The organism is Pantoea folii, assembly GCF_056678875.1.
The window spans coordinates 115,343-172,402 of sequence record NZ_JBWXON010000007.1; the positions used below are offsets into that span (position 1 = coordinate 115,343).

The window sequence follows — 57,060 nt, forward strand, 5'->3', positions numbered from 1 at the left end:
CGGGCCTTTCCAGCGCCCATGCCGCCAGCACCGACCCGATTACGCCAACCGCCAGCGACTTCGCGGCGATGGCGCAGTGCAAGGCGCTGCAGACCAAATACCCGTCACTCAAAGGCAAAGATCTGGTGGTAGGCCTGGGTGGCTACACCAAAGGCTTCGAAGCCCCTTCCGAAAAAGACCCAAGTATCATTGAAGGTCTCGATCCATCGCTATTCGAACGTATCAGCAGCTGCCTTGGGGCGAAACACAGTTATCAGACCGGTTCGTTCAACGTGCTGCTGACCTCCATTTCCAGCGGTCGTGCCGATATCGGCCCAATGCTGTACGTCACCGATGAGCGCCTGAAGCAGATCGCTTTTGTCGCTTCCATGCAGGTGCAGGATGGCTCGATTCTGGCGAAGGGCAATCCAAAGAAAATCACCACCGTGGATGACCTGTGCGGCAAAACCGTGGCCGCCGCTGCCGGTTCTTACGAAGCCAACAAGCTGGTGCCTGAGCAGAGTGCCAAATGCACCGCCGCCGGTAAGCCAGAAGTCAGCATGTTGATGGTACAGAACACCGACAACAGCATCCAGGCAGTGAAAAGCGGTCGCGCCGACATCTATCTGACCGAAGCCGGTTCCGCCATCGCTATTGCCAAAGCTGACAAAACGCTGGAAAGCGGTTTCACCGTTGACCTGCCGATCATGGTCGGCTTCCCCATCGCCAAAGACAACACCACGCTGCGCAGTGCAGTGATGGATGCCATGAAGGTGATTCAGGAGAGCGGTGCGCAGAAGAAATTGCTGGATTACTGGGGTCAGGGCAGCGCCGCTGAACGCCCGGTTGTTGCACGTGGTTAATGCATAAACTCAGTCGGATCAATTGGGTTGCTGCATCACGGGCAACCCAGGCGATCGCATTGAGGGAGATAACGCCTTGGATGATTTTCTTAAGTACCTGACCTTCCCTTACCTGTGGGAAGGGGCCGTCATCGCTGTTCAGCTGCTGGTAGGCGCATTAGCGGGCGGCATCCTGATTGGCTTTTTCCTGGCGTTGGCCAGCACCTCAAAGCACTGGTTTATCCGCGTGCCGGTGAAAACCTATATCTATCTGCTGCGCGGCACGCCGGTGCTGCTGCAGCTGATTTTGCTCTACAACGTGCTGCCAGAATTCGGCCTGCGTTTTAGCCCGTTCACCAGCGCCCTGCTGGCGTTGATGATCAACGAAACCGCCTTCTGCGCCGAGATCATTCGCGGCGGCATTATGGCCACCGATCGCGATCAGAGTATGGCAGCGCAGGCCTTTGGCTATTCGCGCACCAAAGAGATGATCCACGTGGTGATCCCGCAAGCGCTGCGCGCCATTCTGCCGACCATGGGCAATGAAACCGTCGGCCTGCTGAAATCTACCTCGCTGGCATCGGTCGTAGGCGTGAATGAGCTAACAATGCGCGGCCAGGCCATCGTGTCGCAGAACTTCCTGTTCATTCCGGTACTGGTGGCTTCGGGCGGTATTTACCTGATTCTCTCTACGCTGCTGGCGGGTGGTCAGTGGTGGCTGGAGAAGTTCTATAACCTCGACGAACGTGCCCGCCGTGCCCGTGCGCGCCTGGCAAAACTGCCGCCAGAAGCGGACGTGATGTCGATGCAGTTGCCGAAACGTCGCTGGGATACGCAAACCGCCGCGCCGGTGCTGGAAGTGGACAACCTGTGCGTCGAATACGCCGGTAAAGCGGTACTGAAATCCCTGTCGCTGACTGTACGCCGTGGCGAAGTCGTGGTGCTGCTCGGTCGTTCCGGCTCCGGTAAAAGTACCCTACTGAAATCGATTCTGGCGCTGACGCCACGCAGTAGCGGCACCATTCAGACCGAAGGCCACTTTATGGGCAGCGATGAAAACGGCCGCCCACTGGCTGCCCGCCATCTGCCGGCTAACCGCGCCAAATCCGGCATCGGTATCGTGTTCCAGCACTTCGCGCTGTTCGATCACCTCACCGCGCTGGAAAACGTGATGAGTATTCTGCTACGGGTGCAGGGTGCCCAACCCGAAATCGCCCGCGCTAAAGCAATGCGTGCCCTGAAGATGGTGGGATTGCAGGATTTCGCCGCCTCGCTGCCGCATGAGCTATCAGGCGGGCAGAAACAGCGTGTCGGCATCGCCCGTGCGCTGGCAGCAGAACCGCAAATCCTGCTGTTCGATGAGCCGACCTCGGCGCTCGACCCTGAGCTGGTGCGTGAAGTGAACCAGACCATGCGCAGCCTGGCGCAAACCGGCATCACCATGATTATCAGTACCCATGACATTGCCTTCGCGGCGGGCGTGGCCGATCGCGTGGTGTTCCTGCAGAACGGGGCGCTGATTGAAGAAGGGCCACCGGCGATTTTGCAGAATCCGAAAACGCCGGCTTTTGCCACCTTCCTCGAACATGAAAATGCCACGGAGGCCCAGCATGCCAATGCATGATCTTGCGGCGCGTGAACGTCTTGGCGATGCGCTGTTCCGCTATATGCAAGGCCAGCCAGCCGATGCGCTCGCTGACGAACCGGATGCTAACCAGCAGGCGCTGCGCCGTTTTCGCTTGCTGCCGCGTGTACTGCAGGGCAATGAGGCGATCAGCACCCAGATCACCATCCTCAATCAAAGCTGGTCTGCTCCGCTCGGCGTCGGTGCCTTTGCGGGTGATCGCATCTTCCATGAAGAGGGATTGCTGCCGATTGCCCGCGCCTGCAAACGTCTGCAACTGCCGCTGGTGATCTCCGAAGAGACGGTCACGCCGCTGGAACAGATTGGCGCGGAGTACGATCGCTGCTGGTTTCAGCTACGCGCGGCAGGTGATGTTGGGCGTATCAAAGATTTGATCGATCAGGCTGCAGAAGCCGGATTCAAAAATATCGTTCTCACCGTGCTGGCACCGGTGCATCCGGTGCCGGGATTACAGCCAGGCGGCTTCTCAATTGGTGAAGCGCTCAAACAGCGCGGCTGGCACACCGTCGGCGGCACGCAACCGGGCGTTGAGCCCTTGCCGGCCTTTCCGGTGTGGCGCTGGCAGGAAATTGTCGAGGTGGCCGCACACTGCGCTGCGCGTCAACTGCCGCTGTGGCTAAAAGGCATTTTGCATCATGACGATGCGGCACCGGCGGCACAGCACGGTGTGAGCGGCATCATCGCCTCGAATATTGGCCTGCGCCAAAGCGCGCGCTGGGCTACACCGGTCGATCAGCTCGCCGATTTACAGGCGGTCACTCGTCTGCCGCTGCTGCTGGATGGCGGCGTGCGCTGCGGCAGCGATACTGTGGTGGCACGTTGCCTCGGCGCCTCGCTGTCACTCAGCGTGCGACCGATCATCAGCGCCCTGGTAGCAGGTGGCGAAAGCGCGGTGTTCGATCTGCTCTCCGGCTGGATCAATGAAATCACCGCCATTAGCCACTGGTGCGGCGTCAGCGACATGGCTGCGCTCAACGGCAGTTTTGTTACGGAGGTGCGTGGCTGATGCAGACGTTAATCTTCAATCAGGGCGATGCCAGCGAATCCCGCATCTATTACTGCGCCCACTATCTGGCCGACAGCCTCGGCTTGTTCGCCGCCGAGCAGTTGCAAGTCACCTTCACCACCAGCGCATCGGGCGGGCACACCGTGCAGGGCGGACAAGTGCCTGCGGTGCTCAACCGCGAAGCGGACCTCACGTTGGGCGGACCGATGGTGGTGATGAAGCATTACCAGCAGCACGGCGCTGAATTGCAGTGCTTTTGCGCCTCGGTCGCCGCTAATCCGTGGTTTCTGGCGGCAGCAAAGACTCAGCCCGATTTTCAGCTGAATGATTTGCGCGGCAGGCGCGTGCTGGATGTCGGTAATGTCGGCACCGCCACACTGACCTTCCGCTGGCTGCTGGCAGAGCACGGTTTGCTGGATCAGGTGGAGCTGATTGCCGGTAGCGGCGATCAGGCCCGCGACTTCGCGGCTGTCGCTAACGGTGAAGCTGATTACGCGCTGCACGCCATGCATATGCTGGCACCAGCGATTGCCGCCGGACAATTAAGCAGCATCAGCAGCCTCGCCTCACTGTGTGGCAATGTGCCGTGGAGCGCCTATATTGCACGCGCCGATGTCCTCACGGAGAAAGCCGCTGCCTTTGCTGCCTTCTCACGCGCCATCAAACAGGCACTGGTGTGGATCGCCACCCATGATGCCGAAACACTGGCGGCGAGCGTGCAACGCTATTACCCCGATTATCCGCTTGATGCGCTGATCACCGGTTTAGCCGCGTATCAGCAAGCCCACGTCTTCGCACCCAACGGCCTGATTCCAGCAGATGAATTTAACCACTTCAGCCAACTGCTGGGCGACATCGGCTGGCTGGATCCTTCTCAACCCGTGCCCTATGGCGCACTGGTGACGCAAGCAGGAGCAGAGTGATGAAACAATTAATTATCAACGGCCTGGTAGTGACAGAAACCCGCGCCGCGCCCGCCGATGTGCTGATTGAGAATGGCAAAATCAGCGGCCTGCTGATGCCGGGTGCCCTCACTGACGGCGTCGATGAGATCATTGATGCGCAGGGTTTAATCATTGTACCCGGCGCGATTGATGTGCACACCCATTTCACCGGTTCGCACGATTTCCCTGAACAGGAGCTGCGCGAAGGCACGCGCGGTGCCGCTGCGCATGGCGTCACCACCATTGTTGAGATGCCGCACTCGCTACCTCCCGCCACCAGCCTCGCTAACTTCACCGCCAAGCAGCGCTGGCTGGCGGACAACTGCTCGGTGGATTACGCCATGTGGGCCGGACTGGATGGCCGCAACGTGCACGAGTTAGCGGCGCTGGATCAGGCGGGCGCACTGGCGTTCAAAGCGTTCCTGTGTAGCGGCGCGCCCAATGGTGAAGCCACCGACGAGAAAGGCTTACCGCGCCTCGACGATGATGGCTTGCTGCGTGCGATGCGTGAACTGGCCACCTTTGACGGTTTGATTGGCGTCCACGCTGAGAATCACGACATTCTGATCGGTGCCGGCAGCGAACTGCGCCGCGCTGGACGCAAAGATACTCGCGCGCATGCGCTGGCCGGGCCAGAAATCGCCGAAATCGAAGCCGTGGGTCGCGTTTTGGCGGTGGCGGAAGAGACCGGCGCACGCTGCCACATCGTGCACGTCAGCTCCGCGCGCGCTGCCGAAACCATCGTCGCCGCCAAAAGTAAGGTGCGCGCCAGCTTCGAAACCTGTCCGCACTATCTGATTCTGGATGAAGACGATCTGGTACGCATCGGTCCGAATGCGCGCTGTGGCCCGCCGATCCGCCCACGTCCGGTGGTGGATGCGCTGTGGCAGGTGCTGCTGCACGGCGATGTCGACATGATTGCCTCTGACCACTGCCCCTATACCCCGGCACAGAAACAAGCCGGTGAAGCCAGCATCTGGGACGCCGGTATGGGGCTAACCGGTGTTGAGACATTAAGTCCGATGTTCTTCAGCGCGGCGCATATCGATCGTGGTCTGGCCCTTACGGAATTTGCCCGCATGACCGCCAGCGGCCCGGCTAAAGCCTTCCAGCTGTGGGGCAAAAAAGGCGCTATTGCACCCGGCTTCGATGCCGACTTGGTGTTTATCGATGCGCAGCAGAGCTGGATCGTGGAGGGGGAAAAATTCCAGGGACTCGGCAAGTGGAGCGCATTTGAAGGGATGCGCTGTCAGGGTAAAGTGGTGCGCACACTTATTCGTGGTGTCACGGTATTCCAGGATGACCAGATGCAGGTTGAACCCGGCTTTGGTCAGTTCGTGACCCGGCAGGTATAAACAGGACAATCACCATGGCAGGAAAATCATCCACCCCAAGCCGTAAAAGCAGCGCACCGCTGGCGCAGGAAGCCGCTTCAGACGGCAACTGGCAAGCTGCGCGTCCGCGCACGCTGGTCGATCACGCCGTCGATGCGATTCTCAGCGCCGCCTCGCGCGGATTGATTTTACCCGGCGACCGTATTGCCGAACCGGATCTGGTGGCAAAACTCGGCATGAGCCGCGTGCCGATCCGTGAAGCGCTGCGCATTCTTGAAAGCCAGGGCATTGTCACCAGCGAGCCGTATAAAGGCATCCGTTTGATGGAGATTTCCCATCAGCGGCTGGAGCAGATTATTGATGTGCGCATCCCACTGGAAACATTGGCCTGCCGCCGCGCGATTGAAGCCGGACGCAATGGCGCCGAGCAACTCAGTCAGCTGTATCAGGGCGTGACGCAGATGCAAACCATGATGCAAAACGATGATGTGTATGGCTTTGCCTCGGCGGACACCGATTTCCATCGCACGCTGTGCAGCTTCGCCCACAACCCGGTATTGAGCAATTTGTGGGAGTCAATTGCGCGCCAGCTGACGGTGATTTTTGGCCTCTCCACCATGGGCAAATCGATGAGCGACATCATTGAAGAGCACCAGCGACTGATCAACGTGTTCGCCGAGGGCGATATCGCGCAGATGACCGATGAGATTGAAAACCACATCCGCATTCAGGCGCTGGATGTGGATTACGAGACCTTGATTACGCAGCGCCGGCAGCAGCGTTCCGCTGTGGGCTGATGCTTTATTGATTGCCTTTACACCAGGAAAACCACGATGAAGATCACCAACGTTGAAGCGTTTTATCTGCGCCTGCCGGTTATTGAGCAGCGCACCGATAGCTCGCAGGATGCACTGCTTATCAAAATCACCACCGATGCGGGCACCACCGGTTGGGGTGAAGTGGATGGCAGCCCGTATGTCACCAAAGCCATTATCGAAGCACCCTATTCGCACACCATGGTCACCGGACTGAAATCGCTGCTGATCGGCGAGAACCCGCTGGAGACCGGCCGTTTGTGGAAGAAGATGCACAAAGCCACCATCTATTACGGACGCAGCGGTGCCGTGCTGCAGGCGATGGCGGGCATTGATATCGCCCTGTGGGACATCAAAGGCAAAGCGCTGGGCAAACCGATTGTTGAACTGCTGGGCGGTGCGATGCGCGACAAGATGCGCGTTTACTCCTCCAACATGTTCCAGTACAGCGTCGAAGAGACTGTGGCGCGCGCGCAGCACGCCATCGACACCGGCCACACTGGCGTGAAGTTTGGCTGGGAGCCGTTTGGCACCGATGAAGCGCTGGATCTGCGCTATCTGGAAGCGCTGCGCACCGCGATGGGCGACAGCGTGGATCTGATGCTGGATGTCGGCCACGTCTGGGATGCGAAGACCACCGTGCGCCGCAGCCAGCGCTATGAACATCTCAACCTGTTCTGGATCGAAGAGCCGCTGCACCCGGATAACTACGCCGGTTACGGCCAGGTGTCTGCCGCCTGCCAGCAGCACATCGCCGCCGGTGAGCAAGAGTGTTCGGTGGTTGGCTTCCAGCGCCTGATTGATGAAGGCGGTATCGACATCGTGCAGATCGATCTGACACGCACCGGCTTTACCCAGGCGATGGAGATCGCCAGCTACGCGCACAGCCGTGGCCGCAAAGTGTGTAACCATAACTTCACCACCGATATCAACACCGCCGCCTCGCTGCATTTCCTGTGTGCGATTGAGAACGCGCTGGTGATGGAGTATTGCGTGGAGCCAGGTGAGATCAGTCGCTCGCTGGCGAAAAACCCGGTGCGCATCGCCGACGGTTACGCCTGGTTGCCGAGCGAGCCAGGTCTGGGCGTTGAGCCGAACGAAGCGGTGATCGAGAAGTTCCTCGTCCGCGATTAAGTCACCGCCAGGCAAACACCGGATGCGTGATTAATCCATTGTTCAGCACACACTAGGTTGCGGCGCGATTTATCGCCTGAGGCTCATCCGTTTTATTCGCCAAAGCGGCCACGGTTAAACGTGGTCGCTTTATTCGTTTGGGTGAGAATGCCTGCGTGCAGGCCAGAGCACCACGGCTATTGCCGGGCTGATCTCACGCTGCGACCAGGCAGTGTCACCCGTAACAGAGTGATCCGAATTTCAGTCCCAAAGGTTGTTGACGCATCACGCTGTGACTACCCTTCTTCGCACGGACGTATTGCCGACGAGGAAGCCATGTCGCAAAAAATACACTGGATCGACAACTTACGTGCGGTTGCCTGCTTGATGGTGATCGTCATTCACACCACCACCTGGTATATCACCGGCCCGATGGCCGTCACAGGTATTAGCTGGGATGTGGCGAATCTGCTCAACTCCGCATCGCGCGTCTGTGTGCCGTTGTTCTTTATGATTTCGGGCTATCTATTCTTTGGCGAACGCAGCGCGCAAGGGCGCCATCTGCTGCGCATCGTGCTGTGTTTACTGTTCTACAGCGCGGTGGCGCTGGCCTACATCACCTGGCTGACGCCGATCAGCGAAGGCCGTTCGCTGCTGAAGCTGCTGCAAAAACCGGTGTTCTATCACCTGTGGTTTTTCTTCGCCATTATCGGCATCTACCTGCTGTCGCCATTGATTCAGGTGAAAAGCGTGCAGCCGCGTTACGTCGCATTGCTGGTCGTGGTGCTGGCGGTGCTGGCCAATCCCAACACCGTGAGCCAGTCGCTGGGGCCGTTTCATTGGTTGCCGGTGAATCTTTACGTCAGCGGCGACAGCATTTACTACCTGCTGTACGCGCTGCTGGGGCGGGCGATTGGCTGCATGGACACCGATAAGCGCGGCATCAGCTGGCTGGCGGGATTGGGCTTTATCGCCTGCTGGATTGGCATTACGCTCGGCACCAAACAGATGCTAAAAATCAACGGCGCATTCAACGATACCTGGTATCTCTACTGCGGCCCGCTGGTGTTTATCGCTGCTATCAGCTTGCTGGTGCTGTTCAAGAATGTGCTGAACAGCCGCACACTGCCGATGCTGGCGACGATTTCGCGCTATTCACTGCCGATATATGGCTTTCACGCGCTGTTTATCCACTATCTGCGCACCAACCATTACGACGATATGTCACGTCCGTGGCTCGATCTGCCGTGGGTATTTGGCATCACGCTGATCGGCAGTTTGCTGCTAGCGATGCTGCTCAAACGCGTGGATAAACATCATCTGGTGAGTTGATCGTCCCAGCGCTGATGCGCGCGACGCAACTGGCGTGCCGAGGAGAACCCGGCCGCCAGAGCAGCTTTCTCCGCCGCTTCGCCCTGCTGCTGGCGCTGGCGCGCAATCACCAAACGCAGCTGTTCATGGTATTCGCGCACGCTGATGCCGAGATGCTGGCGGAACAGGCGCGTGAGATGACGCTCGCTGACATGCGCGCGCTCGGCCAGCGCGGTCAGTGACCAGTCATGCTCGGGATGGGCGATCATCACGTCCTGCGCCCGGTGAATCGCCGGATGCAGGTGATTGCGATAGCGCAGCCACGGCGAGAGCTGCGGATCGTCACCCGAACGCCGGAACCACACCACCATTTCCCGCGCTACCTTTAACGCCTGCGGCGCGCCACACAGTCGGTTGATCAGATGCAGCGCCAGATCGATGCCCGCCGTGATACCCGCGCTGGTCCAGATGCCATGATCTTCCACGAACACGCGGTTATCCTTCACTAACGCAGCCGGTGCGGCGGCTTTCAGGCGCGGTAACACATCGTGATGGGTAGTGCACTGCACGCCATTCAACAATCCAGCCTGCGCCGAGAGCAGTGCACCGGAACAGATGCAGACTAATGTGATGCGTTTAGACTGGATAGCGGACTGCTGCGAGCGGAGCCAGTCGCGCGCGGCGGCGGCAGGTGCCGTATCGAACCAGACTTTGGAGTCATACACGCCGGGCACCACCAGCAGGCTGTTATCGGGTAGCTGCTCGGGAAGTGGCGCAATATCCGCGATCGTCATGCTGGTGGAGCAGCGCACGCTGGCTTGCGGGCCAATATAGTGCAGAGCAAAAAAGCCATCCGCCAGTTGCAGCGTTTCCGCCGGACCAGTGAGATCGAGCGCCATCACGCCAGGAAGAACCAGAAAATAGACGGGCTGCGGCATTAAAGGCTCCAGGGTAGGTGATGTGTTTTTCCCTCAGCCTCTGCGTGGCAGAGAACTGTTCGAGGGTTAACGTAACATTGCTGCTGCCTCAGCCTCTCTGGATGTCTTTCCCTCCGGTAAAGGGAGCGTGCTAAGGACAATTCAGGCCATAAGGAACTAACCTGATTTGCCCATCATAGCGGAATAAATATAAAAACCACGACCCAATCCGGCCATCACTTAACCGAATCAGGACATCAGCGGTTTGAGATGCTGATACAACTGCGCAAACTTCTCACGCTGCGGCTGATAAGCCTGATGATGAGCCGCATCGGGCTGATGCCGCTGCACCAACTCTGGTGCGGGCCACTCGCTCTGCGGATCAATCGCCCATTGCGCCAGACGTGCAGCACCAAGAGCTGGCCCTACCTCACCGCCGTGGCAATAATCCAGCGTTAATCCACTGATATCCGCCAGCATTTGCCGCCAGTACGCACTGCGCGCGCCGCCGCCGATCAGCATCACGGTTTGCGGCTGCACGCCGCATTCATGCACCGCGTCCATGCCTTCTGCCAGCGCAAAGCCCACGCCTTCCAGCACCGCACGCGCCAGTTCAGGACGTCCATGCTGATGGGTTAAACCAAAAAATACGCCCTGCGCCTGCGGATTGTTGTGCGGGGTGCGCTCACCGGACAGATATGGCAAAAATAAAATCGGCGCGGCTTCACCGCTGGCTTTTTCCGCTTCCGCCAGCAGCTCAGGCGCGTCTTTACAGCCGGTTAATGTGGCTGCCCAGTCAAGGCAGGATGCGGCACTCAGCATCACCGACATCAAATGCCAGCGATTGGGCAGCGCATGGCAAAAACTGTGTACCGCTTGCTGCGGGTTGCTGAGATAGCCGTCGCTGACCAGGAAGTAAACGCCAGAAGTGCCGAGCGACAGCATGCCCTGACCCAGCGCCACCATGCCGACACCCACCGCGCCCGCCGCGTTATCTCCGCCGCCTGCCACGATCGGCACGGTGTTCATCTTCCAGCGTGCGGCAACGTCAGGCGATAAGGTTCCAGTGATCTGGTTGCCTTCATAAAGCGCAGGCATCTGGCTGCGGTTTAGATCGCAGGCGCTGAGCAGGGCATCACTCCAGTCACGCTGTGCCACATCCAGCCACATCGTGCCGGCTGCATCGGACATGTCGCTGGCGAAGTCACCGCTCATCCGCCAGCGCAGGTAATCTTTGGGCAGCAGAACTTTCGCCACTCGTTTAAACACACCGGGTTCGTGCTGCTGCACCCATAACAATTTGGGTGCAGTGAAACCGGGCATCATCAGGTTGCCGGTGATCTGGCGCGAATCGGGCACGCGCTGCTCCAGTTCCCGACACTGCTCACTGCTGCGCCCGTCGTTCCACAGAATCGCCGGACGCAGTATCTGGTGCTCAGCGTCCAATAGCGTGGCGCCGTGCATCTGACCGCTCAGACCAATGGCCTTCACGCCGCTGAGATCGTGCTGCTGCGCCAGCGCCTGCATCGCCTTGTCCGTGGCACTCCACCAGCTTTCGGGATCCTGCTCACTCCACAACGGCTGTGGACGCGATACCTGCAATGGCGCGCTCTCCACCGCGACAACCAGCCCTTGCGCATCCAGCAACACCACTTTGACGCCAGAGGTGCCTAAATCGATCCCGATAAACATGTTCAGCTCCTGATGCAGTTAGAAATCATAAAGGTAGTGATTCACCAGGTTTTCCAGCTGCTCCTGGCGTCCGCTGCGGTGGTGCGGATTCAATTGTTGCTGCTGAGCATGCGTGGCCAGTGACGCCAGAGAAAACTCGCCTTTCAAAATTTGCTGGCCGAACTCACCATTCCAGCCGCTGTAGCGCTGCGCCACGCGTTTATCCAGCTCGCCATCCTGCACCATGCGCGCGGCCACTTTTAGCGCCAGCGCCATGGTGTCCATGGCTCCAATATGGCCGTAGAACAGGTCATATTTATCGGTGCTTTGACGGCGCACTTTGGCATCAAAGTTTAAGCCGCCGGTGGAAAATCCGCCCGCTTTGATGATCTCGTACATCACCAGCGCATTCTCTTCCACGCTGACAGGGAACTGGTCGGTATCCCAGCCACACTGCACGTCACCGCGGTTGGCATCCACCGATCCAAAAATTCCCAGTGCGATGGCCGTTGCGATTTCATGATGGAACGAGTGGCCAGCCAGCGTGGCGTGGTTAGCTTCAACGTTAACTTTGATCTCTTTTTCTAACCCGAACTGTTTCAGGAAGCCGTACACGGTCGCCACATCGTAGTCATATTGATGTTTGGTCGGCTCCTGCGGTTTTGGCTCAATCAGCAGCATGCCCTGGAAACCAATTTTGTGTTTGTGCTCGACCACCATCTGCATAAAGCGGCCAATCTGCTCCCGCTCCTGGCGCAGATCGGTATTCAGCAGGGTTTCATAGCCTTCTCGTCCGCCCCACAGCACGTAGTTCTCACCGCCCAGCGTCTGTGTGGCCTGCATCGCGCTGCACACCTGTGTCGCGGCCCAGGCAAAGATTTCCGGATCGGGGCTGGTGGCGGCACCGGCACCGTAACGAGGATGGGTAAAGCAGTTCGCCGTGCCCCACAACAGCTTCACACCGGTTTCCTGCTGTTTTTCCAATAGCTTGTCGGTCATGGCGGCAAAATTTTCACGATAGCTGTGCAGAGAATCGCCTTCAGGTGAGACATCAACATCATGGAAGCAGTAATACGGCACATTCAGTTTGTGGAAGAACTCAAAGGCCACGTCCGCCTTCTGTTTCGCCAGCTGCAGGGCATCGCCATTTTTTTGCCACGGACGATCAAAAGCGCCGACACCAAACATATCCGCGCCGTTCCAGCAGAAGGTATGCCAGTAACACGCGGCAAAGCGCAGATGCTGCGCCATGGTTTTATCGAGGATCACTTCGTCGGGATTGTAGTGACGAAACGCCAGTGGGTTGGTGGATTTGGCCCCTTCATAACGAACGCGATCGAGCTGGTCGAAATAAGCGTGCATGGTTTGCTCCTTAGCATCAGACCCGAATGGTCAGCAGTGAATCATTATTTTGCTAAGGGGTTGGCATTAAGCTCAATTACGATATTTCACACTCAAATTAAGATAATTATTAATTGTGCGCACGCTCGCAAAAAACAGAAAATTCAGACCCCGATCATAAAACAGAAAATAAACAAAAAAACGTAATAGCAGGATAAAAATCAGTAATTGATGTTGCCTGAAACTCAGGGCAACAATTCATCCGCCTGGTTCATAGCCTTACAACGACAATAGCCTCAACCTACAGGATGACCATGATGAAAATGAAACACACGCTGTTAGCCGTCTGCGCTGCGCTGGCCCTGTTTAGCCATGCCGGTGTGGCGAAAGAAGTGAAAATCGGTATGGCGATCGATGATTTACGCCTGGAGCGTTGGCAGAAAGATCGCGACATTTTTGTTAAACAGGCCGAATCGCTGGGTGCCACGGTTTTTGTCCAGTCAGCCAATGGCAATGAAGAAACTCAGATGTCGCAGATTGAAAATATGATTAACCGTGGGGTTGATGTGCTGGTGATCATTCCTTACAACGGCCAGGTATTAAGTAATGTGGTGGCAGAAGCCAAGCGCGAAGGCATTAAAGTGCTGGCGTATGACCGCATGATAAATAACGCCGATATCGATTTTTATATTTCCTTCGATAATGAAAAAGTTGGCGAATTACAGGCTGAAAGTATTGTAAAACAGGTGCCCAAGGGTAATTACTTTATGATGGGCGGCTCGCCAGTGGATAATAACGCGCGCCTGTTCCGTGCCGGACAAATGAAGGTGTTAAAACCCTATATTGATAATGGCAGCATCAAGGTGGTTGGCGATCAGTGGGTGGACGCTTGGCTACCCGAGAACGCGCTGAAAATCATGGAAAATGCGCTGACCGCCAACGGCAACCACATCGATGCGGTCGTCGCCTCCAATGACGCCACGGCAGGCGGGGCCATTCAGGCGCTGAGTGCGCAAGGTCTGGCAGGTAAGGTAGCAATTTCGGGTCAGGATGCCGACCTGGCCGCCATCAAACGCATCATGAATGGCACACAAACCATGACGGTGTATAAGCCGATTACCGAACTCGCCACTGAAGCCGCCAAAATTGCCGTGGAACTCGGCGATGACAAAAAGCCCAGCAGCAATAGCACGCTCAATAACGGCTTGAAAGAGGTGCCGTCGCGCCTGCTGACACCGATTCAGGTGAATAAGGACAATATCGAAAGCACCGTGGTGAAAGACGGTTTCCACAAACAGAGCGATCTCTAAGCGCCTGCGGCGAGGGAGAAACAGCGATGCTGCTGGAAATGAACCACATCACCAAGCGCTTCGGCGCGGTGAAAGCGCTGGATGACATCAGCTTGCGGCTTGAGGCGGGCGAAGTGATGTCACTGTGCGGCGAAAATGGCTCTGGCAAATCGACGCTGATGAAAATCCTGTGCGGACTCTATCCGCACGGCGATTTTGACGGTGAGATTCACTTTGCCGGCGATCCGATTCAAGCCCAGACCATCCGTGATACCGAACGCAAAGGCATTGTTATCATTCATCAGGAGCTGGCATTGGTGCGCCAGCTTACGTTGATGGAGAACATTTTTCTGGGTGCCGAGTTAGGCCGCTTTGGCATGGTGGATGATGAAACCATGACGCTGCGCTGCCAGCAGTTATTGGCGCGGGTGAAGCTGGATGTCTCGCCTGATACCAAAGTAGGTGAACTAGGGCTTGGCCAGCAGCAACTGGTGGAAATCGCCCGCGCGCTCAACAAGCAGGTGCGATTGCTGATTCTCGATGAACCGACCTCCTCGCTCACCGAGCAGGAGACCGAGGTGTTGCTGAGCATCATTAACAATCTGCGCGAGCACGGCATCGCTTGTATCTATATCTCGCACAAGCTTAATGAAGTGAAAGCCATCTCCGACACCATCTGCGTGATTCGCGATGGACAGCATATCGCCACGCGCCCGGCAGCGGGTCTAAGCGAAGATGACATCATCACCATGATGGTGGGCCGTGAGCTGACGGCGCTCTATCCCCATCAGCCGCATGAGATTGGTGAAACGATACTGGAAGTGAAGAATCTCACTGCCTGGCATCCAGTCAATCGCCATGTGCGCCGGGTGAATAACGTCTCGTTCAGTTTGAAGCGTGGTGAGATTCTTGGCATTGCCGGGCTGGTGGGAGCCGGTCGCACAGAGACAGTTCAGTGTCTATTTGGCGTCTGGCCGGGTCGCTGGCAGGGCGAGATTTCGATAAACGGCAGGCCAGCGAAGATCGATGACTGCCGCGCAGCCATTGCACACGGCATTGCCATGGTACCGGAAGATCGTAAAAAAGACGGAATCGTGCCGCTGATGGCGGTGGGCAAAAACATCACGCTGGCGGCGCTGGATCAGTTCAGCCACCGCCTTTCCACTGTGGATGAAGCCGCCGAACAGCAGGCGATCAACGATGCAATACGCCGTCTGCGCGTCAAAACTTCCTCGCCCGAGCTGGCGATTGGACGGCTCAGCGGTGGCAATCAGCAAAAAGCCATTCTCGCCAAGTGTCTGCTGCTCAACCCCAAAATCCTGATTCTGGATGAGCCTACGCGCGGCATTGATGTCGGCGCGCGTCAGGAGATTTACCTGCTGATTAACGCGCTGGTGCAACAGGGTATCGCGGTGATTGTGATTTCGTCCGAGCTGCCCGAAGTACTGGGCCTGAGCGATCGCGTTTTGGTGATGCATGAAGGGCAAATCAAGGCCGATCTGATTAACAACCATCTGACTCAGGAGCAGGTGATGGAAGCCGCTCTGCGGAGTGAACATTATGCTTAAGACTGAGAGTACGCAAAGCCTGCCGAGCACACCTGGCAAGCCCGCACCGGGAAAATTCCCGCGATTAAATCTGCAAGTCTTCGTGATGCTAGGTGCGATTGTGCTGATCGCGCTGTTCTTCACCTGGACTACCGACGGCGCCTGGCTGAGCCCGCGCAACGTCTCGAACTTGCTGCGCCAGACGGCAATAACCGGCATTCTGGCAGTCGGCATGGTGTTTGTGATCATCTCCGCCGAGATCGATTTGTCCGTGGGTTCGATGATGGGGTTGCTCGGCGGTGCGGCAGCCATCTTTGATGTCTGGCTTGGATGGCCACTGCCACTCACCATAGTAGTCACGCTGGTCATGGGCCTGTTGCTCGGCACCTGGAACGGTTGGTGGGTGGCGTATCGCAAAGTGCCTTCATTCATCGTCACGTTGGCGGGCATGCTGGCATTTCGCGGCATCCTGGTGGGGATTACCGATGGCACCACCGTCGCCCCAACCAGCCCGGCGATGTCGCAGATTGGGCAAAGCTATCTGCCTGGCGGCGTGGGCTTCGGATTTGGTTTTGTTGGGTTAGCGCTATTTATTCTTTGGCAATGGCGCTTACGTTTGCGTCGTCAGCAGTTGGGACTGGCCCAACCGGCGGCAACAGGTGCGGTAGCGCGTCAGGCGATTACCGCCGTGCTGGTGCTGGGCGCGATCTGGCTGCTGAATGATTATCGTGGCGTACCTACCCCGGTGTTGCTGCTCGCACTGCTGTTGCTGGTAGGCATGTTTATGGCGACACGTACCGCCTTTGGTCGCCGGATTTACGCGATTGGCGGCAACATCGATGCCGCACGGCTTTCCGGGATTAACGTGGCCCGCACTAAGCTGGCCGTGTTCGCCATCAACGGTGTGATGGTGGCGATTGCCGGGCTGATCCTTAGCTCGCGTCTCGGTGCCGGTTCGCCTTCTGCCGGGAATATCGCTGAGCTGGATGCGATTGCAGCCTGCGTGATTGGCGGCACCAGCCTCGCGGGCGGTGTGGGATCAGTAGCCGGTGCAGTGATGGGCGCTTTTATTATGGCTTCGCTGGATAACGGCATGAGCATGATGGATGTGCCGACCTTCTGGCAGTACATCGTGAAAGGCGCCATCTTACTGCTGGCGGTGTGGATGGATACCGCCACGCGTCGCCGGGTGTAATCGCGTGGGCGATCACACTGTGGCGCAAACCATTTCTGCTCTCCTTGCCGCCGTGCTATGCAATGCGCTGAGGGTTTAAAGGGATGCGCCACCATGCATGAGAAACGTTACCGCATTACGTTACTGTTCAACGCCAACAAGGTGTATGACCGCCAGGTGGTTGAGGGCGTTGGCGAGTATTTGCAGGCTTCGCAAAGCGACTGGGATATTTTCATTGAGGAGGATTTTCGCTGCCGCATTGAAAATATTCGTGAATGGCTGGGCGATGGTGTGATTGCCGACTACGACGACAGCTCGATCGAAACCTTGCTGGCCAATGTGGCGGTGCCGATTGTCGGCGTAGGCGGCTCTTATCATCAGCCGCAAGACTATCCGCCGGTACATTACATCGCCACCGACAACGCCGCGCTGGTAGAGAGTGCCTTCCTGCATCTGAAAGAGAAAGGCATCAACCGCTTCGCGCTTTATGGTTTACCGGCGTCCAGCGGCAAACGCTGGTCGCAGGAGCGAGAGCAGGCGTTTCGCCAGTTAGTGATGCGTGAACGTTATCAGGGCGTGGTGTATCAGGGCATGGAAACCGCCCCGGAAAACTGGCAGCACGCGCAGAACCGCCTCGCCGACTGGCTGCAAACATTGCCGCCGCAAACCGGCATTATCGCCGTCACCGATGCGCGTGCGCGCCATCTGCTGCAGGCTTGCGAGCATTTGAAAATTCCGGTGCCGGAGAAGTTGACGGTGATCGGTATCGATAATGAAGAGCTGACACGCTATCTCTCCCGCGTGGCGCTCTCGTCTGTGGCACAAGGCACGCGCCAGATGGGCTATCAAGCCGCGAAGCTGCTGCATCGTTTGTTGAACAAGCAATCCTTACCGCTGCAGCGCATTCTGGTGCCGCCCGTAAAAGTGATTGCCCGCCGCTCCACTGATTTCCGCTCGCTGAACGACCCCGCAGTGATTCAGGCCATGCACTACATTCGTTTCAATGCCTGTAAAGGGATTAAGGTGGAACAGGTGCTGGATGCGATCGGCATGTCACGATCCAATTTGGAAAAGCGTTTTCGGGATGAGACCGGCGATACCATTCACGCCATGATTCACCGTGAAAAGCTGGAGAAAGCGCGCGAGCTGTTGGCTTCTTCGTCGCTAAACATCAATGAGATTTCGCAGATGTGTGGCTATCCGTCGCTGCAGTATTTCTATTCGGTGTTTAAGAAGAGCTACGCCAGCACACCCAAGGAGTATCGCCAACTTCACGGCGAGAACGTGCTGTAGCGCACGGGTAAGATCAAGATTTCGCACTGGGTTGCCGCTATAATTGCGCGGCATCTTCAAAGGAAGATCGTCGTCTCCGGTGAGGCGGCCGGATTTCAAATCCGGTTGGGGCCGCCAGCGGTCCCGGGCAGGTTCGACTCCTGTGATCTTCCGCCACCTTCATTTTACTGTCACTTATTTCTAAATGATTGGCTTAGGCAACCTGTAAGTCATGATTACAAGTTAGAAAATTTCAGCCTGAGGATGTAGAGCAAGGTTGGCACTTTACTTCTGCACTATTCTCCACCACTTGTTCCAATCTCTTTACCTCGCCTGCACAATGCAGTTATTCGGTAAAACCGAACAACTGAGCTCTGTTTAAAAATCAGCTTGTTCATGATTCTATACTGTCTTTCACGCTGGCTATTGCGGAATCACCCATGCTCATCCATCCCACCGACAACCTCACCTTCTCTGGCGATCCGCGTGCGGATGAGCTGCGCAAAAAACTGCTGCAACCCAATGCACCCAAAGTGATTGCGGCGTCATTATCGAAACAGCTTGATCGAGAAAGCCGCACCCACAGACATGCCGCCGGACAGCTTTACTGTCTGAAGCAAGGGATGATGACGGTCAACACGCCCTCGGGTATCTTCGCCAATCCGCCGCGCCTGGTGGGGTGGATTCCGCCACACTTCGAACACGCGATTATCGGGCCAGGTCGCGTGCTCGGCTGGACGGTGTTGGTGGATGAAGCGCTGACGGCACCGCTGCCAAAACATCCGGTGCTACTCTCTTGCCCTTCGGTGCTGGAACCGCTGGCTGAGCGGCTGGCAAGTTTGTCGCCGGATAGCTGGGGCAGCGATCGTTACAACCGATTATGCGATGTGTTTCTTGATGAGCTGTATGAGTCCACCGAGCATGCGCTGACGCTGCCACTCCCCGAAGAGCCACGCCTGCGGCAGATCGCGCGCCTGCTGATGGACAATCCGGCGGACACCCGCACCGGCCCCGAACTGGCACAGTGGGCGGGATTGAGTCCACGTAGCCTGAGCCGTCATTGGGCCAGTGCGGTGGGCATGAGCCTCTCGCGCTATCGCCAGGTGTCGCGGCTATTGAAATCACTGGAAGGGTTGGCCGACGGCAAAAGTGTGCAGCAGGTAGCGTGGCAGGTCGGTTTTGATAGCGTGAGCAGTTACATCAGCGCCTTCCGCAGCGCCTTTGGTTCCACGCCCGGCAAATACTTTACGCCGCCTGACGCGTCTGCGGTTGCAGTATCAGAAGACTCGTAGGCCCATCGATCGCTGGCAGGCTGTGATGATATTTGCGACGAAACGCGCCGGGCGGCAGATCGTACATGCGGCGGAAGGTGCGGCACCATGTCTGCTGCGACTCAAAGCCATACTTAATCGCAATCTCCATCAACGGCATATGACCGTTCATCAGCGCAATCGCCGATGCCGTGAGTTTACGCTCGCGAATATAGCTGCCCAGCGCGATACCAGTATGGTGGCGGAACATGCGTTGCAGATGCCACTGCGAATAGCCCGCACGACGCGCGACCGTCTCCAGCGTCAGTCGCTGTTCAATATTGTCTTCGATCCAGAGCATCAGTTGATGCATACAAGCTGCCTGAATATCCATCTTTCCTCCTGATGGCGGATTAAAAAGTCAGCAGCATTATAAAAAAGCCTCAGATGGCTATGTTTAGCGTTAAAGCCAATAAATAACGATATCTCGCCAAACTTTAATGGCTGTCGTTCTGACCCGACGCTTGCAGCTTACACTATCATGTAATATTGTAAGTTACATGACAAATGCCTGACAGGAGAATGTATGAATACTTGGATGACTTCAGACGTGGGAACTTGTGTCGCGATAGCTCTGGCAGCGGCCAGTATCGCGATGACCCTCACGCAAACCGAGTTGTTTGCTGGCTTACGCGCGTGGACCGCCAAAAAGCACGCGCTGCTCGGCCATCTGTTCCACTGCTTTTACTGCATGAGCCACTGGACGGTGCTCTTGGGCATGGTGATTTATCGCCCTGCGCTATTGCACAGCGATATGGCACTCGTTGATTGGGTGATGACAGCGTTCATTACCTTAACCCTGACCACCTTTATCAACGGGTTGATGTTCAAAGTGTTCCAGGCAGCGGTCACCACGCATGTGATGAAGCACAATGCGCAGATCACTTTGCAGAAGCAGGATTGAGGTTATTCACTGCACAGCGGATGGGGCTCAGATTCCAGCCCCAGTTTTGCCATTTTCTTGAGGTAATCATCGGCAATATCAGCCACGGTGATGTGGCTAAAGCGTTGAAGCAGCAGCACTTCCGCTTCATGGAGCGCCTGATCCAGACGCTCATCGACGGCATGTTCCACCAGGCAAGGTGACGGATCGGCGGCGGGCCCGATACTGAACAGAGCAGGCGATCCAATCGCCTGATACACATCCAGCAGCGTAATCGCGCTGAGTTCCACCCGCAGCTCCCAACCGCCGCCGTGCCCCTTCTCCGAGACCACATAGCCTTTTTCGCGCAGGCCAGACATCATGCGGCGTACCACCACCGGATTGGTGCCCAACATCTTCGCCATCGCTTCCGAAGTGGCGCGTTTAACGTGCCGATCAAGATGAATTAAGGCGTGCAGTGAGCGGGACATTCGGTTGTCGCGGGGCATGGATCATTCCTCTAAAGTTCACGACACTGTAGCAAAGCCGCCCGATAGCAACAATTTATCCGGTCGTCTAGATAGTCGCTCCCATCGAGAGTCGATAATGCAGATTGACCTGTTCAATAGTCGGCTGCTGGTTAATCTTCTTCAGCACAATCTCGGTGGCGACTTTACCCATCTCAAAACGTGGCGTGATCACGCTGGCTAAACGCGGCGTGGTGGCCTGGCCAATCTCCAGCCCGTGAAAACCGGCAATCGCCATCGTCTGCGGCACGGCAATTCCGGCTGCCTGACACTCCTGCAATACGCCGACAGCTAAATCATCATTGGTGCAGAGAATCGCGTCCATTTCCGGATAGAGCTGGCGTGCCAGCGTCATCATGCCCGTACCAATCGATACTGAAGAGACCTTATTCGGCACGATACGCCCCGCCGGAAAGCCCACCGCTTCCACCGCATCACGATACCCGGCATAGCGCTGCTCATCGCGGCGATCGGACATTGAACCAAAGTAGATCACGCGCTGTTTGCCGCTGGCCAGCAGCATCGAGGTCATATCGTAACCGGCGCGATAGTTGTCAAAGCCGACGTTAATCCGCCCGCTGGCTTCCGTCAGCCCCATCACTTCTGCCACCGGAATATTAGCGGCATTGAGGTATTTCTCGGCGCGCACCGTGTGCACTGATTCCGTGAGGATCAGCCCTTTGATGTTGAACGCCAGCACGGTGGCGATCTGCTCCTCTTCACGCTGGGCGTTGTAGTCGTAATTGACCACCAGCGTCTGATAGCCGTGCGCACTGGTGACCGACTCAATGCCCGCCAGCAGATCGGCAAAGATTTGGTTGTTAAACGAAGGAACCAGCACGCCAATACGCGGCTGACTCTGTTTGGTTGCGGTGGTGTTGTCGCTATCGGGGACGTAGCCGATTTCAGCAATGACGCTGGCGATTTTCTCCGCCGTTTCCGTTTTAACCTTTTCCGGGGTACGTAAATAACGGCTTACCGTCATTTTGGTGACGCCCGCCAGGGTAGCAATATCGTCCAGAGTGATGCGCTGCGTTTTCATTGCGACGTCCGCAAAGATGGCCTGTCAATCAACGTATTATGCCCGTTGCCCGGCAAAAAATGAAACGCACGCGTAACCTCATTCAGGGAGAGAAATCATGGCTGTTAAGCAGAATAAAAATTTCACACCGTTGCAAGAAAAAACAAGATTAATCATGTCCTGTCAATCTTACCTGATAAAAAACCTATCATTTCAGCGAAATATGGCCCTGCCGTGAATATTGCCATCAGCAATTTTCGCAACGTCCTTCACACTTTCTGGAAAAAATGATCCAAAAACCATCATTTAGAACATATATTCCAATATGATGACCTTGAGTGAAAAACGCTGAACATCGATAACCTACACCACTCCTCTTTCTGAACACGTAACGTTCAGGCCGTAGAGACAAGGGGCTATAACAATGGATACCAGGCAAAAACGCTACAACATGAAGTACGTCATACTCTGCTGTACCGTCGCGGCATTTGGCGGACTGCTAATGGGCTATGACTCTTCAATTATCTCCGGTGCAATCGAACCTTTAAGTGAATATTTCCAGTTAACCCCCGCAGAAACCGGCTGGGCCGTTTCCAACATTCTGCTGGGTAGCTTAGTGGGCTGCTTTATTGCCCCGCGACTGAGCGACAAACTCGGACGCAAAAAATCGCTCGCCATTACCGCGTTGCTGTTCACCGTTTCGGTGATCGGCACCGCCATCGCCCACAACTTCACGGTGTTTGTGCTGTTCCGCATCATTGGTGGGCTGGCGATTGGCCTCGCCTCGGTGATTTCGCCGATTTACCTCGCGGAACTGTCGCCCTCGAAATTTCGCGGCCGTACCACTGCACTCTATGCGGTATGCTGTGTCGGTGGACAATCGGTGGTGTTGCTGACCAACTACTTCATCACCAAATCGACGCTGCCCGAGGTGATGATCAACATGGGCTGGCGTTATATTCTGGCTACTGCACTGGTGCCTTGTGCACTGTTCATCTTTTTCATCGCCTTTATCCCGGAATCTCCGCGCTGGAATGTGCTCAAGGGCAAATACGATGAAGCGCTGGATACGCTGACCAAAATTTCCAACCGCGAGCATGCCGAGAGCGTGTTCAATGAAATCAAACACTCGTTCTCAGACAAAACCGCACACCAACATAAATCGCGCCTGCGCCTGGATAAAACCACCATTCCGCTGTTGATCATCGGTATCGGTCTGGCGGTCGGTAACCAGATCAGCGGCATTAACGTCATTCAGTACTTCGGTCCGACATTGCTGAAGAACGTGGCGGGCAGCACCGATTCGGCGTTGCTGCAGACCTTCTGGCTGTCGATTTGTCAGTTTATTGGCGTGCTGGCGGGCATGATGGTGATTGATAAAATTGGCCGCCGTAAGCTGCTGCTGCTGGGGGCCATCACCTCCTGCATCTGCCTCGCTTACTCGTTCATCGCGTTCTATTATCACCTGCCGGGTATGCTGGCGGTGGTGGGTCTGTTTGCCTATATGATTTTCTTTGGCATGACCTGGGGCCAGATTGTCTGGACCGTGCTGGGCGAAATCTTCCCTACCGAAATTCGTTCGATCTGCGTCGGGATTTCCATCTGTGCCATGTCGCTGGCGAACTTTGTGATCAGCAGTACTTTCCCGATCATGAACAGCAGCCCGATGCTGCTGGATCTGTTCCACGGTGGTTTCCCTCTGCTGCTGTTCGCGATTTTCTCTCTGGGAATGTACTTCTTTACCTTCCGCTACCTTCCAGAAACCGCGGGCGTGTCGCTGGAGAAAATTCATGGGCTGGTGCTGGAGAAGTTTAACGTCGAAGCGGATTTGCCACAGAGCACCTCAACGACCAAACCCAGCGAGTCATTTGATATTCCACGGCATTAATGTGATGAAGCGCGCCTAAGAGATGGCGCGCTCATATTGCTCAATCACCGCCAGCGCCAAACCGTTGGCAGGATCAATACGCTGCGGCAGGAAATGCAGCTGCGTGTGGGAGAAGGTAAAGGCCAGCGTGCTGGCCTGCGCCGTTTCTTCAACCGCCTGGATAAAGGCAGGATGCGTATTCCACGGCCCATCAATAATGATGCTCGCCGGGTTCACCAGCTGCATCACATGGCTCAGGGCGTGGCCCAAATGTTGACCGGTTAACGCCATCACTTCACTCACGATCTGCGGTTCACTGGCGGCATTCTGCCAGCGCAGTCCTGCTTTACGCTGCCCCAACTGCTGTTGAATCGCGGGCTGACTGATCAGCGTTTCCAGGCAGCCTGAACGTCCACAGCTACAACGCAACCCTTTCGGTTGCACCTGCAAATGACCAATCTCCCCGGCGGTCCAGCTGCTGCCGACAAACACTTCGCCCTGTTCCACCAGCGCACCGCCAACCCCTTCACCGATACGCAGATAAAAATGGCTTTGTGCTCTATCCAGATCGAGTTGCTCCACCGAGAGCAGCGCAGCGGCTTTGACGTTATGCATAATGCGCAGCGGCAAACGGCAGGCGCTGACCAGCGGCGTCAAAACATCGACATCCTGCCAGCCAAGATGGGCGGAAAAGTGCACCCGGCCACGCTGTGGATCGATGATGCCGGGAAAACCGACGGCGATGCCCAGCAGTTCAGGATGCGCGGCGTGCAAGGTCTGGCACACTTCCTCCAGCTCACGCAGCAGCTGCTCAGGATCGGCGGTCGCCGTTTGCCAGGTCTGTTCCGCAATCACCTGCGAGAAATAATCACAGACGCGCCAGTGAATGGCGTTGCGCTCCACCATGATGCCGGCGCTTTTTAGCTTTTCCGCGCGTAGCGAAATTTCGATTTTTGGGCGTCCAGCCGCTGCCACGCTCACCGGGCCGAGTTCGTGAATCAGGCCCTGCGCCAGCAAATCATCCACAATCAGGGATACGGTGTTTTTACTCAGCTGCAGCGCCAGCGCGATATCCTGGCGGGAAGTAATACGTGTGCTACGCAGTTGCGTCATCACGCGCTTAAGGTTGTTTAATCGAAGTAATGCGGGGCCTTTACCGGCTGCTTTCATCGCGCGCCCACCTGACTCAATACTCATCACCGCGTACACGGCTGCGATAGCTTTCCCAATCGAAACGCACCCACAAACTGGTGCCGAGACGCATACGATCCATCACGCGCTCACCTAATAAGCCGTTCATTCCCGCCGGGTCCAGATTCGACAACATGCCGGTTGGGCGTTTTGACGATGAGCGACGATCGACAATCTGATTGATGATCACTTTTTCGTAGCGGGATTCGCTCTGCATGCCGATCTCATCGATCACCAGCAGATCCACATGGCTAAGATCCTGCAGCAAGCGCTCTTCGGTGATGTCGCTGCCACCGCTGAAGGTGCCTTTCATGCTCGACATCAAATCGGCCACGGTGACAATCAATACGCTTTTGCCACGCAGAATGAGGTCGTTACCGATGGCGGCGGCCAGATGGTTTTTTCCGGTGCCAGGGCGACCGGAAAACACGAAGCTGGCGATGCTGTTGTCGAACCCGGCGGCATACTCCCGCGCCAGCGCGAGTGCTTTGCGCTGACCATCATTCTCGACACGATAGTTATCAAACGAGCAGTTCATGTGCAGCTCACGGATACCGGAACGCCCCATGATACGCTGCATTTTCATGGCGCGGTTTTCGCGCACGATGGCTTCGGAGCGCAGACGGCCCTGCTCCTGATTCCACGCCAGCAGCTCTTCACCGTTTTTAAATTTCGGCTGCACATCCGCAGGCATAAATTTTTTCAGGCGACTGAAAAGATCGTTCGGCGTTTTCATCACTCACCTCGGAATCCATCGGGAATATCATATTGAGTATTGCTGATCTGGGTGACATCGCGCTTGGGCTGACCGCCATTAGCAGCGCGGTTCATTTGTACGCTGCGCGCCAGTTTCTGCTGCCACTGCACATGATGGAACAGTCGGCCTTCGGCCTGCCAGTAAGCCACAAAGGTAGCCAGTTCGGCTGCAGTGACCGGTTCACTCAGCGCCACACCCCAGATGGCGGCCTGCCGCTGAAAATCGTGATCCGGCTGCCAGCCCGCGTACATGGCAAACTTGCCTACCGGTGTGGCAATCGGTGCCGCATCGGTATGGAACAGGCTGTCATCCAGCGTGACATCATTTGGCTGCTGCACTGCGGCTTCCAGCGCCAGCAACTGTGCCAGACGCTGCGGTGTCAGCGCATAAAAAGCGGGCGCATTGTTGTGCAGCACCGCCAGCACGCCGTTATCGGCCTGCTGCAACACGGCAAGCGGATCCTGGCAAAAGCCATCCAGCCCCACCAGCGTTGAAGATAAGATTTTAACTGACATGAAGAAACCTGACGTTGACCAACCCGGAGCGCCGATAGGTTTAGCGCTAAGTGGTCAGTGTACCTTTTTTAACGCGATGGATCGCGCAGGATTTAGAAGCTGGCGCTGACGCCAAGGCTGTAAATAAACTGCTCACCGCTGACCACCGCCCCGGTTTGCGAGAAGGAGGCGAAAGCCGCCATATTTTGCCCAAACGGCACATTGGCCCCCACGCTGACATCCACCCAGTTGCTTTCATGGCCGATCTCCTCGGGGCGATCGCGCAGCGATGACATATTTTCATCACTCAATTGATGGCTGTAGCTAACCTGTGCCCAGGGTGAAATCCAGTCAAGGGTGGAATCTACGCGCCAGCCCAGTGAGGCAATATGTCCGGCGTGATTGCCATCGACAAATTCACACTTCGGGCAACTCACTCGCGAATCATCCACCGCGAATTGCGCCACCGGACCGGTGCGCAGCGTCGCACTCATCGGCATCTGCCAGCCTGCCGAATAGCGGTTAGCAAAGGGGGCATTTCCCACGCTGGCTTTTTCACTGTGCAGCACCATCGCGCTCTCATCCGGTGAATTAAGCGCGGCATCCATCAGGCTGATGTCACGATCTTCTGTCAACATCAGGTGATGACTGGAAATCTTTTCAGCAAGTATCGCATTGTAATCCGGCACATAATCCGCGCCCGATTCATCCCAGGCGTAAGCCGGCAGCGCCGCAAATAACAGCCACACACTGCCAAAAGCCAGCATGAGATTGTGCTGGCCTGTCCACTCACTTTTCTGCAACATGAAAGACTCCTGACGAGCCAGAAAGGAAACGGGCGTTAAGATTCAGGTTTATTGATTATCGGCACCCATTGATTAACTATTAATCGATTCTGTAATACGTCAAGGGATTAACTGTATTTTCCTCATGCTTAGGGAGAGTAATATGCAACGTTGTGGCTGGGTAACACAGGATCCACTCTATCTGGCGTACCACGATAATGAGTGGGGTGTGCCGCAAACTGATAAGCGGGCCTTATTTGAAATGATCTGCCTTGAGGGACAACAGGCGGGTTTGTCGTGGATCACCGTGCTCAAGAAACGTGAGAACTATCGTCGCGCGTTCCACGAATTTGATCCTCAGGCCGTGGCGTTGATGGATGAGGCAGACATGCTGCGCTTGCTGCAAGACAGCGGATTAATTCGTCATCGCGGCAAGCTGGAGGCGATCATCAATAACGCCAAAGCCATGCTGGCGCTGGAAGCGGAAGGCGTAGACTTTTCACGCTTTATCTGGTCATTCGTCGATAATCAGCCGATTTTGCACCGTTTCGCCGATTACAAGCTGGCACCCACCACCTCCGAGCCTGCGATTGCGCTCTCTAAAGCGTTAAAGAAGCGTGGTTTTAAATTCGTCGGTCCCACAACCTGCCATTCATTTTTACAGGCGTGTGGGCTGATTAACGATCATCAAACCAGCTGCTTCTGCCATCCCGATAATCTTTAACGCAAAACTTTACACTTTAAGACTGACCCTCACGCATTTCCCCATTATTGAACGGCATAATAGTGCCGTTTTGGGGCATTTTCCCCGTGTGACTTTGTGAGGGATTTTCAATGAAAAAGCGTAGTTTGACGCTGGCCTTGTTACTCAGCGGCAGCGTTGTGCTGTCCGGTTGTACCACCAATCCTTATACCGGCGAATCGCAGGCCGGGAAATCCGGCATCGGCGCGGGCTTAGGTGCCGTGCTGGGTGCAGGCGTTGGCGTGTTGTCATCGTCGAAGAAAGATCGCGGCAAAGGCGCGCTGATTGGTGCCGCATCCGGTGCGGCGCTGGGCGGTGGCGTCGGCTATTACATGGATGTGCAGGAAGCGAAGCTGCGCGACAAAATGCGCGGTACTGGCGTCAGCGTGACGCGTCAGGGCGATAACATCGTGCTGAATATGCCGAATAACGTCACCTTTGACTCTAACAGCAGCAACCTGAAACCCGCAGGTGCTAACACCTTAACAGGTGTCGCGATGGTGCTGAAAGAGTATCCTAAAACCGCCGTCAATGTGGTGGGCTTCACCGACAGCACCGGTACGCGCGCGCTGAATATGCGCCTGTCGCAACAGCGTGCGGATAGCGTGGCCAGCGGCCTGATTCTGCAAGGCGTAGCCCAGAACCGTCTGCGCACGCAGGGCATGGGCCCGGATAATCCGGTGGCCAGCAACAGCACCGAAGCGGGTAAAGCACAAAACCGCCGCGTCGAGATCACGCTGAGTCCACTGGGTTAATCCCGCTCGCCGATCTGTTTCTGCAGATCGGCTTTTCCGCACGTTTTTACACCGCAATTGACGCTTTTTGTATCAGATAACGCTCTATAATCGTCAACCAATAGAGCCGTGAAATACTTTATGCTAGCGTGATCAAAATTTGATCAGTGGAAAACGTCATCATGTCGCTCAAAGCCATTGCCGCTGCCCTCGGCCTCTCTGTTACCACCGTGAGTCGTGCGCTAAATGGCTATGACGATGTTGCGGCCGCCACGCGTAAACGTATTGAAGAAGAAGCCACTTCACGCGGCTATCGTCCGAATGATGCCGCGCGCCGTCTGAAGACCGGGCGCGCCAATGCCGTCGGGCTGGTTTTCCCGGTCAGCACCGCCTCTTTGAATGACAGCTATTACAGTGAAATGCTGTTGACGCTGGATCAACGCCTTGCTCAGCATGACATTGATCTGATGATCCTGCCGGATAAACCGCATGATAAGCACCGCACGCTGATGCGCTTGCTGCGCAGTGGCGCGCTGGATGCGTTGATTCTCACCCATACCCAACCGCATGATATCCGTCTGCAGCGTTTGCAGCAGAAAGGCTATCGCTTTCTCACGCTGGGCCGCAGCCAGCTGCCGCAACCTTATGCCTGGTTTGATTACGATAATCATGCAGGCACCTTGCTGGCCGCTGAACACTGCCTGCAACAAGGGCTGACAAGGCTTGCCTATCTTGGCGGCAACGAGCCCTGCACGTATATCCTCGATCGTCGCCACGGCTTTATCGATGCCCTCACACAGCATCAACCACCTATCGCGCCAACGATGCTGGCCGCGCTGCCGGTAACACGTCGTGCCGGTTACCAGCAAACACAGCGCTGGCTGGCGCAGGATATCGCGCCTCAAGCCATCATCACGGATTGTGCGCCGCTGGGTGAAGGCGCGGCCATCGCGTTGCAGCAGGCCGACCGTTTAAGCGGCGCGCGGGCGATCCCACTTTATGTCTATGATGGCTTGCCGCATGACTCCATTATCGATCATCCGGTGAACGCGATTCTGCAACTGTCGCAGCAGCGCATCGGCGAACGCGTGGCCGAAATGGTGCTGCAACTGCTGGAAGGTGCACCGCTTGAGGAGCTCCAGACGCTGTGGCAACCGATGTTGCGCCTCACTTCTGATGCACAATGATTGCGTGCGCGCCGCGCTGTGATAGTCTTCGCCTGATTTTATTATTCAGGTGTACGCGATGAAGACCAGGCCGCCACGAGCCACAATCAGTGACGTTGCCCGCACGGCAAAAACCGGTAAAACCAGCGTTTCCCGCTATCTCAATGGCGAAGTGAATCTGCTCTCGCCCGATCTCAAAGCCCGTATTGAACAGGCGATTGCCGACCTCGATTATCGTCCCAGCCAGATGGCACGCGGCCTGAAGCGTGGCCGCACGCGGCTGATTGGCCTGATTATCGCGGATATTACCAATCCCTATTCCGTGGATGTGCTGAGCGGTATCGAAGCGGCCTGCCGCGCGCAGGGTTTTACGCTGCTGATGTGTAACACCAACAACGAAGTCGATCGCGAGCAGTATTATCTGCAACTGCTGAGCAGTTATCAGGTTGAGGGCATCGTGGTGAACGCGGTCGGGATGCACGAAGAGGTACTGAAGCGCCTGCAGCAGTCGATGCTGCCGATGGTGCTGATCGACCGCAAAATCCCTGACTTCGCCTGTGATGTGGTTGGCCTGAATAACCCCGAAGCCGCGCAAATTGCCACCCAGCATCTGCTGGACAACGGTTACGATGCCCTGCTGTTCCTCAGCGAACCCTTAGGTAGCGTCAACACCCGCCGTGAACGCCTTGGCGCATTCTATGACACCAGCAAAGCCCACGCCGGCGTGATGGCGGAAAACGCCGAAGTCACCCTGCATCAGCCTGAACAGCTGGAGCAGGTGCTGCGGACATTCCAGCAACGCCACAGTGACAAACGCTGCGCGGTGATGGCCGCCAACGGTGCCCTGACCTTACAGGTGGCGCGCGCCTTGCAGCGGCTCGAACAGCGCTGGGGTGAAACCATCGGACTGCTCGGTTTTGATGAGCTGGAGTGGGCCGCACTGGCGGGCGTGGGTATCACCACCCTGAAACAGCCCACCTGGCAAATTGGCTATGCGGCGCTGGAACAGGTAATCTCACGCATTGACGGTAATGAGCAGCCGATCAATGAGCAGGTTTTCCCCGGTGAGCTCATTGTGCGCGGCTCCAGCCAGCCGCTGCGCTAATCCCCTTTTCTCTGGCTCACTTCGTGAGCAGGATCATAATTCCACACTCTCTTCCTTTCATTTGGAACCGGTTCCATTTAGGTTTTTTTAAGACATCGATTTAAAACAATGGGCGGCTCAGACCGCATCCTTCCGAGTTCAATGGAGAGACAACATGGCACATCCGGAAATCATTGTGGTCACCGCCGCCTACGGCACGCACAAAGTCGCTGAGTTAGGTGGTCAAACCGCCCTGCTGCCACTGATCAAAGCCGCTGGCGCGGATGGCGTAGAAATCCGTCGTGAGCTATTCAGCGAGGACGATCTGCTGAGACTGCACTCGCTCAACGAGGCAATTGCTCAACAGCAGCTGAGTGCCAGCTACTCGGTGCCGGAAGCGTTGTGGCTGGAAGATGGCTCGCTCAACCCTCGTCTGGGGCAGTTCCTGCTTGAAGCCGAACAGATTGGCGCTAAGCGTTTGAAAATCGCCCTCGGCCATTTTGTCGATCTCTCCGACGCTGCGCTGGTTGAGGTACTGGCAGCATCGCCAGTAACCGTGGTGGTGGAAAACGATCAAACGCCAGACAGCAAACTGGCCCCGATGCAGACCTTCTTCCATCGTGCCTGCGATGCCGCCCTGCCGCTGGATATGACCTTCGACATGGGCAACTGGCAGTGGACCGGCGAAGACGCCTTGCAGGCAGCGGCGCAACTCAGCCGTTACGTCAGCTACATTCACGTGAAAGCCGCGATGCCACATGGCGAGAGCTTCCGTGCGGTAGCGCTGGACGAAACCGACGGCAGCTGGCGCACATTGCTTAACGCACTGCCTGCTGATGCGCCGCGCGGCATCGAGTTCCCACTCGAAGGCGAAGATCTGCTGGCCGTGACACGCCATTACGTTGAATTGCTGCGTGCGCTGTAAGGAGTCGATGATGAAGCAACTGGATGTGGTCACGATTGGCGAAGCGATGGCGATGTTTATCGCTCAGCAAAGCGGGGATCTCGCCGCCGTAGAGGGCTTCGTCAAACGTATTGCCGGTGCCGAACTGAATGTGGCCATCGGCCTGGCGCGCCTTGGTTTACAGGTCGGTTGGGTCAGCCGCGTCGGCGATGACAGTTTCGGCCGCTTCACGCTGCAACAGCTGGCAAAAGAGAAGGTCGATCATCACTGTGTGACCACCGATACCCGCTATCGCACCGGTTTTCAGCTCAAGTCGCGCGTCGATGACGGTTCCGATCCTGAAGTGGAATATTTCCGCGCCGGCTCCGCCGCCAGCCATCTGTCACCTGACGATTTTAATGCGGATTATTTTGGTGGCGCGCGTCACCTGCACCTGAGCGGTGTGGCGGCGGCGATCTCCGACAGCTCGCTTGAGTTGACCAAACATGCGGCCAAAGAGATGCGTTCGCGCGGCAAAACCATCTCCTTCGATCCGAATTTGCGCCCGGTGTTATGGCGCAGCGAGGAGGAAATGCGTAAGCAGCTGAATCTGCTGGCAGAGTATGCAGACTGGGTGCTGCCGGGTGAGAAAGAAGGGTTCATTCTGACCGGCTATCGTCAGCCTGAAGCCATCGCCGATTTCTATCTGGATAAAGGTGTACGGGCTGTGGTGATCAAAACCGGCTGCGACGGCGCCTGGTATAAAACCGCCGATGGTGAAAAGGGCAATGTCGCACCGATTCTCGTCGATAACGTGGTGGATACCGTAGGCGCGGGCGATGGTTTTGCCGTGGGCTTGATCAGCGCACTGCTGGAAGGCAAATCGCTGCCACAGGCGATTCTGCGCGGTAACAAGATTGGTTCGCTGGCGATTCAGGTCGCCGGCGACAGTGAAGGCCTGCCGACGCGCGCGGCACTGGGCGATTTTTAATCAAGCGGTTGCCTTAATTGGCAACCCTGCAGGTCGGGTACGCATTAACGCGTACCAGGTGAAACAGTCTGTCTCTACACAACCCGATTATTTCGAGGCGCATCCATTGAATGTGCCCGCCTCAAAACAGAGGAGTCACCCATGAAAACGCAGACAATCGCGCCAAAACGCTGGTGGTTTATCATGCCCATCGTGTTTATCACCTACAGTCTGGCGTATCTGGACCGGGCGAACTTTAGCTTCGCCTCTGCCGCAGGGATTAATGACGATCTCGGCATCACCAAAGGCATGTCATCGCTGTTGGGTGCCCTGTTCTTCCTTGGCTATTTCTTCTTCCAGATCCCCGGCGCGGTGTATGCCGAACGCCGCAGCGTGAAGAAGCTGATTTTCTGGTGCCTGATTCTGTGGGGCGGCTGTGCCTCATTAACCGGCGTGGTAAGCAACATTCCGATGCTGGCAGCGATTCGTTTCGTGCTCGGCGTGGTGGAAGCGGCGGTGATGCCGGCGATGCTGATTTACATCAGTAACTGGTTCACTAAGTCGGAACGTTCGCGCGCCAATACTTTCCTGATCCTCGGCAATCCGGTCACTGTGCTGTGGATGTCGGTGGTGTCCGGCTATCTGATTAATGCTTTCGGCTGGCGTGAAATGTTTATCTTCGAAGGCATCCCGGCGGTGATCTGGGCCGTGGCCTGGTGGTTCCTGGTGCAGGACAAGCCAGCACAAGCCAAATGGATGAGCGACGAAGAGAAATCAGCGCTGCAGGCGCAGTTGCAGAAAGAGCAGGAAGGCATCAAAGCGGTGCGTAACTATGGCGAAGCCTTCCGAAATCGCAATGTGATCATTCTGTGCATGCAATATTTTGCCTGGAGCATTGGCGTGTACGGTTTCGTACTGTGGCTGCCTTCGATTCTGCGTAACGGCACACAGATGGGCATGGTAGAGGCGGGTTGGCTTTCAGCAGTGCCTTATCTGGTGGCGACCATTGCGATGGTCGTGGTGTCATGGGCGTCTGACAAAAAGCAAAACCGTAAGCTGTTTGTCTGGCCGCTGCTGCTGATTGGGGCGCTGGCGTTCCTTGGCTCCTATCTGGTCGGTTCCAGCCACTTCTGGCTGTCGTATGCGCTGTTGGTGATTGCCGGTGGCGCGATGTATGCCCCTTACGGCCCGTTCTTTGCCCTGATTACTGAGATGCTGCCACGCAACGTTGCTGGCGGTGCCATGGCGCTGATTAACAGCATGGGCGCACTCGGTTCCTTCATCGGATCGTGGATTGTAGGCTATCTTAATGGCGCAACCGGCAGTCCTGCTGCCTCTTATATCTTTATGGGTGCCGCGCTGCTGGTCTCGGTGTGGCTGACGTTAATCGTCAAGCCCGCGGAGAACAAGACAGCACCGATTCATGGGGCGAAGCACGCCTGAAAGCGTAAGAAATGACTTTCCCGGGCGGCTCAGGTCGCCCGTCACACGTTCTACAGGGAGCAAATGATGAAACCTGCTGTGATTCTTTATAAGAGCCTGCCAGACGATCTGCGCGCTAAACTGGATGCCCATTTTACCGTCACCGAAGTGCATGACGTCTCCCCCGAAACCGTGCAACAGCATGCCGCACAGTTTGCGGAAGCACAGGGTTTGCTGGGTTCTGGTGGTAAGGTAAATGGCGATCTGCTGGCGAAGATGCCCGCACTGCGCGCTTGTTCTACCGTGTCTGTGGGTTACGACAACTTTGATGTCGAAGCCTTAAATCAGCGCAATGTACTGCTGATGCACACGCCAACCGTTTTGACCGAAACCGTGGCCGATACCATGATGGCGCTGGTGCTGAGCACCGCCCGTCGCGTCACCGAGTTGGATCAATGGGTTAAGGCCGGTGAATGGAAGAAAAGCATCGGACCAGAACATTTCGGCATCGACGTGCATCACAAAACCCTGGGGATTCTTGGCATGGGCCGTATCGGCCTGGCGCTGGCGCAGCGTGCGCACTTCGGCTTTGGCATGAATATTCTCTATAATGCACGCCGTCAGCATGAAGAGGCGGAAACCCGCTTCGGTGCGCGTGCTTGTGACCTTGAAACGCTGCTGAAAGAGAGTGATTTTGTCTGTATCAGCCTGCCATTGACTGAGCAGACACATCATATGATTGGCGCTGCACAGCTCAAGATGATGAAACCCAGCGCGATCCTGATTAACGCAGGTCGTGGCCCGGTGGTCGATGAGCAGGCGCTGACCGCGGCATTGAAGGACGGCACGATTCACGCAGCCGGTCTGGATGTGTTTGAAGTGGAGCCGGTGCCCGCTGATGCGGAGATCCTCAAGCTGCCAAACGTGGTAGCGCTGCCGCACATCGGTTCAGCCACCCATGAAACGCGTTACGGCATGGCACGTGATGCGGTGGACAATCTGATTGCTGCGCTAAGCGGCAAAGTCGAGAAAAACTGCGTTAACCCGCAAATCCAGGCCTAAGCTTGCTGCTTTAGCCATTGCGCCTGCCCGTGGCGGGCGCTATGGTGGTTGCCCATTCCCGATTACAATGTTTTAACTTCCTATGTCCTTTTCTCAGTTCGGCGACAAATTTACTCAACATTCCGGCATCTCACGTCTGATGGAAGACATGGGTGAAGGCCTGCGCACGCCCGGCACCATTATGCTTGGCGGCGGCAACCCGGCGCAGATCCCGGCCATTAATGACTACTTCAACCAGCTGCTGCTGCAGATGCATCAGGACGGCAAACTGAGCGAAGCGCTGTGCAATTACGACGGTCCGCGTGGCAAAACGCTGCTGCTGGATGCGCTGGCGAACATGCTGCGCGACGAGCTGGGCTGGCCGATTACCGCGCAAAATATTGCGCTGACCAACGGCAGCCAGAGCGCGTTCTTCTATCTGTTTAACCTGTTCGCGGGTCGTCGCGCCGACGGCAGTAAAAAACGCGTGCTGTTCCCGCTGGCACCGGAGTATCTCGGTTACGCCGATGCCGGGCTGGAAGAAGATCTGTTTGTTTCCGCCAGGCCGAACATTGAGCTGCTGCCAGAGGGGCAGTTCAAATATCACGTCGATTTCGACCATCTGCCGCTGAATGAGGACGTGGGCCTGATTTGTGTGTCGCGCCCGACCAACCCGACCGGCAACGTGATCACCGATGACGAGCTGATGCAGCTGGATGCGCTGGCACAGCAGCATGGCGTGCCTCTCTTGATCGATAACGCCTACGGTGTGCCCTTCCCCGGCATTATCTTCAGCGAAGCCCGTCCGTTGTGGAACCCGAATACCATTTTGTGCATGAGCCTGTCGAAACTCGGCCTGCCGGGTGCACGTTGCGGCATTATCGTCGCCGATGAGAGCACGATTAGCGCGATTGGTAACATGAATGGGATTATCAGCTTAGCGCCAGGCAGTATCGGCCCGGCGATTGCCACTGAGATGATCGTGCGTGGCGATTTGCTGCGTCTGTCGGAAGAGGTGATCAAGCCGTTCTATCAGGACAAGGTGAGCGAGACGATTGCCATTCTGCGCCGCTATCTGCCGGAAGATCGCTGCCTGATCCACAAACCCGAAGGGGCAATTTTCCTCTGGCTGTGGTTCCGCGATCTGCCGATCAGCACCGAAGCCTTGTATCAGCGCCTGAAAGCGCGCGGCGTGCTGATGGTGCCGGGCCACTTCTTCTTCCCTGGTCTGGAACAGGAATGGCCGCATACACATCAATGTATGCGCATGAACTATGTACCGGATGCGGAGAAGATTGAACGCGCGGTGCAGATTCTGGCGGAAGAGCTGGAGAAGATTGGCTAAACCAATCTTTTAAAACGCCTCTCGAAATTAATCGGGAGGCGTTGATGCATTATTTATTATTGTACCAGTCGTAAAATCGGAACAGGATTGAATAAAAAGCATAGGCTCCGATCAGCATAAATAACCATGCTACTACGCCAACCCATCCAGGATTATTCACCGGGACATAGGGTAAGGATTCATGCGATAGGGTAAAGAAAGTCCAAATCCACAATGCGAAAATAATGAATCCACGTGTAGGGATATCCTTTCCAAAAATTTTCATTACTTATCCTTGTCATCTATTTCATATATTTAATGATAAACCAAGCCAGACAAGAATAAATTAGTGATTCCATTAACTGGTAGTGAATAATAAACACAGCAGCCGATGTTTATTTAAATTTGTGAACTACTTCCAAATAATCTCTATTTATCCGCCACCAGCGATAGCTGGCACCATTGCGCCAGCTGCTTGATCGCCTCCTCCACTTCCGCATTCCAGCCAAAACCGGCGTTCAGTCGGAAACAGTGATCGTAACGGTGATCGGTGGCGAAGATATGTCCCGGCGCGATACCGATGCCCGCGTTACGCGCTTTAAGAAACAGCGCGCGCACGTTTAACGACTGAATGGGCATTTCCACCCACAACACATAGCCGCCTTCAGGATCCGATACACGCGTGCCCGCAGGGAAATAACGCAACACCGCCTGGCGCATATGGTGGATTTGATTCTTCAACTCACGACGCAATTTGCGCAGATGCGCATCGTAGCCGCCGCTGCGCAGCAGTTCAGCAATCGCTGCCTGTGACAACACCGAGGTGCCCATGCTGGTGGTGTATTTCAGCGAGGCGATTTTGCGCATGTAATTACTGCTGTGCACCCAGCCAATGCGGATACCGGGCGCCACCGTTTTCGAGAAGCCGCTGCAAAGAATGGCATTCGGGCTAAAGGCGCGCATCGGGAACGGACGGCGATTGCCAAACGCCGTATCACCGAAAATATCATCCTCAATAATCACCACATCATTCTCATCGGCCTGACGCGCAATATAGGCTTTCTGCTCGTTGGGAATGCTTTTCCCCAGCGGATTATTGATGTTGTTGATGGTGAGATAGGCCTGCACCGCTTTACGCTGAAACAGCGCGGTAAGTTTGCTGACGTTAACATAACCTTCCGGCCCGGCTTCCACTTCAATCACGCGCAGATTGAGATTATGCAGCATCTGCAACAGCACGAAGTAGCACGGCGATTCCACTGCCACGATATCGCCGGGGCGGGTGGTGGCGCGCAAAGCCAGTGAGATAGCTTCGATGCAGCCGTTGGTGATCAGGATGTCATCGGCGCTGATATTGCAGCCATAATCCACCGCGCGGCGTGCAATCTCGGCTTTGAGCGGCGCATAGCCGGTGCCCTTCACCGTGTTGCCGAGCAGTGCCGGTTTGCTGTAGCCCATCTGGCGCATCAGCAATCCAATTTTCTTGACCGGATAGAGCGAGATATCGCCATTGGCCAGATCCAGCCGCACACGACAATCGGAGCCCAGCATGGCCAGATGCAGCTCGGTTTGCTCGTCCAGCGGCGCGACTTCACGCGGCTGTTCGCTGTGAATGGCAGCGGGTAACACCCTGGGAACCTGACGAGGCGCCACAAAAAAGCCGGACTTAGGACGCGCCACCGCGTAGTGCTCATCCTCCAGCGTACGTAATGTTTTCAGCGCGGTGGTCATGCTGACACTGTACTGAGTCGCCAGCGTGCGCACCGACGGTAAACGGCTATCAGGCGGCAGTGATCCGCTGTGAATCGCCTGTTTTATCTGCTCTGCAATCTGACGGTAACGACTACTCTGACTCTCCTGTTCACCCGTTCCATCCGCCATCTGTTCCACCCTATATCGTGCTGATCTGTGCGTATCCATCAGATTACATTCAAAGTACTTTAGGCTGCATCTGTTAATTCAGCCTCAGACATTCATTCCGTTGCAACTTCGTGGCCCCTTTTCCTGCCCGTTGCCGCCAGCACGGTAACGGCGATTTTATTAGCCAAAGGATGAAGTGAAAAATGAATAATCTGTCCACCATGATGAGAGAAATTGAAGGTTATCTCACACCCGCGATTATCGATTCTGCTCAACGCTGTTCTCAACGCTTACTTGCCGCCCTGCCCGATAGCGACAATCCCGCTAACAATCGCGTGCTACTCGCCTATGGCGGCGGGAAAGACAGCAGCTACATGGTGGCGTATGTGCGCTACATTCAGGGGCTGATTTGGCAGCAGCAGGGCAGCACCTTCCAGCTGCGCATCAGCACCAATCGTCATGCGGCGATGAACGACAGCGTGATGGAAAATATCGACCGCGTATATCGTGCACTGCACATTCCGGGTGATGACTTTACCGAATGCCTGGTGACTGATGGCTTGCAAATCCGCCACTTTGAACGTCATCTGCCGATGCCCGACAGCGTGCGCCAGCAGAATCGCAACGATGTGCTGATGAATGGCCATCGCTTTCGTGCCGATGCGCGCTCCACTTTCTGTAACGCCTGCAACCTCAGCATGGTGAACTCGTTTGGCCTTGCCGCGCACTACGAGGGCGGCGTGGATGTGATCATCACCGGTGATTCGCCGCAGGAGCAGACCGCTTACCTCGCCTGGGCTCGTCATCTTTCACGCCTGTTTGATGCGCCCGTTGCCGACAAATCACGCGGCTTTAGCGGCTTCCTGCAAACCCTGGATGGCGTGGCAGAACGCTATTTCGCCGACATTTACGGCGCCGAGCAGGTTACCCCGGCCCATCGCATCACCTGGCAGCTGGCACGCGATCCGCTGTTCTTCAACATCTATCAGGACACCGCCTATGAAGCGGGTGCGCACTGGTCGCTACTCACCGAGTTCATGCACTTCCGCTTTGATGAGCTGATGTTCAGCTTCTCTGAATCGGACTGCGGCAACCCGACGTTAATGGCACATATTCGCGGTCTGCGAGCGGAGACGCTGATGCAGCGTAGCTACGCCGAAGGCATTCGCGAATATGTGCGCTTTGCGCTCGGCCTGATGGAGAAGAAAGATTTCCCGCCGCAACTGATTGCGGAAATGGCGGCGCGTTATCAGGACGATGCGGCGATTGAACGCGCTCGCCAGCGTGCAGCGCAGTTTGCCGAACAGGCGTTTGGCCTCAACGAAACCCAGCTGGTGTGCATGATCTATTCGCCGTTTATCGCGCAAGGCCAACAGCTCAATGTCTGGCTACAACAGCTCGATCAGGCGCCTGATGAACAGGCGGTGCGGGCACTGCTATGCGGCGATAGCGATGATTTGCTGCTGGCACAGCAGCTGGAGCAGCTCTCCGGCCTGACGATTGCACAGATGCGCCAGTGCTGGCGCAGTGCACAGGTCAATACGCTGCTGGATGGCACGCGCGGCGATGCGCTCTCACGCGTGCTGCGTTTCGATCCCCACAAAGCAGTGATTCAGGTCAACAACGGTGCCTTGCAAGACATCGTCACTGAAGTGATCTCCGGGCGTTAACCCGGTAAGGCGACGCGATGAGAAAGATTTTCCTGCAGATTGGCGCCACGCGTGACGGGCAAAATCCGTACTGCGCAGTGGCAAAACGCGAAGGCTATTTTACCGTGCTGGCGGAGATGGGCGACTTTGTCGACTATCAAAGCTTGAGCATTCAGCTGCCGTTCGATCTGATTGTGCGTCTCGATCGCCCGGAAAATCCGTGGGATGTGTTACAGGCCTGTCTGCGCGCGGGCTTACTGGAACATCCTCAGGTAGTGCTGGCAGGCTTTGAAGCCTACAACGCCAGCGCCGGTCGCGTACGCGAACTGCTGGCCGGGCCGGATGCCGGACCTTGCTTTATTCCGCCGGATAAGTACGCACAGCGCATGGCCTTGCGTAAAGCCTGGCCACGCTTTCCACAGCCGGAGTTTCGCTTCTTTGCCTCACCGCTGAGCATTCGTGACGCGCGTGATGCACTGCTGTATCCCTGCGTGATCAAACCGGTGGATGGCGGCGGCGGATTAGGGATCTGGCTGGTGGAAGAGGCCAGCCAGCTCGATGCGGTGATCGGCAAGCTGGTGGAGACCATGAACTACGGCGGGCGCGGCTTTAGCGGCTTTATTGTCGAAAGCTGGCTGCCGGGCGACGAGTATTCACTACAAGGTGTGGTGGATAACGGACACGCGGTGGCGCTGACCTGCTGTCAAAAGGTGATCGAGCACCACATCGATGCAGAAGGCTGTATCAGCTTTTACGAATCCGGCCATGTGGCGATGGCTGCACAACAGCTGCCTGCGGCCTTTGCCAGTTTGATGAGCTTTTGCTGTGAGACCTTTGGCTATCGCCAGGGCGCCTTCCACATCGATTTTATTATGGTGAACGGTGAACCGCACTTCCTCGAAATGGGCTTCCGCTTATCGGGCATGGGCGTGGTGAATCTGGTCGAAGAAGTTACCGGCATTAACTGGGCGGAGGTGGCGTTTCAGATTGAAGCCGGGCGGGGTTTGCCAGTGCTGCGCTTCCCGGATCAACCCCAGGCCATTGGTCGCCTGCGCCTGCGTCAGCGCCTGCAATATGACGCAGCGGAACGCTGGATTGCCCAATATCAGCGCGGTCAGTTATTGCCACCGCTCAATCTGCCCGTGTTGGCCGTTTCGCCGCGATCTTCGCTCTACGCTGATCTCACCCGCCATGCCGGGATTCTCGCCACCTTCCGTCTCGCAGCAGAAAGCCGGGACGATGTGCTGGCTGTGTTTCAGCAGATTCTCGACGTTCCGTCTTTAGCCACCCGGAGAGATCTTCTATGTGCAGAATGATTCTGGCATACGGCCAGTTTGATGCGGCAGCGGTACTGGAGGCCGCACGCGCCATGAGCTGTGGCGAAACCGCCACGCATGACGGCCCGATCAAACAGCACCCGAATGGCTGGGGCTGTTTGTGGCTGGATCAGGGAAAGATTCGCACCCTGCATGGCACTGGCACCTTTGCTGATGCGCTGCCTGGTATTGATGTTGATGCATTGCGTCATAGTCGTTTTCTGGCGGTACATGTCCGCCACGCCACGCTGAGCAAAAATCACGGCATCGAGTTTTCCCATCCGCTGTGGCGCACCAGCGGCGCGACGCAGTGGTACATGATGCACAACGGCTTTTTACCCACGGTCTATGCGCAACTGGGCATGGCGGAATCGCGCTTTGACTCCGCCGAATACCTTGAATATATCGTCGATCAGGTGACGCCTGCCGATTTTACCCGTGACTACCTGCGCAGCAAGATGGCGCGCGTGGCACCGGGTGGCAGTGCGGCTAATGCGATTTTTGTCACCCGGGATAAAGCCTGGGCGTGGCAGTGGCATCCCGATGACACCCCTTATCCTGACTATTTCACGTTGCATCATTATCAAAATAACAGCACCACTTTTATCTCTTCTGAACCTATTGCTGCACTGGGCACGGCGTCTGACTGGCGTCGCATGAACAACCATGAACTTCATGAATTTCCACTTGGGGAGTGATCAGCATGGCCATTTTCAATCAGATACGCGTTATCCATCCAAAAATGTTCGTCGAAAGCACCTGGCTGGATGACATCGTGACCGCGCGCGTGCCGCTGTTGGTGCTGCGCAATTTCCTGACGCCTGAAGTGCGCGAAGCGGTAGTGGACGATCTGCAACAGTGCCGCGATCAGGTGCGCGTCTCGCGCTATCCAAATGGCGCACTGACCACGCTCGGCCCCTATCTGGCTAAACACACTCGCGCACCCGAAAATTACTTCACCGAGTTGCGCGACATCCAGCCTGCACTGCCAGCATCACTGCACTGCCTGCGCGATCAGGTTTACAACTGGGTTAAGCACTCATTGCGTCTGGAGAGTCTGCACACTGCCCGCGAGCCGGAGTTGGGCGATTACGCGGGTTCGATTGTGCGCTTTCATGCCAATGGCGTCGCCAATCCACTGCATAACGACAACATCGTACGCGATGCCGCGGGCAGTGGTTTGGCCGTCACCCACATCCTGCATCAACTGAGCTGTGTGGTCTGTTTGCAGGAGTGTCACGCGGGCGGGGAACTGCGGATATTCAACAAGAAGTGGCATCCGGTGGATGAGCGCTTCAAAACGCCGGGTGAACTCGGCTATCAGACTGGCGTGATTGAGCAAAGCGAGGCGTGTGAGTTCTCCCCACGCAGCGGCGACATCTATCTGTTTAATCCTGCGTTTTATCACGAGATTGATCGCGTGGAAGGCGACACGCGCATCACCATGGGCTTTTTCTTTGGCCTGACCGACAAAAAAATGAAGCACGCCATTGCCTGGAGTTAATACCGGGCCTTCGACGAGGAGATGAAGATGAATACCTATGAAAAAATCACCACCCTGCTGGATCAACACCACGCGGACTATCGCGTGGTGGAGCATGAGGCCATCGGTCAGACCGATGTGATCAGCGGCATTCGCGGCAACGATCTCAATCAGGCGGCCAAAGCGATGGTGCTGGAAGTGACGATGCCTGACGGTGCCGATGCGCGTTACCTGCTGGCGATAGTGCCGGGCGACTGCAAGATCAACTTCAAAAGTGCCGCACGCGCCATTGGTGGCAAGAAGTCGAGCTTTGCCGCGCCAGAGAAAGCACAGGAACTGACGCAGTGTGTGATGGGCGCGGTGCCGCCCTTTAGTTTTGATGACCGACTGGCGCTGCGCGTCGATGCGCGCCTGCGTGATGTCGGCACGCTGTGGTTTAACGCCGGCGCGCTGGAGCGTTCCATGGCGCTGAATGTGGATGATTTTTTTCGTGTTATCGGCGATGACTGTTGTGCAGACATTGCCACTCCGATGACGGCGACTGCCTGAAACGGCCGTAGTAAGGAACGAGTATGTCAGTAAAAGATATGATGTTAGCCCTGTGCGTAGTGGTGGCGTGGGGCGTGAATTTTGTGGTGATCAAACTGGGTCTGCACGATATGCCGCCGTTTCTGCTGGCGGGATTGCGTTTTGCACTGGTGGCGTTCCCGGCGATCTTCTTTGTGAAGCGGCCGCAGATCCCTTTGCGCTGGCTGATCGTGTACGGCATGACTATCAGCTTTGGTCAGTTCGCTTTCCTGTTTCTGGCGATCAAACTCGGCATGCCTGCGGGACTGGCCTCACTGGTGTTACAGGCACAGGCGTTCTTTACGCTGCTGCTGGGGGCTTTATTGCTGGCGGAAAAACTGCGCTGGAACCACATCGCCGGGATTTTGGTGGCGACACTTGGCATGTTTATGCTGGCAACCGCCGGCATGGAAGGCCAAACCACCGCCGGGATTACGCTCACTACCATGATGCTGACGCTAGCGGCGGCGCTGTCATGGGGACTGGGCAATATCACCAACAAGATCATTTTGCGTAATCGTAAGGTGCCGGTGATGTCGCTGGTGGTGTGGAGTGCGCTGGTGCCGGTAGTGCCCTTTTTCGCCTGCTCATGGTGGTTCGATGGCGAGGCAGCGATCGTCACCAGCCTGCTGAATATCTCGTTGCAGACGGTACTGGCGCTGATTTACCTCGCGTTTATTGCCACTATTGTCGGCTACGCGATCTGGGGCAATTTGCTCGGTCGCTATGAGACCTGGCGCGTGGCGCCGCTGTCACTGCTGGTGCCCGTGGTGGGCATTCTTAGCGCTGCGCTGGTACTCGACGAAACCCTGTCAGCGCAGGAAGTTCTCGGTGCGTCAGTGATTATTCTCGGCCTGCTGGTGAACGTGTTCGGCGGGATGGTGAGTCAGCGATTATGGGTGCGCACCTGATTCGCAGAAACAAAAACGCCGCATTTCTGCGGCGTTTTCTTCTCAACACAATATCCTTAATTCAGGATTTCAATGCGGCGCGGTTTCGCCTCTTCAGGAACGATGCGTTCCAGATCGATGCTCAGCAGGCCCAGTTCGAGACGCGCATCGCGCACCACGATGTGATCGGCCAGCTGGAATTTGCGCTCAAAGTTACGTTCAGCGATACCCTGATACAGGTATTTGCGCTCCGGTTGCTCTTCGGGGTGCGCACCGCGAATAATCAGCACATTGTCGTGTGAGGTAATATCTAACTCGCTCTGGGCAAAGCCCGCAACGGCAATGGTGATGCGATAGTGGTTTTCATCCACCAGCTCAACGTTGTACGGAGGATAGCCACCATTGGCCTGGTTCTGATTGGACTCAAGCAGACTAAACAGACGGTCGAAACCAATAGCAGAACGATAAAGCGGAGTGAGATCAAAGTTACGCATAAAAAGACTCCTGAAAATCAGCAAGTTTTGGCAACCTTCCACCATGGACAGGTTGTGCGGCCCGCTGCTGTCCCTGTCGGCAACAGCAACGCGACCGTGAAGTAAAAATGGGTGCGCTTTGATCGCTTTCAAGGGCAATGCGTATTTTTTTTACAGCAATTTTGACGAAATAGCATACACTCAGAAATTCTTCGCCTGCATTGCATGACATCGCCACAGAGCTTTGCTGCAGCAGGAGACACACTCCAGCCAGAAGTGATGGCTGTAGGGATGATGAAATGAAAATGATGAAAAGCTTTCCGCTCACCGGCCTGCTGGTCTGCGGCGTTTTGACTACTTCGGGTTGCTCCAGCGTCATGTCTCACACTGGCGCCAGCCAGGGTTATTATCCCGGCACTCGCGCCAGCGCAGATATGATTGCCGATGACAATACCAGCTGGGCGATAAAGCCGCTGGCGGTGATCGATCTGCCCTTCTCCGCCGTACTGGATACGATTCTGTTGCCGTGGGATTACTTCCGCACTGACAAAGATTCGGCGCATGACCGTGTGCTGCAAAGCGAAAAATTGGCTGGCACTGACGCCAGCCTGGCGACTGCCGCCGCTATGCCATCGACGTCGCACTGACGCAGAACAGCTGGCGCCAGCCCTCAATTTCCCGCATATAAGCGATCTGTTTGCCGTCCGGTGACCACACTACCGCATCACCGGAAGGCGGCTGCTCGCTGCGTTTGGTTAAGCGCGTGCAGTGCCCGGTCGCCACATCACAGCGCATCACGCTGTTATCGCAAATAAAGGCGATCGCCTCGCCTGACGGCTGCCAGCTGAATGCCGACTGAATAGTGCTGCTGAGCCGCGTGATTTGACGCGGTGAACCACCGTTAGGCGACACACGCCACAACTGTACAACGCCCTGCTCATCCGCCATCAGGAAGGCGATGGTGCTGCCGTCCGGTGACGCGCGCAGCCAGTGACGTGGCTGCAATGCTAACCCTTTACTGTGCGTGATGCGGCGCTGCTGCACACCGGCAGGCGGTGCAGGCAGTTTATCCGCCGTGCCCTGTAACGGTGATGCACCGGGTTTGGCGTAATCACTCAGCGCCTCGGGCAAATCCACCACAAACACTTCCGGCACTTTATCGCCGTTGGCAGCACGCGTATCACCGATAAACGCCAGCGCCCAGCGCTGCCAGCTGCCATCTGGTTTTTGATATCCGCGCTCGCCAATCCAGCCCTCTTCATAAGCGCGGTCAATCTGATCGCTGCCCGGCTGGGGATCGCGCGTGGTTTGGCTCACCAGCACGCAGTAATGGCTGCCATCGTATTCACGGGGATGCTGTTTCGGTGGACACACCGGATGCAGCGGTACGGCTACACCGACATTACGCAGATCCTCACGCGCATCTTTTTCATGCATCACATGGTCGTTATAGGTATAGCTGAGGCGCGATCCGTCTGGACTAAATACATGCACATGCGAGCCGCCGCGCAATGCGCCGGGCGTATAAGGTGCGGTAATGTCACAGGCATCGAGATTTTCCGCATTGCCCTGCTGCACAATGACGCCGCGACGATGATGGAAATCGTAATGCCAGTGTGCATCGGGATGCTCCGGGCCATGGATACATACATAGCGCGACGGCAGATCCGGGCTGACGGTCACCACGCCGACATGCGCACCGTCGCGTGCCTGATACAGCACCTCGACCGCACCGCTCGCGACGTTGACGCGTTCGATGGTCAGACTGGTAAAGGACGCGCCCGACGGACGAACATCAAACGCCAGCCACTGGCTGTCTGCGGTCCAGACGTTGATATTGGTGAGCTGATGATGACGCTGTGCAAAGGTGAGTTGTTTTTCTGACATGAGGCAACCTTACATCCAACAGTTGCCGAACAAAGTACGCGATTATGGGGTGAGGTGCAGCAGTCACAGCGCAATAATTTGCGAACAGTTGGCGCAATTCAATACGAATCGATCACGTCAGGAATGAGTGATAGATTGCGCGATAAATCATGAACAGATCGCGCAATGAATGGCTGACAGATTGCGTGATAAATCGTGAACAGACACGCAATGAATGGCGCCGCTACGCATCGCAGGGCGTTGTAGCGGCGCCATTTATCGCGCGTTATCGATCACCCAACCCGCTTCACATCCCCGACCAGCAGGATATAGGAGAGCGCACCAACCAATGCCACGGCGGAGATATACACCAGCGCCGGGGCAAAGCCGTAATCCTGTGCCAGATAGCCCACCACCAGCGGCACCGTGATGCCGCCCAATCCACCGATAAAGTTAAACATTCCACCGGTTAAACCGATCAGGCGAACCGGCGCCAGCGACGACACCAGCGACCAGGTAATAGAGGCGAAGCCGTTGCCGAAGAACGCGATGGCCATCAGCGTCATAATCCACACCGGATCGTTGGTGTAGTTGGCACCCATGATGCAGGTAGAGATCAGCAATCCACAGATAATCGGCGTTTTACGCGCAAAACCAAGTGAACGCCCGCTGCGCACCAGACGATCGGCCACGATGCCAGAAAGAATCACACCAAAGAAGGCAGCGAGGAACGGCACGGTGGTCATAAAGCCTGCTGTCAGCGCAGAGATGTGTTTTTCCTGCGTCAGATAGTTCGGGAACCAGGTCAGGAAGAACCACAGCGTAGATGTCACCGCGAACTGGCCAAGATACACACCACACAGCTTGCGATGGAACACCAGTTTCCAGTCGGCTGCGGTGAGTTTGGTGCGCGTTTTTTTCGCGGCAGGTGCATCACCCTCCACCATCGCGCCACCTTCGCGGATATAGTCCAGCTCCGCCTGGTTGATGCCTTTGCTCTGGCTTGGGGCTTGATAAAACTTGATCCACACCAGCGACCAGATGATGCCGATGCCGCCTGTGATGATGAACACCCAGTGCCAGCTCAGCAGTTCCTGAATCCAGATCAGCAACGGTGTGAGAAAAGCGAGACCGACAAACTGACCGGAGGTATAAAAGCCGACAGCGGAGGCGCGCTCCTGCTCGGGGAACCAGCTGGTGACCAAGCGATTGTTGGTCGGGAACGCGGGTGCTTCGAAAATACCGGTAATCGCACGCAAGCCAATCAGCGATAATAATCCGCTGGCAAAACCCTGGAATAACGTGGCGACCGACCAGCCGAAGATGGCAATAAAATAGGTCAGGCGGGAACCGACGCGATCAAGGAACCAGCCGCCGGGGATCTGGCACAGCGTATATAACCAGGCAAAGGCAGAGAAGACATATCCCATCTCCGCTTTACTGATGCCGAACTCTTCCTGAATATGCGCAGAGGCCACCGCTAAATTAGCGCGGTCGACATAGCAAATCACTACCGTAATAAAGATCATCAGCAGCGTAATATAACGACGCCGGGTGGGTTTGGCCTGAACAGCAGAGAGATCCATGGTGTGTCTCCGTAATCATATTTGTAGTTCAGGCGCGAAGATGCCCGCCGCTACAAATGCAGGGTAAGGATAGTGAAGGTAAAACCGCACAGGCGGTAAATGTCATTTGCCGGGAAAAAGGCTGAGCGAGGCCCTATGCCTTATTTCACCGGCATATCTTTATCTAAAAATTTTATAAATTCTTATACCCTAAATAATTCGACGTGCAGAATGGTGGCATGGGAATACACTCCCAAGAGCTTACTTAAGGTGAGTAAGCACAGCCAACGCATCTGTCGCTTAAATTATGACGAGTATTACCACTCAGCGACCGTTCCGTCTGGGAAACGCCATAATGGATTACGCCAGTCTGGTGCATTCTTACTTCTTTCAATCACCAGCTCTTCGTTAATTTCCACGCCGAGACCCGGTTTATTCAGTGGATAGAAGTGACCATCATCCATTTTGAAATCATCTTTATTGATAACGTAATCCAGCAGTTCAGCACCCTGATTATAGTGAATGCCCATGCTCTGCTCCTGGAACACCGCGTTGCGTGAAACGAAATCGACATGCAGGCAGGCAGCCAGCGCGATTGGGCCGAGCGGACAGTGTGGTGCCAGCGCTACATCGTAAGACTCTGCCATCGCGGCAATTTTGTAGCACTCGGTGATACCGCCCGCATGCGACAGATCCGGTTGCAGAATCGCCAGGCCACCCGCTTCCAGCACGCGTTTGAACTCGAAGCGCGAGAACATACGTTCGCCTGCCGCAATCGGAATATGAGTTTGCGCCGCCAGACGCGGATAGTATTCTGCCTGCTCCGCCAGCACCGGCTCTTCAATGAACAGCGGACGATACGGCTCCAGCTCTTTGATCAGCACTTTCGCCATTGGCGCACTGACGCGGCCGTGGAAATCGAGGCCGAACTCAATCTCTTTGCCAAAGGCTTCACGAATCTGTGCCACGGTATTCACCGCTGCATCCACTTTGCGCGAGTTGTCGATAATGCCCATCTCTTCGCATCCATTCAGCTTGAAGGTGTCGAAGCCAATCTTGCGCAGTTTCTTGATGCCGTCGACCACTTCTTCCGGACGATCGCCCCCCACCCAGCTGTAAGCCTTGATGCTGTCACGCACCAGACCACCAAGCAGCTGATACACCGGCACGCCCAGCGCTTTGCCTTTGATATCCCACAATGCCTGATCGATACCGGCGATGGCGCTCATCAAAATCGGACCACCGCGATAGAATCCACCGCGATACATCACCTGCCACAAATCGTTGATGCGTGCCGGGTCCTGACCAATCAGATATTCCGACAGCTCATGCACAGCCGCTTCGACGCTGCGCGCGCGCCCTTCAATCACCGGTTCGCCCCAGCCAACGATGCCTTCGTCGGTTTCGATTTTCAGGAACATCCAGCGCGGCGGCAGGCGATAAGTGGTCAGTTTGGTAATTTTCATCGTACAGCATCCTTATAAGCAGCAATAAATGCGCGAGCTTTCTCCACAGTGCGCGACAGCGGCTGGCCAGCGCGATAGAGATCGCTGCCCAAACCTGCGCCAATGCAGCCTGCGGCCATAAATTCATGCAGGTTTTCCGGCGTCACGCCGCCCACCGCAAACACCGGCACTTCCGGCGGCAGCACCGCTTTCAAGGCCTTGATGTAGCCCGGACCAAACGCCGACGATGGGAAGATTTTCAGCGCCTGGGCGCCCGCTTGCAGTGCGGTGAAGGCTTCGGTGGCGGTGGCGCAACCCGCTGCAACAATCATCCCTTTCGCCACGGCCTGACGGATGACTGCCGCATCGGTATTCGGCGTCACCACCAGCTTGCTGTTAAGCGTGGCCAGTTCATCGACCTGCGCCGGATGCAACACGGTGCCCGCACCGATCAGCGCTTTATCGCCGAAAGTCTGCACCATCGCGCCGATGCTTTTGGCCCATTCCGGGGAATTCAGCGGGATCTCAATGGCATCGAAACCCGCTTCGATTAGGGCACCCACGTGCGCTTCAGCCTCGTCTGGCGTGATGCCACGCAGGATGGCGATCAATGGCAATTTAGTGTGCCAGGTCATCTGCAATACTCCTTATTCCATGCTGGAACGCGCGGTCGCCTTCCAGGGTGACTGAATCCATGCCGATAAATTGCAGCGCCTGCTGATAACGCTGCGCCAGCGCATTTCCAGCAATAATGATGATCGGTTGGCGGCGATCCGCGTGTTCCGTCATCAGCGCCACTTCATGACCAATCAGCAGGCCGGATAGGAAATCGCTGATATGGCGGCGATCGCGTGCGCCCAATACATGAGAAGCACGCACTTCGAACAGCCTGGAAAGGATCGATGCGTCGTGGCTGCCGACCGCTAAGCCCTCACGGAAAGCGGCGGCATTCTCTTCCTGTTCGGGTAAACCCGCACCGATTAGCGACTGTTTCAGCAGCAGATGATGCAGTTCACCCGTCATCACCGTGCGAAAGTCCTGTACACGCTGCTGCTCCACCTGCACCCATTTGGCATGCGTGCCAGGCATCACATACTGCATAGCGGGTTGCAGCGCGAAGGCACCTAGCAACTGTGTCTCTTCACCGCGCATCACGTTGTAGTTGTCAGCACGTTCGACGCTCAATCCCGGCACGATCCACGCTTTATCTTCAACGCGGGTCAGGCGGCTGCTGAGTTGATCCAACGCCACAGGACAGGCCAGATAAGGCACCGTAAGCCAGCCTGCATTGCTACCGACCATGCCCGCCATCACCACCGGCACATCATTCACTGGCCAACCGTCTGTCACACTGGCAAAGACCTCTGCAGGCGTGCGTCCGCCAAGACGCGTGACGCCCGCTTCTGACCGGCGCTCATCAACGCAGTTACCCTGCTGATAATGCCAGGCACGCAGATTGGTTGAACCCCAATCAATCGCGATATAGCTGGTCACATAATCTCCTTGAGTCGGGCGGTGGAGCTGGCGATCATCGCTTTTGCCGCCTGCTCCGCCGCATCACCATCCTGATGTCGGATGGCATCAAACAGCGCCTTGTGTTCGGCTAAGGTGCGCGGCATGTTGCCGGAATCCGCCATGTAGGTTTTCGCAAACACCGCTTTCTGTAACTGGCTGATCGCCACATTAAGCTGCTGCAATACCGGATTGTGCACCGAAGCCAGCACCGCTTCGTGGTAGCGGATATCCGCCTCATTGAATGCTTCCCGATCGAGATGATGGGCAACCATGTCGTTATAAGCCTGCTCAATCGCCGCCAAATCGTTGGAGTTCGCGCGTTCCGCCGACCAGCGCGCAATCTGCGGCTCCACCAGCACGCGCACTTCACTCATGGCGGCAATCAGCCTGGGATCCTGGTCGTGCGCCAGTGCCCATTGCAGGACATCGCTGTCGAGGTAATTCCACTGATTGCGCGGGGTGACAAAGGCGCCACGGTAACGCTTCATCTCCATCAACCGCTTCGCCATCAGCGAGCGAAATACTTCGCGGATGATGTTTCGCGAGGTGCCAAACCGTTCACACAACTCGGCTTCGGCTGGCAACGCGGCGCCCGGCACATACTTCCCTGCTACAATTTCTTCACCCAGCGTCAGGATGATGCGCTCGGTTTTGCTTAATTGTTCTTGCGTCATGATGTTCCATTCAGTGAAAGACGGTAGCCCATCAGATTACTGCTTTCGACGCGTGAAAACTAACAGACACCTCACGTCATGACGCAGATTGTAGTACCAACTAGGAAAGTTGTACTACAATATGGATCACATAACAGACAATTTATCGACGCATAAATGTGCACCCGATTAAATCGAGCTGAGTGTGAGTTGGGGCATCATTTATGACGGATCAGTGTGCCCCAGGCAGAAACTTAGAAGCTCGCTCGTTGGGTGATCATTCATGGTGAAGCAATGCGCACCGGGTGGAAACGGGACTGATCGTTCGCGGGTTCATCATTTATGAAGTATGAATAGCTGCTTCACGGAAACCGTAACGATCATTCGTCGTGTCGGCATTGATGGCGACCGATGGGCATTTGCAGAATGAATTCAGAGAGGCGGACAGCAGCACGCTGCCCGCAAAAGAAAGGATTACAGCACCAGCTCTTCAATGGCATGCGCGACGCCATCTTCCATATTGGTTTTGGTCACGAACTGCGCAATGTTTTTGACTGAATCAATGGCATTACCCATCGCCACGCCGGTTCCCGCGTACTCAATCATCGCCAGGTCGTTTTCCTGATCGCCAATTGCCATGACTTCCGACTGCTGCAGGCCGAGTTTGTCCGCCAGCATTTTCACGCCGTAGCCTTTGTTGACCAGTGGATTGAGAATTTCGAGGTAGTACGGCGCACTTTTCAGGATGGTATAGCTGTCACGCGCCCGCGCAGGCAGGCCAGCAATCGCTTTATCCAGCAAATGTGGCTTGTCGATCATCATCAGTTTCGGGAAGCGAGTGGCCGGGTCCATCTCTTCTACCGCGCGATAGCGAACCGGAATGCCGGTCAGGCTGGCTTCATGGATGGTGTATTCGCTGATGTCTTTGTTTGGCGTGTAGAGGAAAGATTTGTCGAATGCCTGGAAATGCACGCCGAGGTCGCGCGCCAGCTGTTCCAGATAAAGATAGTCATCAAAGCTCAGCGTTTTTTCTGCCACCACATCGCCGCTATCCGCGCTGTGCACCAGCGCACCGTTGTTACTGATGCAATACTGGCCGGGCTGCTGCATATCGAGTTCCATCAGATAGCGCTCAATGCCGACCAACGGACGACCAGTCGCCAGCACAATGGAAACGCCTTTATCACGCGCACGACCAATCGCCGATTTCACCGCCGCCGTCACTTCGTGCTGCGGGTTGAGCAGCGTGCCGTCCATATCGATCGCAATCAATTTTATCGCCATAACATCCTCGGTTAAGTCAGAGTTTGTTTAATGCTAGCGCGATTCAGCTCACATTGACCAGTTAATCGGCAACGGACGGCACTTCAGGCTATTTTGCGGTCAGCGGCTTGCGGACAAACAAGCCATAGCTCAGCGCACCCAGCATCAGCAAGCCCGCTCCCAGCAAGAACACGTTGGTAAATTTGCCGGTAGTATCCAGGATGATGCCCGTGACAATGGGTGCCATTGCTGCGCCGAGGAAGCCACCAAAGTTCTGAATCGCACCCAATGAGGCAACCTGAGATTTTGGTGCAATATCACTGGCCAGCGTCCAAAGTGCCCCTTGTGGCATCTGCGAACAGAAGTAGCCCATGGCCAGCAGGCCGATTGCCAGCGGCGTACTATCCACGAAGGGGATCGGTGCCACGAAGCAGGCGGCCAATGCTGCGCCAGTCACAATAGGAACTTTACGCGCGGTGATGGCCCGCACACCGCGACGCACTAATCGATCGGACAGCATACCGCCCACCAGCACGCCTAAAATGCCGGCGAAGAATGGAATAGAGGCGATCCAACCAGTGGCTTTAAGACTGAAACCCAGGGATTTCTCCAGATAGCCTGGTAGCCAGGTCAGATAAACCCAAATGGTGAACATGATGGAGAAGTTGCCGATCACCATAAACCAGGTGGTGCTATGGCGGAACAGTGCGCCCCAACTGGCTTGTGCCTTCTCTTCTGGTGCAGCGACACTGCGCTGCCCGGCATGCAGCAAAGCATCTTCACGCGCTTCTGGATCACGATAAAACTTCCACCACGCCAGCAGTAATGGGATCCCCATTAAGCCAATGGCGACAAACATGCCGCGCCAGCCGAATGTCAGCAACAGTACGGTCAGAATCGGAGGGGCAATCGCATTTGCGATTTGCGAACCGGTATTGATGATCGCCGTGGGTAAGCCTCGCTCGTTATCACCAAACCAGCGATGGGTGATCTTAATGCCCGAAGTGAAAAACGGCGATTCGGCGATCCCTAACATCATGCGTAAGCCATAGAAGAAGCTGTAGCTGTTCACAAACGCCGCCAGCACAGTAAACGTGGACCATAAGCCAAGCGCCCATGAAAACATTTTCTTCGGGCCAAACTTATCCACCAGCCAGCCAGCGGGTAAATTCGCCAGCGCATAAGGCCAGAGGAACGCGGAAAGTAACAAGCCCATTTCCGTTTGAGAGAAACCAAATTCAGCGGCAATGGTGGTGTTGGCAATGCTCAGGTTGGCGCGATCAAGATAGTTAACCACCGCTGCCAACAACAGAAGGAGGACGATGCCCCAGCGCAGTTTACCTATGGTTGTCGGCTGGGTAATGGTCGCATCAGATAAGGTATGCGCAGAAGGTTTCATGACGCCTCCTGCGGTGCAGTAAACAGGTCGAGATGGATTTTAATCACTGCTTTGCGAATGCGCTGTACTTCGGGCGCGGCACAGCATGGGCGATGCACATCGTGCGGGAAAAACAGCGCGAATTGGCCAGGCGTTAAGGTAATCATCGATTCATTGATGGTGTCCTGATAAAACACCACATCTCGTTCATTGCGCAAATCTTCAGTAATGACATGCTGCGGATGCGCACGCGCCACGCCGATATTTTCACGTCCTTCCAGTAAATATTGAATATCAACATAGTTAAAGTGCGACTCCGCACGGCGCGCACTCGCCGGCTCGGTCTCCATTTCCTGCACCAGACAGAACATCTGGTTGTTGGGCAGTAAATCGTATTTCCCTGCTTCCAGCTGGCTGAAATCGGTATCCGCAATCCAGCGAATAGCCTGGTCAACTATGGGATGAAAAGCGTGGCGCTCGCGCGTCCAGTCCAGTCGATCGCATACAATCATGATGTCTTCCCGTGTCGTTATCGTTAGAGGGTTCAGGTACAGCGGGAGGATAAATATCCTCCCTGAGAGGTGTTATTTGGCTACACGTGGCTGCCACAACGCACTGCCATCACGGATTTGATCGAGCAGCACGCTCAATCCCCAGAATTTTTCCAGCACGTTGTCTTTGTTCACCCGGCAGTGCTCACTGGCAAACGTGCCCAGTCGCTGGTGATAAATCTTGGCGTTTTTTGGATAGCCGAGCGTTTCAGTCACAGCGCTCAGCGACAGGAACAGCGACAGTTCATGGGCTTTTTCCGGTTGCTGTGCGCCATGGTGATAAAGCCAGTGATATAAGCCCGGATGGAAGTTGGTGAACACACCGCTGAAACCTTTGGATCCCGCTTGCATCGCCGGCCAGGCAATCGCGGCATTCGCATTGATAATGGCCAGTGGCGTGCCCTGAGCCAGTTTGACGCGGCGCTCAACAGTTGGCAGATCGCAGCTCACATCTTTCAGCACCACAAAACGGCCACTATTGGCGCAGAAACTGAACTCTTCATCACTCAACAGTCGACGATATGGCGCCGGGCACTCATAAAGCCCCAATGGCATGTCTGCGGGTAACGATTCCAACAGATGATTGAGATGGGTATAGAATGCTTCGCTGCCCTGATTTTGAGGATCGAGGTGGTTGGTCACCAGGACCAAAGCATCAATCCCGGTATTGGCCATAGCCTGCAGCTCTTTAGTTTGCTCTGCCAGATCATCACTGACATGGCCTGAGGCGATAACGGGCACGCGGCCTTCTACTTTCTGTACCACAAAGCGAGCCAGTTCTACTCGCTCCTCAAGGCTGAGATACTGCATCTCACTCGACTGGCACACCGCGAATAGCGCATCCACGCCCTCTTTTAAGTACCAGCTAATTAGCTTTTCCAGGCCGGGATAATCAATCTGGTTATCTGGGGTAAACGGGGTCAGCATAACCGGTACAATGCCTTCAATCTTTTTCATCATCTCTCCTGCCAGCGAAAGGCCGCTGTGATTAGTTATCTGGTTTATCGTTGTTGAAGTCGGGTCAGCACCTGCTGACGATCGGGCATGTTGCTTGCCCCTTCTCGTTCAACAGCGAGCGAAGCAAAAGCAGAGGCCCAGGTCGCCGCTTGCAGCAAGCTTTGGCCCTGAGCGAGTGCCGCCACCAACGCGCCGTTGAAGGCATCGCCCGCGCCCGTGGTATCCACGCTGAGCGCAGGAAATGCCGGAATATGGTGAAATTGTTGGTTATCAAACAGCAGTGCACCGCGCGATCCCATGGTGATGATCACCCTCCGCGCGCCCAGTGCGACAATGGCCTGAGCAGCCGCGCGTGCGCTGGCGACATCATGGATTTCAATGCCAGACAGACGCGAAGCTTCGGTTTCATTCGGCGTGAGTACATCAATCATCGGCAGGCAGCTCAACACGTCAGGGGAAAATGGCGCAGGGTTCATAATGACGCGCACGCCCATGGTGTGTGCGAGACGGATGGCGCTGCGGGTAGCTTCAAAGTTGTTTTCCAACTGCAGTAGCATCACATCCGCATCGGTTAATTCATGCGTGAGTTCAGCAATCTCTTCGTCGGTAATGGTTTTGTTGGCACCCGAATAGATGGCAATCATGTTCTCGCCATTTTCTTGCGAGACATAAATGATGGCGCTGCCCGTGGGTTCGGTATCGGTCTGATAGAGACGAAAGGAGTGAATGTCGGAAGCGGAGAGATGATCGAACGCAAACTGGCTGAATTGATCGGTACCGACTTTGGCCACAAAATGGACGCGCGTACCCGCACAGCTAGCGGCCATCGCCTGATTGGCGCCTTTACCGCCAGGCCCCAGCGTGCTGCCTAACGCCATCAGTGATTCGCCACTTTGCGGAAACTGCGCCACTTTCGCCACGATATCGACGTTAAAAGCACCAAGAATGCAGACTTTCCCCTGCTTACCGGATGACTTTATCTGGCCTTTACGTGACTGCAGGCGTTGTAGCAACACCTCAAAGTTGCCGCTTTCGCTGATGAGCTTTTCCTGCAAATTGCGGCGTAACGCAATCGCTCCACCATAGCAGCGCTGCACTAAGCCCTGCTGTGCCAGTGCACTGAGATCGGTACGAATGGTTTCTCGTGTCACGCCTAACTGGCTTGCCAATCCATTAACCGTGACCCGTTCGTGCTCATCCAGCCATTGCAAAATCTGGCTACGTCGTTCTTCCAAAAACATGCGTTTCC

The 57,060-nt window shown here is 56.0% G+C and carries 54 protein-coding genes and 1 tRNA gene (1 of these 55 running past the window's edge); 32 read left to right on the forward strand and 23 right to left on the reverse strand.

Translation table 11 applies throughout. The features are described from left to right. The 8 genes from AC1MDE_RS10520 to AC1MDE_RS10555 form a co-directional block, all read left to right on the forward strand. Positions 1-842: the 3' portion of a transporter substrate-binding domain-containing protein gene (locus AC1MDE_RS10520; protein ID WP_034827693.1), read on the forward strand. 55 nt of this gene lie to the left of the window's left edge; 842 of the gene's 897 nt are visible here — the last part of the coding sequence; its start codon lies beyond the left edge, outside the window; the stop codon is at positions 840-842. A 76-nt stretch (positions 843-918) separates the two neighbouring features. Next, positions 919-2,445 (forward strand): amino acid ABC transporter permease/ATP-binding protein, encoded by a 1,527-nt coding sequence (locus AC1MDE_RS10525; protein WP_058961135.1) that lies wholly within the window; start codon positions 919-921, stop codon positions 2,443-2,445. Then, on the forward strand, positions 2,432-3,472 hold the full coding sequence (locus AC1MDE_RS10530) for an alpha-hydroxy acid oxidase (protein WP_082678131.1): 1,041 nt from the start codon (positions 2,432-2,434) through the stop codon (positions 3,470-3,472). Before AC1MDE_RS10525 ends, AC1MDE_RS10530 begins: the two co-directional genes overlap by 14 nt. Beyond that, positions 3,472-4,395, forward strand: a complete 924-nt coding sequence (locus AC1MDE_RS10535) for an ABC transporter substrate-binding protein (RefSeq protein WP_480344541.1) — start codon at positions 3,472-3,474, stop codon at positions 4,393-4,395. Before AC1MDE_RS10530 ends, AC1MDE_RS10535 begins: the two co-directional genes overlap by 1 nt. After that, complete coding sequence (locus AC1MDE_RS10540) at positions 4,395-5,771, forward strand: dihydroorotase (RefSeq protein WP_480344542.1); 1,377 nt, start codon at positions 4,395-4,397, stop codon at positions 5,769-5,771. Before AC1MDE_RS10535 ends, AC1MDE_RS10540 begins: the two co-directional genes overlap by 1 nt. A 14-nt stretch (positions 5,772-5,785) precedes the next feature. Next, positions 5,786-6,547, forward strand: coding sequence for a GntR family transcriptional regulator (locus AC1MDE_RS10545; protein WP_480344543.1), 762 nt, complete (start codon positions 5,786-5,788; stop codon positions 6,545-6,547). A gap of 36 nt (positions 6,548-6,583) precedes the next feature. After that, positions 6,584-7,699, forward strand: a complete 1,116-nt coding sequence (locus tag AC1MDE_RS10550) for a mandelate racemase/muconate lactonizing enzyme family protein (protein WP_480344544.1) — start codon at positions 6,584-6,586, stop codon at positions 7,697-7,699. 315 nt (positions 7,700-8,014) lie between these two features. Then, a complete protein-coding gene (locus AC1MDE_RS10555; protein WP_200574062.1) occupies positions 8,015-9,010 on the forward strand; it encodes an acyltransferase in 996 nt (331 codons plus the stop codon). On the opposite strand, the gene AC1MDE_RS10560 is transcribed toward AC1MDE_RS10555, so the two are convergent. The 3 genes from AC1MDE_RS10560 to xylA form a co-directional block, all read right to left on the reverse strand. Continuing rightward, positions 8,995-9,927, reverse strand: a complete 933-nt coding sequence (locus AC1MDE_RS10560) for a GlxA family transcriptional regulator (RefSeq protein ID WP_313374778.1) — start codon at positions 9,925-9,927, stop codon at positions 8,995-8,997. The two genes, AC1MDE_RS10555 and AC1MDE_RS10560, sit on opposite strands and share 16 nt — an antisense overlap. A 228-nt stretch (positions 9,928-10,155) precedes the next feature. Then, complete coding sequence (gene xylB / locus AC1MDE_RS10565; RefSeq protein WP_480344545.1) at positions 10,156-11,598, reverse strand: xylulokinase; 1,443 nt, start codon at positions 11,596-11,598, stop codon at positions 10,156-10,158. Between the two features lie 18 nt (positions 11,599-11,616). Beyond that, positions 11,617-12,939, reverse strand: a complete 1,323-nt coding sequence (xylA, locus tag AC1MDE_RS10570; protein WP_480344546.1) for a xylose isomerase — start codon at positions 12,937-12,939, stop codon at positions 11,617-11,619. Positions 12,940-13,235: 296 nt separating this feature from the next. Here xylA and xylF point away from each other — a divergent pair, with 296 nt between their 5' ends. The 6 genes from xylF to AC1MDE_RS10600 all read left to right on the forward strand — a co-directional run bounded on the left by xylF (position 13,236) and on the right by AC1MDE_RS10600 (position 19,492). Continuing rightward, entirely contained in the window at positions 13,236-14,228 is a 993-nt protein-coding gene (xylF, locus tag AC1MDE_RS10575) for a D-xylose ABC transporter substrate-binding protein (RefSeq protein ID WP_224933692.1), read from the forward strand. 26 nt (positions 14,229-14,254) lie between these two features. After that, positions 14,255-15,775: a xylose ABC transporter ATP-binding protein gene (locus AC1MDE_RS10580; RefSeq protein WP_480344547.1), complete on the forward strand. Its 1,521-nt coding sequence runs from the start codon at positions 14,255-14,257 to the stop codon at positions 15,773-15,775. Continuing rightward, complete coding sequence (gene xylH / locus AC1MDE_RS10585) at positions 15,768-16,949, forward strand: xylose ABC transporter permease XylH (RefSeq protein ID WP_480344548.1); 1,182 nt, start codon at positions 15,768-15,770, stop codon at positions 16,947-16,949. Before AC1MDE_RS10580 ends, xylH begins: the two co-directional genes overlap by 8 nt. 93 nt (positions 16,950-17,042) lie before the next feature. Then, on the forward strand, positions 17,043-18,221 hold the full coding sequence (xylR, locus tag AC1MDE_RS10590; protein ID WP_479397892.1) for a D-xylose utilization transcriptional activator XylR: 1,179 nt from the start codon (positions 17,043-17,045) through the stop codon (positions 18,219-18,221). Between the two features lie 61 nt (positions 18,222-18,282). Then, a tRNA-Sec gene (locus tag AC1MDE_RS10595) sits at positions 18,283-18,377 on the forward strand. Positions 18,378-18,640: 263 nt separating this feature from the next. Further along, complete coding sequence (locus AC1MDE_RS10600; protein ID WP_160869093.1) at positions 18,641-19,492, forward strand: helix-turn-helix domain-containing protein; 852 nt, start codon at positions 18,641-18,643, stop codon at positions 19,490-19,492. Here AC1MDE_RS10600 and AC1MDE_RS10605 read toward each other — a convergent pair. Beyond that, a complete protein-coding gene (locus tag AC1MDE_RS10605; protein ID WP_038643912.1) occupies positions 19,446-19,844 on the reverse strand; it encodes a helix-turn-helix domain-containing protein in 399 nt (132 codons plus the stop codon). The genes AC1MDE_RS10600 and AC1MDE_RS10605 overlap by 47 nt on opposite strands. Positions 19,845-20,036: 192 nt before the next feature. Between AC1MDE_RS10605 and AC1MDE_RS10610 the strand changes: the two genes are divergently transcribed. Then, complete coding sequence (locus AC1MDE_RS10610; protein ID WP_201785687.1) at positions 20,037-20,414, forward strand: DUF1360 domain-containing protein; 378 nt, start codon at positions 20,037-20,039, stop codon at positions 20,412-20,414. Between the two features lie 2 nt (positions 20,415-20,416). Here AC1MDE_RS10610 and AC1MDE_RS10615 read toward each other — a convergent pair whose 3' ends face one another. Next, entirely contained in the window at positions 20,417-20,881 is a 465-nt protein-coding gene (locus tag AC1MDE_RS10615) for an Rrf2 family transcriptional regulator (RefSeq protein WP_034829963.1), read from the reverse strand. Between the two features lie 67 nt (positions 20,882-20,948). Then, a complete protein-coding gene (locus AC1MDE_RS10620; protein WP_479414843.1) occupies positions 20,949-21,941 on the reverse strand; it encodes a LacI family DNA-binding transcriptional regulator in 993 nt (330 codons plus the stop codon). Between the two features lie 403 nt (positions 21,942-22,344). On the opposite strand from AC1MDE_RS10620, the gene AC1MDE_RS10625 reads away from it, so the two are divergent. Continuing rightward, positions 22,345-23,808, forward strand: coding sequence for a sugar porter family MFS transporter (locus AC1MDE_RS10625; RefSeq protein WP_479414844.1), 1,464 nt, complete (start codon positions 22,345-22,347; stop codon positions 23,806-23,808). Positions 23,809-23,823: 15 nt separating this feature from the next. Here AC1MDE_RS10625 and AC1MDE_RS10630 read toward each other — a convergent pair whose 3' ends face one another. From AC1MDE_RS10630 to AC1MDE_RS10645, 4 genes are all read right to left on the reverse strand, one after another. Continuing rightward, positions 23,824-24,957: an ROK family protein gene (locus AC1MDE_RS10630; protein ID WP_034829967.1), complete on the reverse strand. Its 1,134-nt coding sequence runs from the start codon at positions 24,955-24,957 to the stop codon at positions 23,824-23,826. Positions 24,958-24,973: 16 nt separating this feature from the next. Further along, positions 24,974-25,714, reverse strand: a complete 741-nt coding sequence (gene dnaC / locus AC1MDE_RS10635; RefSeq protein WP_034829969.1) for a replicative helicase loader DnaC — start codon at positions 25,712-25,714, stop codon at positions 24,974-24,976. Next, positions 25,714-26,250 carry a primosomal protein DnaT gene (gene dnaT / locus AC1MDE_RS10640; RefSeq protein WP_479402931.1) on the reverse strand — a complete coding sequence of 179 codons (537 nt, stop codon included), beginning with the start codon at positions 26,248-26,250 and terminating at the stop codon, positions 25,714-25,716. The genes dnaC and dnaT overlap by 1 nt, the downstream gene beginning before the upstream one ends. Positions 26,251-26,342: 92 nt before the next feature. Then, positions 26,343-27,035, reverse strand: a complete 693-nt coding sequence (locus tag AC1MDE_RS10645) for an autotransporter (protein ID WP_479414845.1) — start codon at positions 27,033-27,035, stop codon at positions 26,343-26,345. 142 nt (positions 27,036-27,177) lie between these two features. Here AC1MDE_RS10645 and AC1MDE_RS10650 point away from each other — a divergent pair, with 142 nt between their 5' ends. The 9 genes from AC1MDE_RS10650 (at position 27,178) to AC1MDE_RS10690 (ending at position 36,401) form a co-directional block, all read left to right on the forward strand. Next, complete coding sequence (locus AC1MDE_RS10650) at positions 27,178-27,738, forward strand: DNA-3-methyladenine glycosylase I (RefSeq protein ID WP_480344549.1); 561 nt, start codon at positions 27,178-27,180, stop codon at positions 27,736-27,738. Between the two features lie 110 nt (positions 27,739-27,848). After that, positions 27,849-28,511 carry an OmpA family lipoprotein gene (locus AC1MDE_RS10655; RefSeq protein ID WP_045815063.1) on the forward strand — a complete coding sequence of 221 codons (663 nt, stop codon included), beginning with the start codon at positions 27,849-27,851 and terminating at the stop codon, positions 28,509-28,511. Positions 28,512-28,672: 161 nt separating this feature from the next. After that, on the forward strand, positions 28,673-29,677 hold the full coding sequence (locus AC1MDE_RS10660; protein WP_479401318.1) for a LacI family DNA-binding transcriptional regulator: 1,005 nt from the start codon (positions 28,673-28,675) through the stop codon (positions 29,675-29,677). Between the two features lie 58 nt (positions 29,678-29,735). Then, positions 29,736-30,761, forward strand: coding sequence for a LacI family DNA-binding transcriptional regulator (locus AC1MDE_RS10665; protein ID WP_479402933.1), 1,026 nt, complete (start codon positions 29,736-29,738; stop codon positions 30,759-30,761). Positions 30,762-30,915: 154 nt separating this feature from the next. Continuing rightward, positions 30,916-31,665, forward strand: coding sequence for a sugar phosphate isomerase/epimerase family protein (locus AC1MDE_RS10670; RefSeq protein ID WP_479397891.1), 750 nt, complete (start codon positions 30,916-30,918; stop codon positions 31,663-31,665). 7 nt (positions 31,666-31,672) lie between these two features. Next, complete coding sequence (locus AC1MDE_RS10675) at positions 31,673-32,614, forward strand: sugar kinase (protein ID WP_480344550.1); 942 nt, start codon at positions 31,673-31,675, stop codon at positions 32,612-32,614. Between the two features lie 141 nt (positions 32,615-32,755). Beyond that, entirely contained in the window at positions 32,756-34,036 is a 1,281-nt protein-coding gene (locus AC1MDE_RS10680; RefSeq protein WP_058961166.1) for an MFS transporter, read from the forward strand. Between the two features lie 66 nt (positions 34,037-34,102). Continuing rightward, the gene (gene ghrB / locus AC1MDE_RS10685) at positions 34,103-35,077 is read left to right on the forward strand and encodes a glyoxylate/hydroxypyruvate reductase GhrB (protein WP_058961168.1); all 975 of its coding nucleotides are present in this window, start codon (positions 34,103-34,105) and stop codon (positions 35,075-35,077) included. Positions 35,078-35,159: 82 nt separating this feature from the next. After that, positions 35,160-36,401 (forward strand): valine--pyruvate transaminase, encoded by a 1,242-nt coding sequence (locus AC1MDE_RS10690; RefSeq protein WP_480344551.1) that lies wholly within the window; start codon positions 35,160-35,162, stop codon positions 36,399-36,401. Positions 36,402-36,809: 408 nt separating this feature from the next. On the opposite strand, the gene AC1MDE_RS10695 is transcribed toward AC1MDE_RS10690, so the two are convergent. Beyond that, on the reverse strand, positions 36,810-38,261 hold the full coding sequence (locus AC1MDE_RS10695; protein WP_480344552.1) for an aminotransferase-like domain-containing protein: 1,452 nt from the start codon (positions 38,259-38,261) through the stop codon (positions 36,810-36,812). Between the two features lie 182 nt (positions 38,262-38,443). Between AC1MDE_RS10695 and AC1MDE_RS10700 the strand changes: the two genes are divergently transcribed. Genes AC1MDE_RS10700 through AC1MDE_RS10725 form a run of 6 tightly spaced genes read left to right on the forward strand, consistent with a single transcriptional unit; the run spans position 38,444 to position 44,166 of the window. Beyond that, positions 38,444-39,910 (forward strand): hypothetical protein, encoded by a 1,467-nt coding sequence (locus AC1MDE_RS10700; protein ID WP_211728891.1) that lies wholly within the window; start codon positions 38,444-38,446, stop codon positions 39,908-39,910. 17 nt (positions 39,911-39,927) lie between these two features. Continuing rightward, a complete protein-coding gene (locus AC1MDE_RS10705; protein ID WP_480344553.1) occupies positions 39,928-41,205 on the forward strand; it encodes an ATP-grasp domain-containing protein in 1,278 nt (425 codons plus the stop codon). Then, the gene (locus AC1MDE_RS10710; RefSeq protein ID WP_479397887.1) at positions 41,193-41,903 is read left to right on the forward strand and encodes a class II glutamine amidotransferase; all 711 of its coding nucleotides are present in this window, start codon (positions 41,193-41,195) and stop codon (positions 41,901-41,903) included. The genes AC1MDE_RS10705 and AC1MDE_RS10710 overlap by 13 nt, the downstream gene beginning before the upstream one ends. 5 nt (positions 41,904-41,908) lie before the next feature. Further along, positions 41,909-42,709 carry a 2OG-Fe(II)-dependent halogenase WelO5 family protein gene (locus AC1MDE_RS10715; RefSeq protein WP_097118435.1) on the forward strand — a complete coding sequence of 267 codons (801 nt, stop codon included), beginning with the start codon at positions 41,909-41,911 and terminating at the stop codon, positions 42,707-42,709. A 27-nt stretch (positions 42,710-42,736) separates the two neighbouring features. After that, positions 42,737-43,237 carry a YbaK/EbsC family protein gene (locus AC1MDE_RS10720; RefSeq protein WP_034829989.1) on the forward strand — a complete coding sequence of 167 codons (501 nt, stop codon included), beginning with the start codon at positions 42,737-42,739 and terminating at the stop codon, positions 43,235-43,237. 23 nt (positions 43,238-43,260) lie between these two features. Continuing rightward, a complete protein-coding gene (locus AC1MDE_RS10725) occupies positions 43,261-44,166 on the forward strand; it encodes an EamA family transporter (protein ID WP_480344554.1) in 906 nt (301 codons plus the stop codon). 56 nt (positions 44,167-44,222) lie between these two features. Here AC1MDE_RS10725 and ibpA read toward each other — a convergent pair whose 3' ends face one another. Beyond that, positions 44,223-44,639, reverse strand: coding sequence for a small heat shock chaperone IbpA (gene ibpA / locus AC1MDE_RS10730; protein WP_034830093.1), 417 nt, complete (start codon positions 44,637-44,639; stop codon positions 44,223-44,225). 278 nt (positions 44,640-44,917) lie between these two features. On the opposite strand from ibpA, the gene AC1MDE_RS10735 reads away from it, so the two are divergent. After that, positions 44,918-45,265, forward strand: coding sequence for a YceK/YidQ family lipoprotein (locus tag AC1MDE_RS10735; RefSeq protein WP_034829992.1), 348 nt, complete (start codon positions 44,918-44,920; stop codon positions 45,263-45,265). Here the strand turns inward: AC1MDE_RS10735 and AC1MDE_RS10740 are convergent. From AC1MDE_RS10740 to AC1MDE_RS10790, 11 genes are all read right to left on the reverse strand, one after another. Then, positions 45,243-46,505, reverse strand: a complete 1,263-nt coding sequence (locus tag AC1MDE_RS10740; protein ID WP_058961710.1) for a YidR family protein — start codon at positions 46,503-46,505, stop codon at positions 45,243-45,245. The two genes, AC1MDE_RS10735 and AC1MDE_RS10740, sit on opposite strands and share 23 nt — an antisense overlap. 272 nt (positions 46,506-46,777) lie before the next feature. Next, positions 46,778-48,070, reverse strand: coding sequence for an MFS transporter (locus AC1MDE_RS10745; RefSeq protein ID WP_058961709.1), 1,293 nt, complete (start codon positions 48,068-48,070; stop codon positions 46,778-46,780). A 296-nt stretch (positions 48,071-48,366) separates the two neighbouring features. Next, positions 48,367-49,515 carry a galactonate dehydratase gene (gene dgoD / locus AC1MDE_RS10750; RefSeq protein WP_034829995.1) on the reverse strand — a complete coding sequence of 383 codons (1,149 nt, stop codon included), beginning with the start codon at positions 49,513-49,515 and terminating at the stop codon, positions 48,367-48,369. After that, a complete protein-coding gene (locus tag AC1MDE_RS10755) occupies positions 49,512-50,129 on the reverse strand; it encodes a 2-dehydro-3-deoxy-6-phosphogalactonate aldolase (protein WP_034829997.1) in 618 nt (205 codons plus the stop codon). Before AC1MDE_RS10755 ends, dgoD begins: the two co-directional genes overlap by 4 nt. After that, entirely contained in the window at positions 50,113-50,988 is an 876-nt protein-coding gene (locus AC1MDE_RS10760; protein WP_058961708.1) for a 2-dehydro-3-deoxygalactonokinase, read from the reverse strand. The genes AC1MDE_RS10755 and AC1MDE_RS10760 overlap by 17 nt, the downstream gene beginning before the upstream one ends. Next, positions 50,985-51,683, reverse strand: a complete 699-nt coding sequence (locus tag AC1MDE_RS10765; protein ID WP_480344555.1) for a FadR/GntR family transcriptional regulator — start codon at positions 51,681-51,683, stop codon at positions 50,985-50,987. The genes AC1MDE_RS10760 and AC1MDE_RS10765 overlap by 4 nt, the downstream gene beginning before the upstream one ends. Before the next feature lie 453 nt (positions 51,684-52,136). Beyond that, on the reverse strand, positions 52,137-52,946 hold the full coding sequence (gene yidA, locus AC1MDE_RS10770) for a sugar-phosphatase (RefSeq protein ID WP_034830000.1): 810 nt from the start codon (positions 52,944-52,946) through the stop codon (positions 52,137-52,139). Between the two features lie 88 nt (positions 52,947-53,034). Further along, positions 53,035-54,324 (reverse strand): MFS transporter, encoded by a 1,290-nt coding sequence (locus AC1MDE_RS10775; protein WP_058961707.1) that lies wholly within the window; start codon positions 54,322-54,324, stop codon positions 53,035-53,037. Next, the gene (locus AC1MDE_RS10780; protein ID WP_058961706.1) at positions 54,321-54,815 is read right to left on the reverse strand and encodes a NanQ anomerase/TabA/YiaL family protein; all 495 of its coding nucleotides are present in this window, start codon (positions 54,813-54,815) and stop codon (positions 54,321-54,323) included. The genes AC1MDE_RS10775 and AC1MDE_RS10780 overlap by 4 nt, the downstream gene beginning before the upstream one ends. A gap of 72 nt (positions 54,816-54,887) precedes the next feature. After that, the gene (locus AC1MDE_RS10785; protein ID WP_058961705.1) at positions 54,888-55,811 is read right to left on the reverse strand and encodes a dihydrodipicolinate synthase family protein; all 924 of its coding nucleotides are present in this window, start codon (positions 55,809-55,811) and stop codon (positions 54,888-54,890) included. 44 nt (positions 55,812-55,855) lie between these two features. Further along, entirely contained in the window at positions 55,856-57,052 is a 1,197-nt protein-coding gene (locus AC1MDE_RS10790; RefSeq protein ID WP_479397886.1) for a ribokinase, read from the reverse strand. Positions 57,053-57,060: the final 8 nt, after the last annotated feature.

Excerpts from the sequence above, each read along its gene's own strand:
- AC1MDE_RS10780 (WP_058961706.1), bottom strand. The coding sequence starts at position 54,815 with ATGATTGTATGCGATCGACTGGACTGGACGCGCGAGCGCCACGCTTTT.
- AC1MDE_RS10625 (WP_479414844.1), top strand. The coding sequence starts at position 22,345 with ATGGATACCAGGCAAAAACGCTACAACATGAAGTACGTCATACTCTGC.
- AC1MDE_RS10700 (WP_211728891.1), top strand. The coding sequence starts at position 38,444 with ATGAATAATCTGTCCACCATGATGAGAGAAATTGAAGGTTATCTCACA.
- AC1MDE_RS10745 (WP_058961709.1), bottom strand. The coding sequence starts at position 48,070 with ATGGATCTCTCTGCTGTTCAGGCCAAACCCACCCGGCGTCGTTATATT.
- AC1MDE_RS10615 (WP_034829963.1), bottom strand. The coding sequence starts at position 20,881 with ATGCCCCGCGACAACCGAATGTCCCGCTCACTGCACGCCTTAATTCAT.
- AC1MDE_RS10620 (WP_479414843.1), bottom strand. The coding sequence starts at position 21,941 with ATGAAAACGCAGCGCATCACTCTGGACGATATTGCTACCCTGGCGGGC.
- AC1MDE_RS10680 (WP_058961166.1), top strand. The coding sequence starts at position 32,756 with ATGAAAACGCAGACAATCGCGCCAAAACGCTGGTGGTTTATCATGCCC.
- xylR (WP_479397892.1), top strand. The coding sequence starts at position 17,043 with ATGCATGAGAAACGTTACCGCATTACGTTACTGTTCAACGCCAACAAG.
- AC1MDE_RS10555 (WP_200574062.1), top strand. The coding sequence starts at position 8,015 with ATGTCGCAAAAAATACACTGGATCGACAACTTACGTGCGGTTGCCTGC.
- AC1MDE_RS10530 (WP_082678131.1), top strand. The coding sequence starts at position 2,432 with ATGCCAATGCATGATCTTGCGGCGCGTGAACGTCTTGGCGATGCGCTG.
- AC1MDE_RS10695 (WP_480344552.1), bottom strand. The coding sequence starts at position 38,261 with ATGGCGGATGGAACGGGTGAACAGGAGAGTCAGAGTAGTCGTTACCGT.
- AC1MDE_RS10690 (WP_480344551.1), top strand. The coding sequence starts at position 35,160 with ATGTCCTTTTCTCAGTTCGGCGACAAATTTACTCAACATTCCGGCATC.
- AC1MDE_RS10785 (WP_058961705.1), bottom strand. The coding sequence starts at position 55,811 with ATGAAAAAGATTGAAGGCATTGTACCGGTTATGCTGACCCCGTTTACC.
- AC1MDE_RS10735 (WP_034829992.1), top strand. The coding sequence starts at position 44,918 with ATGAAAATGATGAAAAGCTTTCCGCTCACCGGCCTGCTGGTCTGCGGC.
- AC1MDE_RS10660 (WP_479401318.1), top strand. The coding sequence starts at position 28,673 with ATGTCGCTCAAAGCCATTGCCGCTGCCCTCGGCCTCTCTGTTACCACC.
- AC1MDE_RS10650 (WP_480344549.1), top strand. The coding sequence starts at position 27,178 with ATGCAACGTTGTGGCTGGGTAACACAGGATCCACTCTATCTGGCGTAC.
- AC1MDE_RS10710 (WP_479397887.1), top strand. The coding sequence starts at position 41,193 with ATGTGCAGAATGATTCTGGCATACGGCCAGTTTGATGCGGCAGCGGTA.
- AC1MDE_RS10675 (WP_480344550.1), top strand. The coding sequence starts at position 31,673 with ATGATGAAGCAACTGGATGTGGTCACGATTGGCGAAGCGATGGCGATG.
- AC1MDE_RS10540 (WP_480344542.1), top strand. The coding sequence starts at position 4,395 with ATGAAACAATTAATTATCAACGGCCTGGTAGTGACAGAAACCCGCGCC.
- AC1MDE_RS10655 (WP_045815063.1), top strand. The coding sequence starts at position 27,849 with ATGAAAAAGCGTAGTTTGACGCTGGCCTTGTTACTCAGCGGCAGCGTT.
- AC1MDE_RS10790 (WP_479397886.1), bottom strand. The coding sequence starts at position 57,052 with ATGTTTTTGGAAGAACGACGTAGCCAGATTTTGCAATGGCTGGATGAG.
- ghrB (WP_058961168.1), top strand. The coding sequence starts at position 34,103 with ATGAAACCTGCTGTGATTCTTTATAAGAGCCTGCCAGACGATCTGCGC.
- xylF (WP_224933692.1), top strand. The coding sequence starts at position 13,236 with ATGAAAATGAAACACACGCTGTTAGCCGTCTGCGCTGCGCTGGCCCTG.
- AC1MDE_RS10550 (WP_480344544.1), top strand. The coding sequence starts at position 6,584 with ATGAAGATCACCAACGTTGAAGCGTTTTATCTGCGCCTGCCGGTTATT.
- ibpA (WP_034830093.1), bottom strand. The coding sequence starts at position 44,639 with ATGCGTAACTTTGATCTCACTCCGCTTTATCGTTCTGCTATTGGTTTC.
- AC1MDE_RS10670 (WP_479397891.1), top strand. The coding sequence starts at position 30,916 with ATGGCACATCCGGAAATCATTGTGGTCACCGCCGCCTACGGCACGCAC.
- AC1MDE_RS10720 (WP_034829989.1), top strand. The coding sequence starts at position 42,737 with ATGAATACCTATGAAAAAATCACCACCCTGCTGGATCAACACCACGCG.
- AC1MDE_RS10535 (WP_480344541.1), top strand. The coding sequence starts at position 3,472 with ATGCAGACGTTAATCTTCAATCAGGGCGATGCCAGCGAATCCCGCATC.
- AC1MDE_RS10600 (WP_160869093.1), top strand. The coding sequence starts at position 18,641 with ATGCTCATCCATCCCACCGACAACCTCACCTTCTCTGGCGATCCGCGT.
- AC1MDE_RS10560 (WP_313374778.1), bottom strand. The coding sequence starts at position 9,927 with ATGCCGCAGCCCGTCTATTTTCTGGTTCTTCCTGGCGTGATGGCGCTC.
- xylH (WP_480344548.1), top strand. The coding sequence starts at position 15,768 with ATGCTTAAGACTGAGAGTACGCAAAGCCTGCCGAGCACACCTGGCAAG.
- dnaC (WP_034829969.1), bottom strand. The coding sequence starts at position 25,714 with ATGAAAACGCCGAACGATCTTTTCAGTCGCCTGAAAAAATTTATGCCT.
- AC1MDE_RS10665 (WP_479402933.1), top strand. The coding sequence starts at position 29,736 with ATGAAGACCAGGCCGCCACGAGCCACAATCAGTGACGTTGCCCGCACG.
- AC1MDE_RS10755 (WP_034829997.1), bottom strand. The coding sequence starts at position 50,129 with ATGACCTGGCACACTAAATTGCCATTGATCGCCATCCTGCGTGGCATC.
- AC1MDE_RS10725 (WP_480344554.1), top strand. The coding sequence starts at position 43,261 with ATGTCAGTAAAAGATATGATGTTAGCCCTGTGCGTAGTGGTGGCGTGG.
- AC1MDE_RS10580 (WP_480344547.1), top strand. The coding sequence starts at position 14,255 with ATGCTGCTGGAAATGAACCACATCACCAAGCGCTTCGGCGCGGTGAAA.
- AC1MDE_RS10645 (WP_479414845.1), bottom strand. The coding sequence starts at position 27,035 with ATGTTGCAGAAAAGTGAGTGGACAGGCCAGCACAATCTCATGCTGGCT.
- xylA (WP_480344546.1), bottom strand. The coding sequence starts at position 12,939 with ATGCACGCTTATTTCGACCAGCTCGATCGCGTTCGTTATGAAGGGGCC.
- AC1MDE_RS10705 (WP_480344553.1), top strand. The coding sequence starts at position 39,928 with ATGAGAAAGATTTTCCTGCAGATTGGCGCCACGCGTGACGGGCAAAAT.
- dnaT (WP_479402931.1), bottom strand. The coding sequence starts at position 26,250 with ATGTCAGTTAAAATCTTATCTTCAACGCTGGTGGGGCTGGATGGCTTT.
- AC1MDE_RS10765 (WP_480344555.1), bottom strand. The coding sequence starts at position 51,683 with ATGACGCAAGAACAATTAAGCAAAACCGAGCGCATCATCCTGACGCTG.
- AC1MDE_RS10740 (WP_058961710.1), bottom strand. The coding sequence starts at position 46,505 with ATGTCAGAAAAACAACTCACCTTTGCACAGCGTCATCATCAGCTCACC.
- dgoD (WP_034829995.1), bottom strand. The coding sequence starts at position 49,515 with ATGAAAATTACCAAACTGACCACTTATCGCCTGCCGCCGCGCTGGATG.
- AC1MDE_RS10715 (WP_097118435.1), top strand. The coding sequence starts at position 41,909 with ATGGCCATTTTCAATCAGATACGCGTTATCCATCCAAAAATGTTCGTC.
- AC1MDE_RS10630 (WP_034829967.1), bottom strand. The coding sequence starts at position 24,957 with ATGAAAGCAGCCGGTAAAGGCCCCGCATTACTTCGATTAAACAACCTT.
- yidA (WP_034830000.1), bottom strand. The coding sequence starts at position 52,946 with ATGGCGATAAAATTGATTGCGATCGATATGGACGGCACGCTGCTCAAC.
- xylB (WP_480344545.1), bottom strand. The coding sequence starts at position 11,598 with ATGTTTATCGGGATCGATTTAGGCACCTCTGGCGTCAAAGTGGTGTTG.
- AC1MDE_RS10545 (WP_480344543.1), top strand. The coding sequence starts at position 5,786 with ATGGCAGGAAAATCATCCACCCCAAGCCGTAAAAGCAGCGCACCGCTG.
- AC1MDE_RS10605 (WP_038643912.1), bottom strand. The coding sequence starts at position 19,844 with ATGGATATTCAGGCAGCTTGTATGCATCAACTGATGCTCTGGATCGAA.
- AC1MDE_RS10610 (WP_201785687.1), top strand. The coding sequence starts at position 20,037 with ATGAATACTTGGATGACTTCAGACGTGGGAACTTGTGTCGCGATAGCT.
- AC1MDE_RS10775 (WP_058961707.1), bottom strand. The coding sequence starts at position 54,324 with ATGAAACCTTCTGCGCATACCTTATCTGATGCGACCATTACCCAGCCG.